At 53.0% G+C, this 40868-nt stretch carries 34 protein-coding genes; 14 read left to right on the top strand and 20 right to left on the bottom strand.

Annotation, left to right across the window (positions count from 1 at the left end):
- Positions 1–434: hypothetical protein (locus JE47_RS0107750; RefSeq protein ID WP_031459209.1), on the bottom strand; the 434-nt coding region annotated here is incomplete at its 3' end.
- Positions 435–1562: 1128 nt separating this feature from the next.
- Between JE47_RS0107750 and JE47_RS0107745 the strand changes: the two genes are divergently transcribed.
- Entirely contained in the window at positions 1563–3086 is a 1524-nt protein-coding gene (locus JE47_RS0107745; RefSeq protein WP_031459208.1) for a (Fe-S)-binding protein, read from the top strand.
- Positions 3087–3139: 53 nt separating this feature from the next.
- Positions 3140–3958, top strand: coding sequence for a hypothetical protein (locus JE47_RS0107740; protein ID WP_031459207.1), 819 nt, complete (start codon positions 3140–3142; stop codon positions 3956–3958).
- A gap of 201 nt (positions 3959–4159) precedes the next feature.
- Here the strand turns inward: JE47_RS0107740 and JE47_RS0107735 are convergent, their stop codons facing one another.
- A complete protein-coding gene (locus JE47_RS0107735; RefSeq protein WP_031459206.1) occupies positions 4160–6331 on the bottom strand; it encodes an ATP-binding protein in 2172 nt (723 codons plus the stop codon).
- Between the two features lie 110 nt (positions 6332–6441).
- Here JE47_RS0107735 and JE47_RS0107730 point away from each other — a divergent pair, with 110 nt between their 5' ends.
- Positions 6442–6855, top strand: coding sequence for a VOC family protein (locus JE47_RS0107730; RefSeq protein WP_031459205.1), 414 nt, complete (start codon positions 6442–6444; stop codon positions 6853–6855).
- Between the two features lie 109 nt (positions 6856–6964).
- A complete protein-coding gene (locus JE47_RS0107725) occupies positions 6965–7945 on the top strand; it encodes a DinB family protein (protein ID WP_031459204.1) in 981 nt (326 codons plus the stop codon).
- Positions 7946–7993: 48 nt separating this feature from the next.
- On the opposite strand, the gene JE47_RS0107720 is transcribed toward JE47_RS0107725, so the two are convergent.
- The 12 genes from JE47_RS0107720 to JE47_RS0107665 form a co-directional block, all read right to left on the bottom strand.
- A complete protein-coding gene (locus JE47_RS0107720) occupies positions 7994–9004 on the bottom strand; it encodes a rod shape-determining protein (RefSeq protein ID WP_028459292.1) in 1011 nt (336 codons plus the stop codon).
- Between the two features lie 701 nt (positions 9005–9705).
- Positions 9706–10125 (bottom strand): F0F1 ATP synthase subunit epsilon, encoded by a 420-nt coding sequence (locus tag JE47_RS0107715; RefSeq protein ID WP_031459203.1) that lies wholly within the window; start codon positions 10123–10125, stop codon positions 9706–9708.
- A gap of 66 nt (positions 10126–10191) precedes the next feature.
- Complete coding sequence (gene atpD / locus JE47_RS0107710) at positions 10192–11607, bottom strand: F0F1 ATP synthase subunit beta (protein WP_028459294.1); 1416 nt, start codon at positions 11605–11607, stop codon at positions 10192–10194.
- Positions 11608–11625: 18 nt separating this feature from the next.
- Positions 11626–12498: a F0F1 ATP synthase subunit gamma gene (locus JE47_RS0107705; protein ID WP_031459202.1), complete on the bottom strand. Its 873-nt coding sequence runs from the start codon at positions 12496–12498 to the stop codon at positions 11626–11628.
- A gap of 62 nt (positions 12499–12560) precedes the next feature.
- Entirely contained in the window at positions 12561–14129 is a 1569-nt protein-coding gene (gene atpA, locus JE47_RS0107700) for a F0F1 ATP synthase subunit alpha (RefSeq protein ID WP_031459201.1), read from the bottom strand.
- A 59-nt stretch (positions 14130–14188) separates the two neighbouring features.
- On the bottom strand, positions 14189–14665 hold the full coding sequence (gene atpH, locus JE47_RS0107695; RefSeq protein ID WP_031459200.1) for an ATP synthase F1 subunit delta: 477 nt from the start codon (positions 14663–14665) through the stop codon (positions 14189–14191).
- A 47-nt stretch (positions 14666–14712) separates the two neighbouring features.
- On the bottom strand, positions 14713–15207 hold the full coding sequence (locus JE47_RS0107690; RefSeq protein WP_031459199.1) for a F0F1 ATP synthase subunit B: 495 nt from the start codon (positions 15205–15207) through the stop codon (positions 14713–14715).
- A 30-nt stretch (positions 15208–15237) separates the two neighbouring features.
- The gene (atpE, locus tag JE47_RS0107685; RefSeq protein WP_012258898.1) at positions 15238–15468 is read right to left on the bottom strand and encodes an ATP synthase F0 subunit C; all 231 of its coding nucleotides are present in this window, start codon (positions 15466–15468) and stop codon (positions 15238–15240) included.
- 88 nt (positions 15469–15556) lie between these two features.
- Complete coding sequence (atpB, locus tag JE47_RS0107680; RefSeq protein WP_031459198.1) at positions 15557–16498, bottom strand: F0F1 ATP synthase subunit A; 942 nt, start codon at positions 16496–16498, stop codon at positions 15557–15559.
- Between the two features lie 288 nt (positions 16499–16786).
- A complete protein-coding gene (locus JE47_RS0107675; RefSeq protein ID WP_031459197.1) occupies positions 16787–17968 on the bottom strand; it encodes a response regulator in 1182 nt (393 codons plus the stop codon).
- Between the two features lie 107 nt (positions 17969–18075).
- Positions 18076–19209: a hypothetical protein gene (locus JE47_RS0107670; protein WP_031459196.1), complete on the bottom strand. Its 1134-nt coding sequence runs from the start codon at positions 19207–19209 to the stop codon at positions 18076–18078.
- A gap of 145 nt (positions 19210–19354) precedes the next feature.
- On the bottom strand, positions 19355–20476 hold the full coding sequence (locus JE47_RS0107665) for a L,D-transpeptidase (RefSeq protein ID WP_051871097.1): 1122 nt from the start codon (positions 20474–20476) through the stop codon (positions 19355–19357).
- A 224-nt stretch (positions 20477–20700) separates the two neighbouring features.
- Here JE47_RS0107665 and JE47_RS0107660 point away from each other — a divergent pair, with 224 nt between their 5' ends.
- A complete protein-coding gene (locus tag JE47_RS0107660; protein WP_031459194.1) occupies positions 20701–21606 on the top strand; it encodes an oxidoreductase in 906 nt (301 codons plus the stop codon).
- Here JE47_RS0107660 and JE47_RS0107655 read toward each other — a convergent pair.
- The 5 genes from JE47_RS0107655 to adhP form a co-directional block, all read right to left on the bottom strand.
- The gene (locus JE47_RS0107655) at positions 21593–22762 is read right to left on the bottom strand and encodes a sodium ion-translocating decarboxylase subunit beta (protein WP_031459193.1); all 1170 of its coding nucleotides are present in this window, start codon (positions 22760–22762) and stop codon (positions 21593–21595) included. The genes JE47_RS0107660 and JE47_RS0107655 overlap by 14 nt on opposite strands.
- Positions 22762–23154, bottom strand: coding sequence for a biotin/lipoyl-containing protein (locus JE47_RS0107650; protein ID WP_031459192.1), 393 nt, complete (start codon positions 23152–23154; stop codon positions 22762–22764). The genes JE47_RS0107655 and JE47_RS0107650 overlap by 1 nt, the downstream gene beginning before the upstream one ends.
- 76 nt (positions 23155–23230) lie before the next feature.
- A complete protein-coding gene (locus tag JE47_RS0107645; protein ID WP_031459191.1) occupies positions 23231–23593 on the bottom strand; it encodes an OadG family protein in 363 nt (120 codons plus the stop codon).
- A 132-nt stretch (positions 23594–23725) separates the two neighbouring features.
- Complete coding sequence (locus tag JE47_RS0107640; protein WP_031459190.1) at positions 23726–25309, bottom strand: acyl-CoA carboxylase subunit beta; 1584 nt, start codon at positions 25307–25309, stop codon at positions 23726–23728.
- A gap of 637 nt (positions 25310–25946) precedes the next feature.
- Positions 25947–26969 carry an alcohol dehydrogenase AdhP gene (gene adhP, locus JE47_RS0107635; RefSeq protein WP_031459189.1) on the bottom strand — a complete coding sequence of 341 codons (1023 nt, stop codon included), beginning with the start codon at positions 26967–26969 and terminating at the stop codon, positions 25947–25949.
- A gap of 438 nt (positions 26970–27407) precedes the next feature.
- Between adhP and JE47_RS0107630 the strand changes: the two genes are divergently transcribed.
- The gene (locus JE47_RS0107630; protein ID WP_051871096.1) at positions 27408–29132 is read left to right on the top strand and encodes a TolB family protein; all 1725 of its coding nucleotides are present in this window, start codon (positions 27408–27410) and stop codon (positions 29130–29132) included.
- A gap of 307 nt (positions 29133–29439) precedes the next feature.
- Here JE47_RS0107630 and JE47_RS0107625 read toward each other — a convergent pair whose 3' ends face one another.
- Positions 29440–29817 (bottom strand): Rieske (2Fe-2S) protein, encoded by a 378-nt coding sequence (locus JE47_RS0107625; protein ID WP_051871095.1) that lies wholly within the window; start codon positions 29815–29817, stop codon positions 29440–29442.
- A 236-nt stretch (positions 29818–30053) separates the two neighbouring features.
- Here JE47_RS0107625 and JE47_RS0107620 point away from each other — a divergent pair, with 236 nt between their 5' ends.
- The 8 genes from JE47_RS0107620 to JE47_RS0107585 all read left to right on the top strand — a co-directional run bounded on the left by JE47_RS0107620 (position 30054) and on the right by JE47_RS0107585 (position 40676).
- On the top strand, positions 30054–32915 hold the full coding sequence (locus tag JE47_RS0107620; RefSeq protein WP_031459186.1) for a PAS domain S-box protein: 2862 nt from the start codon (positions 30054–30056) through the stop codon (positions 32913–32915).
- A 43-nt stretch (positions 32916–32958) separates the two neighbouring features.
- Entirely contained in the window at positions 32959–33897 is a 939-nt protein-coding gene (locus tag JE47_RS0107615; RefSeq protein ID WP_031459185.1) for a diguanylate cyclase, read from the top strand.
- A 149-nt stretch (positions 33898–34046) separates the two neighbouring features.
- On the top strand, positions 34047–35870 hold the full coding sequence (lepA, locus tag JE47_RS0107610) for a translation elongation factor 4 (protein ID WP_031459184.1): 1824 nt from the start codon (positions 34047–34049) through the stop codon (positions 35868–35870).
- Positions 35871–35923: 53 nt separating this feature from the next.
- Complete coding sequence (locus tag JE47_RS0107605; RefSeq protein WP_031459183.1) at positions 35924–36832, top strand: peptidylprolyl isomerase; 909 nt, start codon at positions 35924–35926, stop codon at positions 36830–36832.
- Positions 36829–38031 (top strand): nucleoside triphosphate pyrophosphohydrolase, encoded by a 1203-nt coding sequence (gene mazG / locus JE47_RS0107600; protein ID WP_031459182.1) that lies wholly within the window; start codon positions 36829–36831, stop codon positions 38029–38031. Before JE47_RS0107605 ends, mazG begins: the two co-directional genes overlap by 4 nt.
- A complete protein-coding gene (locus JE47_RS0107595; RefSeq protein ID WP_236631165.1) occupies positions 38021–38233 on the top strand; it encodes a DUF951 domain-containing protein in 213 nt (70 codons plus the stop codon). Before mazG ends, JE47_RS0107595 begins: the two co-directional genes overlap by 11 nt.
- A 178-nt stretch (positions 38234–38411) precedes the next feature.
- Positions 38412–39821: an NfeD family protein gene (locus JE47_RS0107590; RefSeq protein WP_236631164.1), complete on the top strand. Its 1410-nt coding sequence runs from the start codon at positions 38412–38414 to the stop codon at positions 39819–39821.
- A 51-nt stretch (positions 39822–39872) separates the two neighbouring features.
- Complete coding sequence (locus tag JE47_RS0107585) at positions 39873–40676, top strand: slipin family protein (RefSeq protein WP_031459179.1); 804 nt, start codon at positions 39873–39875, stop codon at positions 40674–40676.
- Positions 40677–40868: the final 192 nt, after the last annotated feature.

Genomic DNA, 40868 nt, shown 5'->3' with positions numbered 1-40868 from the left:
AGGAATGTTGCCAATCTGTGAAATGGGGTCAACCCGGTAAAGATGTATGTCTCGTTACCCACAGTGATGGTTAGCGTGCCACTATCGGCGAGGGCTTCTAAGGGGAAACGATGCAGGTGATACTGCATGATGTACACGCGCTCAATGATCTTGCGCGAGCCAAACCCTTCATCGACAATGATGAGATGAGGAGTGATGGTGAGCGCAAATTGAGATTCGCGAAGCCCGATGATAATCACCGTGATGAGCGTCACGAGACTACCGACCGTGAAACCGATAGCCACGCCGGGGAACGCAAACGATGGCTTCATTGCCTGAAATGCCAGTGCTAGCAGGCTTCCATGGAGGGCGGCGAGGCCCACGAAGTGCGGCAGACGCCGCAGCGGATGGCGACGGAACGTGGTTGAGGGGTACCGATGGGGGATAGTGGTCATAAGTCCCTCCTTTGCCGTATGAGTCTGTGCTGCCATCCTGAGGCTAACGAATAATCTGCCTACTGCCGGGCCAGGATGATTTTCGGGTACAAATCATCTCCTTTTTCAGCATTATTGGTTGGGGTATGGGGGTATCGTCGTGCCTACGATAAGTATACGTAAATAGAGGTAGGAATTCATCCATCGGAAGACTCATGATTCGGTATTCTATGATCGTCAAATGGATCGCGTTTCATGACCCCACTTCATCATGAAGAGATACACATAGAGGCAACGATTCGGCACTCAAAAAACGTACCGTTGTTTCCACTGCGAAACCGTACCTCTCTCGTCAGATGCGTCGGACATGCCTTTCTGTGCAGCAGCATGAGCGGTTTCCTCCCCTTCTCCTCGGCCTCTTTCTCTCCCACCGGGTGCGAGGAAGGGGAAGAAGCGAGAGAATCCGCCCTCGCTTGACCGGCATCGCCAGATTAACCCCATACTTACGAGAGGAAGGGGAGGAGGCAGGCGGGAAAAATCCATCCATCCCACCCAATCCTCTTTCCTACAGTTCGTTTCTCTTTCCGCGCAGAAGGTGCGTATGCGCCAGCCGCTGCCTTCCCGTCGCGTACCTGCGTGTTTGTCGGTGTTGATCGGCGGTGGCGTTTTGTCCGGTTAGCGTGACCCGAAGCCGAGCACGCGGAAAAGCCCTGGCGGTGATCATTGCTCCACCACGTGCGCACGATCCTCACGGTGCTTCTTGACAACTGCGGATTGGGTTCCTGGATCACATCAGGATGTGAAAATATATACAAATAATGGTCAATGAAATTGATAAAAATACATAATAATTCTCTGTTGTATTTTCTTAACTATACCGGTCTAAATGTCTGTTATATTTCAAACACAATACTTTCTCGCAATACATTTCATAACCAACGAGAACTATCGTCCTTATATACCGGCTTGCCGGTATCGCTCTATACCACGCACGTTTCACGTGGCAGTGTACCGGGCGAAGATGGCGAGGGGGATAGCGGTGTGCAGACTCTGATCAACATCCATCTTCCCTCTCGATCACCAGGGACGAGAGATGCCGGAGGTGAGCGGGAAAGGCGAGTCATTACCATTAGAAAGGAGTTACTGGCAATGGAAGCAGAGATGCAGGCGTTTGTCGATTCGTTGCGTCATAACCTCACCGCCGAAGATGTGGTTAATCTCGAAGCATGCATGGATTGTAAGATGTGCGGTGAGGCCTGTGCGTGGTATCTGGTTACCGGCGATGAAAAGCTCCATCCAACGTATAAGACCGGCTTCATTCGCCAGATTTACCGCCGGTATATGACGCTGGAAGGGCAGATTGGCGGTGCTCTTGGATTGGTGCCTACCCCTACGCTTGCCGATCTGAAAGAGCATATGCAGTACTTTTGGGCCTGTACTGCGTGTGGTCGCTGCACCCTGGCCTGTCCCTCCGGGATCAGTATTCGTCGAATAGTGCGTCTCGCCCGGGCTGCCTATGCTGATTCCGGGTTGAGTTATGCTAATCCAACGATCCGTTCAATCATCGAAAATACCGATCGCCATCGCCACAGTTTTGGCTTAACTGCCGCTCAAGTCCTGGGTCGGGTCGGTCTTTTTCTGCGTAATGAGGGACTGGAAGCGCCGGTAAATGTTCAAAACGCCGAGTTTCTCTTTGTGTGTCCGGCAGCGGGTAATACGAAAATTCCCGATTACGGTATTAAACTTATCAAAATCCTTAACGCTGCTGGTGTGAGTTATACGATTTCCCCCTACGTGATTGATACCGGCACTGAAATCGATCATATCGCTGTTCATCATAAACTTTCTAAGCAGATGTTAGAAGACTGGGAGCAAGAAGCGGATCGCCTAGGTGTTCAGAAGATTCTCCTTGTCGAATGTGGTTGTGATACTCGTACTCTCTATGCCGAGGCGTCTGAGACACTTGGTCGTCCATTCCGCTATCCGATTGTGAGTGTTGATGCACTCATGCTTGATCTGATTAAGCAGGGCCGTTTGCCGGTTGAGAAAACCCATCTGAAAGTAACGCTCCATGATCCTTGTTATGCGACTCGTCTTTCTGGTCTCGGTGACCTGTTCCGTGAATTGTTGAACCTGGTAACCGATAACTTCATCGAGATGACGCCCAACCGCGAATATAACTACTGTTGCAACGGCGGGGCCGGTGGTATGCGTTTGCCCGAAAATACCGCTACCCGGCGTAAAATCTCGGTGTTGAAGGCCAATCAGATTCGTGCTACCGGCGCCGATTTTGTTACCTCCCCCTGTGTGGTATGTACGTTGTCGCTGGAAGACACCTGCCAGACCTACCAGTTGTCACCATCAGGCGATCGTATGGCATTGGTGCTCTTTGAAGTGGTGTACGCAGCTATGGAACCGGCACTGGCTAAACTCGGTGAGCTGGATCGGATGCGGGTTCCGGCTGTACTACGTAACTGTGATCAAGAATTCTTCATCGCGCACAGTGTCGAGGGGCAGATGATGCGGCTCATGCAGCAGCCAGATTTTCCAGAGCTGCTCGATTGGTTGGAACAGGACGACATAGTCAAGCGCTTTAGCAAAGACCATCCGCAAGTCTACGACGATATTCGGGCACTGCGCGAGATGGTGATGAATTGTGAGAATTGCGACTGAAGTGGTACTTCCCTGGACATGTGAGTAATGACCGGCTGAGGAAGGAGAGAGCTATGATAGAGCTGCTGAATGTCGTTGCACCGTTGGCAATAGCGATTTTTGTCGTCGGTGTCGGACTGCGTTTAGGACGGTTTGCGTGGGCTTTGGTGACGAAACGCCACTTCCGCGGGGTATCGCCAACATTTGAATCACCACCACCGCGTATGGGGGTTATTCCCGCTCTCTACGCTGTGCTGTTTGGGCCGTTTAACCATTTCTACAAACGTGCCAATCCGGTGTGGGGTAGAGGCTATCTCCTCTACCACGTCGCGATCATCACTGAAGTGATCGGCTATACTATTTCGGCATTGATCGTTTTTGCTAATATCGTTGTTGGTCGCCCGGTGCCTGATGTTTCACTACATCTTGCTGAAAGCTTTAACTATTCACCGGCGAATCTGCTCGCGATCATCTTCGGTAATGGTGAGCACTTACAGGCTCACTTTCTCTTCGGTGAGTTTGGCTCTCTCTTCATCGGGGTTACATGGATCGCAGTGGGTTTTGCCGTGGTCGGTAATTTGCACTTAATGGTAGCTTTGGTGCGGAAGTGGAGTGGCGCGGTGGTCGGTGATATCGATCGGGCAGCGCAGGGGATTCGCACCCCTGGTCGTTACGCCTGGGATCGGATCGTCGTGCGCACTATTATTTTCTGCATTATCTGGACAGAGCTGTTTGCCCGTTTACACCTCGTGCCCGGTATTGTCTATCTGCATGCTCTCCTTGGGCTGACACTGTTTGTGCTTTTGCCGTTCACTTACCTGTTCCACATGGTCTATAACTTCCTGGCCGTTTTCTATGCCGTGCGTCGGCGTATGGCACGGACGATTGCCTGATAATCGCGGTACAGGTGCAGAAAATTTCTGCGCCTGTACTGCCTGTGGCAATAGCGCAGTGTCGGAACGATGATATGCCTGCGCGGGGTGTAGGTGATATGAACTCCTGAATCGCCATTTTGGTAGGCCAAGGGATGAATGTGACCTGCTCGCATCCCGGGTTTCGTGCAGCTTCTTCCGCCATCTTTGTAGCTCGGTGCGTTATACGGTATTGTCTAGATTGGCAGAGTAGATTGGCAGGGTAAATGAAAAGCTGCTACCTCTCCCCACAACACTCTGCACCCAGATTCTTCCTCCGTGTAGTTCGACCAGCAGACGGGTAATGTACAGGCCCAGACCGACACCACTTTTCTGGCGGGTATTGCTGTTATCAACGCGCTGAAATCGCTCAAAAAGCTTTACCTGATCTTCAGGCGCGATGCCGATCCCTTCATCACGCACCACGATCAACATCCATTGCCCAGGAGGGTGATTCGTTGGTAAGTCATCAGCAGTAGCCTGCCGTACCGAAAGCTGAATTTCGCTTCCTTCTGGGCTATACTTGATTGCGTTACTCAACAAATTGAAAATAATCTGTTTCACCTTATCGTAATCGGCAAAGACTGGCGGCAATGGGGTACGAACATCGATCAAAAGTTTGTGATTCACCAGTTGCGTATGAAGTTGCATGGTCAGCTCTTCAATCACTTGCCAGAGGCCAACGGCATAGCGATTGAGTTTCACCACACCGGCTTCCAGTCGTGAAACGTCGAGCAAATCTTTCACCAGCTTGTACAGACGCTCGGCCTCAGTAGAGACTGTCATTAAGAATTCGCGTTGACTTTCGCTGTCGAGGTCTTGTCGATTCAAGAGAATTTCGGTGTAGCCTAGAATTGAGGTGAGTGGGGTACGTAGTTCATGCGATACGATCCCAATAAACTCATTTTTGATCCGATCGGATTCTCGTTCCCGAGTGCGGTCGCTAACTACCCACAAGCGTCCGGTCAGTTGTTGTTGACTATCACGAGTAGGAACCGATAGTACGTGCAATTCCTGATACGGTTGCCGAAGCTGAAGAGTTGTTTCCAAGACCTGATCGGGGTTATGCTGGCCGAGATCGCAAAATTCGCTGAGCCGGAACGGATCATTGAGCCGTGTCAGCAGGTGCTCTACCAGATCAATACCGACGTAAAACGAGGGACGTTGTAGATGCTCGATCATATTCCATACCTGATACCAGGCTAGGTTGGCGCGAATCACTCGTCCGTTGAGATCGAGCAGTGCCAGACCGATGGGTAAGCTACTGAACACCTGGCCGAGGTGGTATGACGTTTCGTAAGCCGTCTGATAAGACAGGGCACGCGCCAGCGGTCGTGCGGTGCGTTCGCGAAGAGCGTCAATAAAAGCCAGAACTTCTTCGTTGAAGGTATTGGCCCGGTGGCTGTGGAGAATAAGAACTGCCAACACCCGATCATCGGCAATGATCGGTGCTGCCAGCTCAGCACGAAAGAGCATGGTGGGCGGTAGGCCCGGTTCACGCCCGGCGTCGCGCACGAGCAATGGACGCCGCATCTGCACCGCCTGTCCGGCCAACCCTGTTTCCCAGCTCCACCGCTGGCGCGGTAGCTTTGGCAGCGCAGTGCCGGAACGCTCTGCTACATAGCCCTCGCATAAATGGAGTACTAGCTCGCGCCGGTCGTGATCGACCAGGGCAATCGCTCCGGCTTCGGCGCCACTCCCCTCTAGCGCCCGGCGCAAGACGATCCCCGCCAATTCATGCAAGTTTATCGTGCGATCAAGCTGTTCGTTCAGTGCGATAATTTTCTGGCGCAGCGAGGGGTTGAGGGTCAGGCCAGGCGGTGTCTCACCGGCAAAGCGTGGTGTCGGCAATTGTGGTGAGCGCATGCCTTCCTGGGCAATGGCCGCTGCCAGCAGTGGCTTGAGCGACTCGATAAGCTCACCGATCCGTCCCCCAAAGTAGCGTTGATCATTGCTGCGTAGTTCGAGGACGCCCCACAGCTTGCCACCCCAGAAGATCGGTGCTCCCAGATAACCGGCAGCGATCACCGGCAGTCCTTCGAGCGATTGACCGGTACTGCCAAGGGCAATCGTTTTAACAACTGTTTTTCCGCCAAGGGCCACCGAACGGGTCAGACTATCGTCCCAGGGATAGGCCCATGACTCCGGCGAGAAAATTTGCTGGCGGGGTGCTCCTGGTCGAGCCGCTTGTAACCAGCACGTCAACCGGCCATCGCGGTAACGAGTGGCGATTCGCAATAATCCAAACAAACGATGAACACGCTGGGTCAGCGGCTGCTCCTCTTGCAAGAGACGAAAAGCCGCATTGAGCAGATGTAACAGACCGATTGTAGGGTCATCGAGTTCACGTGTCATTGTCGTGTATTGTAGTCAACCTGGAGTAGCTGTCAATTCTCTCGTTATGCCCTTATGCTATGATATGCTATATCCATCGGTATAACGGTGGATTACAAAGGAGTCAGGGTATGTTTACGGCAATCGATCATATCGGCTTTGTCGTAGCCGATCTTGAAGCGGCCATCGATTTTTATCGCACCGCTTACGATGTCACCGAATGGGAACGGATCGAACTGCCCGAACGTCACGCGGCAATCGGCGTTGCACGGTTTTGTGATGTTCTCATCGAGTTGATTGCCCCGACAAGTGATCAGGCGAGCTTTGCCCGCTTCTTGCGTGAAAAAGGCCCTGGAATGCATCATATCGCGTATCGCGTCGATGACATCCACGCAGCGCTGGCAACACTCCAGGCGCGTGGTTTACCTCTGATTGACCGTGAACCGCGTCCTGGCATCCACAACACGCTGGTGGCATTTGTTCATCCGAAAGCCGGCGGTCAGGGTGTGCTGGTAGAGCTAGTTCAGCACCGCATTTCAGAATAGAGCAGCGACTGGGCAGGGGTAGGGTAGATGCAGATGATGCGCTCGCCTACCCCGCCAAGAATGAGGACGTTCAGTATAGAGATGCGCTTTGATGTTGGGAGCAGAATGTATGACAGATAGCAGTAGCGAGGATCGCCGCCTGCTGGTGAGCATGAGCATCGGTCAGACAGCTTATGCAGCATGGGCCCGTCAGGCACGTCGCGAACGTTTCTTTAACATTGCACGGCTGCTAGAAGCTTCGGCAGCCGTGAAGCAGGTTCGAGCCGAGCACGCACTCCATCGTTTAGGAGAGGTATCCAGGACGATAGCCAACATTGATCGAGCGCTAGCCGGTCTAGAGCCGGAGGCTGTAGCGACCGGTCCGGTCACCGGTACCAGCCCATTTCAACGGGAGCTACTTGAACGAGCGGTGCGGGCACTTGCCGCCGGGCGTGATCTTACCTACACCGAATTAGGCGATCTCTTCGTGTGCAGCACATGCGGTCATCTTATGGAAGGTGATCCGCCGCCATTCTGCCCCGAATGCGGTACCGTCCGTGAGGGTTTTCTCAGTTTCCGCATCGTTGATGGAATGGGGACACTAGGGCCGTCTACAATTGTGCGCCGTCTGGAACAGGGGATGCGTACCGTTCAAGATTTGGTGCGTGGTCTGACGGAAGAGCAACTGTCAACTCCGGTAAACGGCCTTCCCGCCTTTAAGGACCTGATCGGGCATCTGATCGATATGGATATCGTGTTTCGCGAACGGGCATGGATGATTCTCGAGACGAATCAGCCCAAACTGTCTACTGCCCACCCACCAACCCTTCAGCACGCGATGAAGTACCGTACTGTGCCTATCGATGATCTCCTTGAACAGTACATTTCAAGCCGTCAGCAGACGTTAAATCTGTTGCGCGGTTTAACTCAGGCGGCGTGGCAGCGAATCGGCTTCCACGAAATCTTCGGTCCTGTACCACTTTTACATCAGGGGAATTGGGTAGTTTCGCACGAGCAGGGACACCTGATTGAATTAGCCCAGATGCGACACAATCTCTTGCATAAGGGCAATCAGGCAGTTATGGTAGTCTATGAGGCATTCAACTTGTAAAACCGCGAAGGGCAGATTCCATCTGCCCTTCCGCCGTCCTTTATCAGATCACGTCAAATCTAGCCCACTCAGGCTATCGTAGAGTACATCGAGGTTCTCTAGCGCTAGACCAGTACCAATAGCAACGCATGAAGCTGGCTGATCTGCGACGTAACATGGTACGCCGGTGACCTCAGTGAGTAAATCATTGATGCGACGCAGCATCGAACCACCACCGGTCATCACCATCCCTTTATCGATGATATCCGAGCTTAATTCGGGCGGTGTTTCCACCAGCACCGCTCGCACTGCGTTCACGATAGCCTCTAATGGTTCCTGAATCGCCTCGGTAATTTCGTTGCTATCGACCTGTATCGTGCGTGGGAGACCGGTTACCTGATCACGACCACGAACCTGGGTTACCAGTGGTTTATCGAGCGGTAAGGCTGAACCGATTTCGATCTTCACCGCTTCGGCAGTTCGTTCACCAATCAGCAAGTTGTACTTACGCTTGATATATGATGCAATAGCTTCATCGAACCGATTACCACCCACCCGCACCGATGTACTGACGACAATATCGTTCAGCGAGATGACTGCTACTTCCGTGGTACCACCACCAATATCAATGATAAGGTTTCCCGAGGGCTGAGCAATCGGAATATTAGCGCCAATTGCTGCGGCTAGTGGTTCACGGATCAGATACGCTTTGCCGGCACCGGCTTCCAGCGCCGCATAACGCACTGCGCGCATTTCAACGCTGGTAACGCCAGCGGGAATACAGATCATCACTTCAGGGCGCGAGAAGCGAAACCTTCCGGCAGCACGGCCAATAAAATGGCGTAGCATCTCTTCGGTCACCACATAATCAGCGATCACACCGTTGCGCATTGGGCGCACGACTTCGATGCTCTCTGGTTCGCGACCCAACATCGCCATCGCTTCTGCGCCCACGGCACGCACCCGCCCATCGCGCGTACTCAATGCGACGACCGATGGTTCCGAGAGAACGATCCCCTTCCCTTTTACGTACACTAAGACATTAGCAGTGCCAAGATCAATCCCGATTTTGCGGGCCATAATCGTTCCTACTGAAATGGTTATTACCGGCAATGTGCGTCAAAGCGTGCATACTGCACATGATCGTGCCGTATTATAGCAAATTTACGCACCTCTGCGTGAGTTCCAGGGATTGGCAAAGTTTCTGACTGCCTTTCCTTATTCCCTGGGAGTACGAGCCTCTGGCCTGCGTTGTGCAGTACCCTCTGGAGGCGCGACTATACCTGTTCCAAGCGGTGCGGTAATGGACGGAACCGGTGAACAAGGCCGTGCTGCGGCATACGCCTGGTGGCCCTCACCTTCCCCCAGCCCCCTTCCTCTCCTCCACAGTGAGAGGAAGGGGAAGGTGCAGCGAGGTGCATCCGCTCACCCGCACTGTTCCGCGCAACGCCTGACGCTGCCCGCTCGGTAGAGGGAACGTGCTGCGGATGGATGAACAGAACGTTGGCCTCCCAACGCAATGGTTGCATGGGTACGGTACGTGACCAATAAGAAATCCAGGTTTCTGGTCAGGCTCTAAGACTGCTAGGCCCCTGATTTAGTAGTCCAGCGAGATGCGGCAGAACGTGTCTGGTACCCTTCATATTTCTGGGTAGCAAAGAATGCGGTTGCAGCGGATTTTCAACCCTAGCCCTCGCGATGAAAAACAGACAATAAAAACCCCTTCACACAAACGTGGAAGGGGTAAGCTCAGTAGTAGAAGCCCCCTGCACAATGACCTGTTATGATTGGCGTCGCTTTATTTTATGGAGCTGGGCCACTCGTAAGCGTACCATCTCCTTGCGGAGTTTGGCTTCGGCCAATGCCATATCGCGTTCGCTCTGTGCTTCACGCCGACGCGCTTCGGCCTCGGCCCGGGCCTGCTCGGCTCGTGCTTCATCGATCTCATCGGCCCGTTCAACAGTATCGGCTAGAATGGTTACTCGGTGCGGAAGCACCTCCATAAATCCTCCCGACACCGCGAAAGGTGTCCGTTCACCATTTTTAATGATGTCCAGCTCGCCCGGTTCGAGAATCGTCATCAGCGGAGCGTGACGTGGCAAAATACCAATGCGCCCATCTTTAGTCGGTGCGCTAATCATATCAACATCATCCGATAAGATGACACGCTCAGCGGTGACAATCTCCAGATGGATGGGCATAGATTGCTCCTTCTGCCTGCCATACATCATACCCAACGGCGGTCGATGATCTCCGTTGGGTCCGGCTTACTTCTGACTAGCCTCGTAAGCGGCCAGCACATCGTCGAAATCGCCCTGCATGTAGAAGAACGATTCTGGAATATGATCGCCCTCACCATTAAGGAGACGGGCAAAGCTCTCAACCGTCTTCTTCACCGGCACATACTTACCTGGCCGACCGGTAAATTGTTGCGCTACCGTAAATGGCTGCGAGAAGAACAGCTCGATCTTGCGTGCGCGTTGTACGGTCAGCTTATCTTCATCGCTCAACTCTTCCATACCGAGAATGGCAATAATGTCCTTGAGGTCTTTATAGCGTTGCAACACCCGCTTTACCTCTTGAGCGACGCGGTAATGCTCTTCGCCGACGATATTCGGATCGAGAATACGCGATGTCGAGGCCAACGGATCGACTGCCGGGAAGATTGCCCGCTCGGCAATACTGCGTTCGAGCGAGATCGTCGCGTCGAGGTGGCTAAACACCGTGGCCGGAGCCGGGTCGGTGTAGTCGTCTGCCGGTACGTAAACCGCCTGCATCGAGGTAATTGAACCGCGCTTAGTTGACGTAATACGTTCCTGCAATTCACCCATCTCGGTTCCCAGCGTCGGTTGGTATCCCACCTGAGAGGGCATACGACCGAGCAGTGAAGAGACCTCCGAACCGGCCTGGACGAAGCGGAAGATATTGTCGATAAAGAGCAGAATATCGCGGCCCTCATCACGGAAATATTCGGCCATGGTCAATGCGGTGAGGCCAACCCGCAAACGGGCGCCTGGCGGCTCATTCATCTGACCGAAAACCATCACGGTCTTATCAAACACGCGCGTGTTTTCGTCGATGCGGGCTTCCTGCATTTCGTGAATCAGGTCGTTCCCTTCACGCGAACGCTCACCTACACCGGCAAACACCGAGAAGCCCGACTGCTCTTTAGCAATGTTGGCAATCAATTCCTGGATAACGACCGTCTTACCCACACCAGCACCGCCGAAGATAGCGGTCTTACCACCGCGAGTAAACGGTGCGATCAGATCAATAACCTTAATACCGGTTTCAAAAAGTTGTGCCTGAGTATTCTGCTCTTCAAAGCTCGGCGGATCGCGATGGATAGGGCGTCGCTCAACACTTGGATCGATTGGTCCCAGCCCGTCAATCGGATCGCCCAACACATTAAACACGCGACCGAGTGTGGCCGGGCCGACCGGTACCGCAATCGGGCGACCGGTATCGATCACCTCCAGGCCTCGGCGCAGACCATCGGTAGAACCCATTGCGACCGCTTTGACCACGCCATTACCGAGTTGCTGCTGCACCTCGCAAACAAGGCGGTCACCGTTTCCTAGTGGAATTTCGATTGCGTTATAGATCGCCGGTACTTCGTCTTCCGGGAACTTGGCCCGAATGACCACACCGATAATCTCTTGAATAACCCCCTTGGCCGGCATCGGCTCCTCCTCTTAACATCAACTGGTGAGAGCAGCGGCGCCCGAAGCAATCTCGCTGACCTCTTTCGTAATAGCAGCCTGCCGCGCTTTGTTAAATGACAGCGTCAGATCACGTACCAGATCTTTGGCATTGTTGGTTGCATTGCGCATTGCAACCATTCGTGCACTGTGTTCACTGGCAATACTCTCAAGGACTGCCTGATAGATCTGGGTTTCAACGTACCGCGGCAGAATGGCATTAAGAACTTCTTCTTCCCCTGGCTCGTAGGTATAATCAACGTTAGTTGTTGTGGATATATCGGGGCTTTCGACCGGCAGTAACTGCTTAATTGCCGGACGCTGTACCAGGGTATTAATGAACTCACTGTAAATAATGTAGAGTTCGTCGTACTTCCCCGACTGAAACCCGTTAATGGCACTGATTGCCACGCCAAGAATGGCTTCGAGCTTTGGTGCATCGCCAAGCCGGGTTGCTTCACCAGCCGGGGCAAAACCGGCGCGCAAGAAGAAATCGCGTCCCTTGCGACCGAAGGTATAAACATCGACAGTACGTCCCATTGCGCGCTGCTCGGTAATAAAACGACCGGCGCGACGCAGGACATTAGCAACCAGGCTACCACACAGACCACGATCAGGGGTTACTACCAGTAACGCAACGCTCTTTACCGTCTCGCGTTTTTCGAGCAGCGTTCCACGGCGAGCTGCCCCTACCACCCGCGCTGTCAGATTGGCCATCACCTCTCGCATGCGGTCGGCGTATGGCCGGGTAGCTAATACATTCCGTTGTGCACGCCGCATCTTTGATGCTGACACCATCTCCATCGCTCGCGTAATCTGAGCAACATTCTTGACGGATCGGATGCGGCGCTTAATCTCGCGACTACTCGGCATATCGAACCCTTTGCAGTTGCAGCTTCTGGCGAGCAGCAAAACGTCTGCTCGCCAGTCTTCTGCTAGCTATAGTTACTGGTTGCCTTAAACTCCTTGATTGCCGATTCCAGCGCCTCCTTGACTTCAGGTGACGGGAACTTGCGATCAAGGCGATTGTCGTAGATCAGCTTCCGCACCTCTGGATGGGCGGTACGCAGGAAGGTCAGGAAATCATCACGCCACTTCGTGATCAGCGGCACCGGCACATCATCAAGGTAGTTGTTGATAGCCGCATACAGAATAGCAACCTGATCCTCCACTGGCAGCGGCTGATACTGTGGCTGTTTCAGCAGCTCTTGCAAACGCTGACCACGCTCGATCTGCGCTTTGGTCGTTGCGTCAAGATCACTGGCAAATTGCGCAAAGGCAGCCAAGTCACGGAACTGAGCCAGCTCACCCTTCAACTTACCGGCCACTGCGCGCATTGCCCGCGTCTGAGCTGCACCACCTACACGCGACACTGAAATACCAACGTTCAGCGCCGGGCGTTGACCGGCATTAAACAGGTCGGACTCAAGGTAAATCTGACCATCGGTAATCGAAATCACGTTCGTTGGAATGTAGGCCGACACGTCGTTGGCCTGGGTTTCGATCACCGGCAATGCGGTCAGTGAACCACCGCCGTACTCCTCGCTCAGACGAGCTGCCCGTTCGAGCAACCGTGAGTGAAGGTAGAAGACGTCGCCGGGATACGCCTCACGACCGGGCGGACGGCGGAGCAAGAGTGACACCTGGCGGTAAGCAACGGCGTGTTTGCTCAAGTCGTCGTAGACGATCAGGGCATCCTTCACCAGTTGCCCATTGAGCATCACACCGTTCTCCATAATCTCTTCACCCATCGCACAACCGGCGTAAGGGGCGATATATTGCAATGCAGCACTCTCAGAAGCGGTTGCTGACACCACGATGGTATACTCCATCGCACCGAACCGCTCCAGGGTCCCGACGACCTGCGCCACCTGTGCCCGACGCTGCCCAATCGCAACGTAGATACACACCATCCCCTGGCCTTTCTGGTTGATGATGGTATCAACGGCAACTGCGGTCTTACCGGTTTGGCGGTCACCGATGATCAGCTCGCGTTGCCCGCGCCCGATAGGGATCAACGCATCAATCGCGATAATACCGGTCTGTACTGGCGTATCAACCGACTTACGGGTAATCACGCCAGGAGCGATACGCTCAATTGGGCGTGTCTTATCGTAAATGATCGGCCCTTTCCCATCGATGGGTTGACCGAGTGGGTTTACCACTCGCCCCAACAATCCCTGCCCGACCGGTACCGAAATAACGCGCCCGGTCGAGGTGACCATATCCCCTTCCTCGATCGTTTCATCATCACCAAGAATAATAGCGGCGACACTATCTTGTTCGAGGTTCAGGGCAATACCATAAATCGACTCATTGCGACCGGCTTTCGGCGGGAATTCAACGATCTCAGAAGCGACGACCTGATCAAGGCCGGACAGCCGCGCGACGCCGTCTCCGACGGCAATCACCGTACCGACATTGACCTGACGCGGCTGAAGGTCGACGCCGCTTGTGATCCCCTGCTTCAGCCGGGCGATCAATTCTTCAGTAATCGTCGTCATGCTCTACTCCGTCGCGCTGGTCGCCGGCGATACCGGGCCAGCGAGCTGAGTTCTAACGGTTAACTTGCCTGCAATATACGTTGGATGGCGCTCAGGCGTGTGCGGAGACTATTATCAAGCACCTGATCACCAACCCGAATAATCAAACCACCGATCAGGGTCGGGTCAACATGATACGTTACATGTACCCTGCCGTAGCGTTGCTGCAACTCGCGGCTAATCCGCTCTTTCTGCTCATCGCTCAACTCAATCGCACTGGTGACGCTGGCATCAATTGCCTGACTACCGACAGTATCGAGGTAACCTGGCAATGCAGCAGCCACTGCGTTGAGTTCACCGGCCAGCCCCTCTTTTACCATAGCGAGCAAGAAGTTGCGTACCTGTGGTAGCAAATCAGCCGGCAATACTGCTGCTGCATCGTGGACCGATAGACCGGCAACACGCGGGGCAACGGCCCGAATCTGCTCGGCAGCCGTTGTCAAGAGTGCCTCTACCAGTGGAGCAGCCAGTTCTCGTGCGTCAATGGTCGTTGCCATACCCTTCGTTTCCTCACGCAGACCAGGTCTTTACCGGAACTGCGACATTAGTTACGGCGATCAAGCGCTGCCAGCGACTCGGCGATCAATGCATCGTGACCGCGAGCCTGGAGTTCTGCTCCCAAAACACGGCTGGCCGTCAAGGTTACCAGCTCGGCGATCTGGCTCTTTGCCTCGCTCAACATACGAGCGCGCTCCTGTTCGGCCTGGAGACGAGCCTCTTCTTTCAGACGCTCGGCCTCACGACGTGCCTGCGCAATGATCTCTGCTTCCTGCTGCTTGGCCCGCTCCTGAGCCTGGGCAACGATGCGAGCCGCTTCCTGACGCGCCTTAGCAATTTCTGCCTCGTAATCACGTCTGGCGTTAGCCAACTGCTCGCGTACCTTTTCCGCGTCGCGGACACTCTCTTCAATCCGCTTGGTGCGCTCGTTCAGCAGGTTCATCACCGGTCGGTACAAGAGCACTCGCAGAATGAAGATGAGCAACAGGAAATTGATCAGTTGCGCGATAAACAGGGTCGGATTAATACCTAATGCTTCCACCCTTCAAACCTCCCGTAACGCGCCAATATTTTACTGTAAGACGCCAAAACCGATCAAGAACGCAATGACCAGACCGAAAATTGCCAGTGCTTCGGTAAAGGCAATACCGATGAACATGTAGGTAACGACCCGGTTCTCGATTTCAGGATTGCGGCCAATCGCCTGCACCGCACCCGACACGATGATCCCAATGCCGACACCCGGCCCAATTGCGCCCAGACCCACAGCGAGCGCGGTTGCGACGAGATTCAGACCCTCCATGATTGAGATGCCTCCTTAAAGCAAACTCTGCGACGAAACCAATCTTTATGACAAACCATTGCGGAATACTCCGCACGAACACAACATCTTAATGTGCATGCTCCTCGTCATGGCCGGTGACGGCGATATTGAGGAAAGCGTAGGTCAACAGGGCAAAGATCAAGGCCTGGATAAATCCGACGAACACCTCGAAACCGTAGAAGGGCAGTGGTAGTAAGAGTGGCACAAGGAATGCCATAACTACCAACAAGACTTCACCGGCGAAGATATTCCCAAAAAGACGGAAGGCCAGAGCGAAGGGCTTCACCAGTTCGGAGATGAACTCGATAATCCCCACAAACGACATAATGCCGTTCGTGTTAAAGAACTTCTTCAAGTAGCCAGGGCCAAGAGCACGGAAGCCCCAATACTCGATGAAGACGAAGGAGATAGCTGCAATCGCAAAGGTAAAGTTGAGATCAGCGGCTGGCGCACGGAAGAGCGGTACTAGTTTCTTACCCTGCGCTGCGCAGGTGTCGTATGCCACTTCACTCTCAGCCGCTAAAACGTTGCCTAGCGGTGCGGCTGGCGCAGCTAATGCCACTCGCTCATCAGCCACGGCATGCTCGCCTTTGTGCTTCTCGTGGCACACACCAATGGAACCCACGCCGGGCAACAGACCAAACCAGTTCCCAAACAAGACGAAGAGAAAGATGGTTGCTACCAGTGGAAAGGCGGTCGCGACGTAGCGGGCATTGATGTTGCGAAAGAGATTGTACAACGACTCGAGCACGAATTCCATGACGTTCTGCAAACCACGTGGTACCATCTGTAAGTTGCGGGTTGCAGCAAACGCCAGGCCAATGACGAAGATGTCGATAATGATCGAGACAAGGAATGAATTGGTGATGGGGAAACCAGGAATGCCGTCAAAAATAACTTCAGCGGCAACTTCTACGTGTGGTTCACCGGTGTAGAGGAAAAAGCGACTGGCAATCGAAATGACAAGCGCCCCTACAATGATTAAGATGTTTCGAGTCCGCGTTGACAACGCCTACCTCCTGCTCGACAACGTCGGGCATTTTTCAGCATGTACAAGACCTCTTGTCTACGCTGTCGCCCACAGTACGAACAACTACTTCCTTGTTCAGTCTTTCACAATCAGTATACCCTACCTCGCATATTTTCGCAACTCACCCAACCGCTGGAACATTGTTGTTCAGCGAGGCCGTCGCCGAGTATACCATAGCCGTGCAGGATGGGCAACTGATGCGTGGGCGAGATGATTGGTGAGAGTGAACGGTGATCCACCCTCACCAGCGATGGAATGGCAGCGATGCTAACGAGCTAGCGCCTCGCGAAGTTCCCGGATTGCCCGTTTGGCATTGACCCATACTGCCCCGATCTTTGAGCTGGCTACGCGCTTGTTGAAGATCAACACCAGGAGAAAGCGCTGGGCAACGTCGAAGCAGTAGAGATCGATATTCACCCCTTCGTGGATATAGACACTGGTTGCATCTTCTTCGCGAAGCTGACGGGCGACTTCGCCGGTGGTTGAAAAACCAGTTGAAAGCAGGGGGAGAACAACCATGAGTGGCAGGTTGCCCTTATCTCCCGTTTCAACCAGGATCATCCCGGCACGGTCGGTTAACATAATACTCTGGGTGCCAAGGTCTTGCCCCAACTGGCTCATAATGCTGCGAATCGCAGCAATATTTTGCTCGGTGATAATTAAATGCCCGCCTTCACTGCGCCAACTCGTTGGTGTAGGAACCGAAGTGGGTGATGTCGGTGTCTGACCTCGACGTTCAGCGGCGGCACGTGAGCGGGCTGCCAGCCCACCGCGTGCAGGCGATGGTTCACGGGCGGCACGTTCAGCGGCTTCGCGCTCGGCAGCTTCGCGGGCAGCACGTTCAGCAGCCTCGCGTTCGGCAGCCTCACGGGCGGCACGTTCAGCCGCTTCTCGTTCGGCCCGCGAGGGGAGGACTATCCGTGCTGGTGTGAACTGTCGGCGTGGTGCCTGTTCTGCTGACGATGACGACCGTGTCGTCTCGCTCTTTTCAGTTGGTGATGATTCCACGTCAGTCATCGGTGTTGCCTCACGTACTCTCTCCGTAACGACCGTTGGAGAGGGTGATGGGGTAGGGGCAGGAGATGAGGCTGGCGTGTCGAGCACCCCACGAATAGTTGTGCGTACAATGTCGAGATTGAGTTCGCCGGTCAGCAATTTTGCGACGCCAGCCGTTTGTGCGCGATCGCGGTCAGCGTTACTCAATCTGTTCCCCCAAAGAATGACTCGTGTCTGTGGATCAAAATTCGGCACGATTTCGGCCAAATCAAGCCCACTCATTTCATCAAGTTCGATCTCACTCAACACGACATCAGGTGGTTCGGTGCTGATCGACCACAACGCATCATTTGCCGATTCAAAGATTTGTACTTCAGCGTCGCCGCTCAGCGCTCCTGATAAGCTACGGAGAACCGGGTTAGCGCGGGCGACCACGACGATACGATAAGCCATTGAATTCTCTCTCTGTATCGTTCAGAGTGGTAACCGTCTACTACTGTTCACTAGTATACTCGAAATAGCTACAGCTTGAAGCAGATTTTTGGCATGAGGCTCGCACTTCAGGCAATGACTTCCACACAGCTACGTGGCAGCCAGATTGCTTCGCCATTGTCGACCAGCACTTCAACGGCGGGCGTGCGTACTCCAGACGGTAGTCGTTGCGGGAGTGCCGGTAAGCTGCGCACTCGTCCGAGCGACCCCAGATGCTCGTGATCAAGCAGTCGCACTGTGGCGCCAACGCGCAATAGAGGGCGTGGTGGTTCAAGTGACGTGCTACTACTCCGCGACAGCGGGATAATAACCCGCGGTCGGCGGTGGGGCTGACGGAGGCTTGTTTGGCTTTCAATGAAGATTTCGCGCCGATCATTGTTGGCAAGTATTTCAAAGATTGGTGCGGCCATCGGCGCATTCCCGATCCCTTCCGTCAACACAATTGTGAGTGGTGAAGTGATGTGACTCATCCACTGCCAGTTGCGACGTCCAACGGCCCAGGGTAAGCGCTTGGTTAACTGGAAGAAGGTGCGCAGCTCATGTTCGTTGATACTACCGATGATGATGCCGCGAACCTGATGTTCGACCGCTTTGCGCAGAGCAGCAGCACTGATTCCGCTGCCGCCAATGATAACGGCATACATACTCTGCGCATCAATCATTTTTTCTGTGATCGGTTCTCCTGGATCAAGCGTCAGCAGTCGGGTGACACCGTTGGTATGAGCGCCGAAGCTGACGATGCCGTAGATTTGCGCAGCAGGTGTTTCGATGATCACCTGTTGATTGTTGATGATGTCCATCACGATTCCCCGCACGCCAGCCGTGAGGGTGATTGTTTGCGGTTCGGCGCAAATGATTGCGTAGCCGGTTGCCGGGTCTACCGTATGGAGAATACCGTTGGCCGGACTCAACACTCGTCGACCAAACATGCCACGGCGTCGGGCCAGGACAGCACCAGCGTTGATGGGTTGACCAATTGGGCTGACAACGGTACGGGCAGCCTGTTCAGGTGGCAGGTTGAGCGCTTGCGCCAGGTTAATCACGTATGGTGCTGTATCACTTTTTCCCCGTGCTACCACATCGTCAGGTTCCACTCTGCCTCCCTTTCTGACCAGAATTTCGCCTGGTTGAGGGAGGGTGCGTTCAATGCGGGCTAGAGTGCTTGCAATGATTGGCGGGACGCCATCCGGTACGTACAGCATAGCGATTCCGTATTTCGTGCAGGGGTATAGGCATACGATAATTATACCACGTGAACAGGGGAAGGCGCAGGGGGCATCTTCCAGGCTGCGCAACGCAAGCTACAGGCCCGCGTTCCTGTGCCAGCGGCATTTTTTTAGAACGTGTTCAATAAATCTTGACCGGAACACCGAGGTCTGCCCATTCGTAGAGCCATTGGGCGTCGTCGATGCGTAAATTGATACACCCATGCGACATTCGTACCCCGCTGCCGTGAGCGTTGTGCCAGTAAGTGCCGTGCAGCGCTACCCCGCCTACGATATACTGCACCCAGGGGATGTTGGGTACATACCAGCATTCCCCACCGAGACAACCGGTCATTGTCTGTTCGGGAATACGGTAGTAGATCGTGAAATCACCACGCGGGGTATTGAAGCCATCGCGTCCGGTAGCGACCGGTGCGGAAAAGACCAGCAGCTCATCTTCGTAGGCAAAAAGGTATTGGCGGCTGAGATCGACTTCGATTCGACGTGACCACAGTCCGGGACTCCAGTCTACTGCACCGGGGAGACGTGCGACCGGATCAGTGTTGACGTTCTGTAAGCGGGCGATTTCTCGTCCGAGTTCGTCAATATGAACTTCAAAGAGACTATCGAGGTCTATACCGTAGATCGTCTCTTGTTGGCGGAGAAACGGTGAAAGCGCTTCCGGCCGGTAGCGGAACCGGGCACGCTCGAAATATTGGACAAGCGTACCATTTTCGTCAACTTGTTCACTCAGTGGGAAGCCAAAGATCACGAGGCCGCCGTGGCGTTGCCAAAATTCGAGAAATTCGCCTTGCAGCGAATAACCGGTTTCGGGAAAAAACGCACCGGTATCAAGATTACTGTTTGGTGGCAGGCTGAGTGAGTGATGTGCCAGCCATTCACGACCGATTAGCCCAAGTTGCACCTGCTGCACTGTTTTGGCATACTCAGGATGATACTCGAATCGGGCACGCTCGAAGTATTGCACAATGCGGCCATCGATAACCAGTTCTTCACTGATCGGCATACCGAAGGTAAGCAGTTGGCCGTTTGCCCGCCAGAAGTCAAGGAAGCCAACGCGATCCGAGAGGTGATGACCGGTCTGCGGGAAGTAGACGGTACGCACAACCGGGAGGTTTTTTGGAGGATTTGACCGTGCCGCAACCAGATTCATCTGCAAGGTAACCATTGCGATCAGGAAGCTCCATCCGAGCAGCCGGATCAGCGATAATTGAGGAGATAATGGGTGGTGAGACGCAGACATTTCCAGACTCCATGAGTGTCCAGCGGGTCTTCGACGATGGATGCTTTGTTGCTAACCGAACACCAAATGCTTCACTTTAGTGCTGGTATACCTTGTAATATTGATAGAGCTATTATATCAGTTAGAAACAGTATTATACGGATTGAAAACCGGTAGCAAGCAAAACCCTTTAGGACTGGGATGAGTTTTGTTTCACCGTTGCGTAGTAGTGTAGAGAGTTTTGTATGGCAGATCTCTTCACCCCGCTACAGGTAGCCGGTCAGCAATTACGCAATCGCATTGTGATGGCACCGGCACCCAGCGGTCTGGCTGGCCGTGATGGATTCTGCCATAGTGCATTGGTTAGTTACTACGAGCGGCGCGCTATGGGTGGAGTGGGTATGATTATCACCGAGCCAATGCTTGTCGAGGAACCACTCACACCGATGGCGCATCTCGGTATCTGGCATGATTGCTATCTGCCCGCGTTACGCCGTCTCACCGCAGCGGCGCATGCCTTCGGTAGTCGAATCGTTTTTTTATTGGAAATGCTACCAGGTACATCACCCCTGTACGATCTGGTCGAGCGTTATGTTCAGGCTGCGTGGCGCGCTTTAGCAGCCGGTGCTGATGGAGTCTTCATCTCGATTGCCGATCAGGGAGAACTGGCGGCTATGGTTGCCGCAGGATGTCAGCCAGATGGTCACGTACAACCGTCAATTGCTGAACGGATTCAGCCAGTGTTAACGATTCTTGAGCAGATCCATCTCTGTTTTGGGCGTCGGCTCTGGGTTGGTTTACGCATGCCGGTGGCCGAGTTGGTGCCAGGTGGTCTGACGCATCAGGATGCACGAATCATTGCCCGGCGGGCTGTTGCCGCCGGGGCACAATTTCTCGATGTCACGCTCAATCGCTACACTCCTGATGTCGCTCGTTTTCCGGGCTGGACGATACCGCTAGTGGTAGGTATTCGGCGCATTGCGAGCGAAGCCATCGTGATCGGTTCAGGTCAGTTGAGTGATCCCTGGCTGGCCGACAGCCTGATTCGAGAAGGGAGTGTTGATCTGGTGATGCTGTGTACCGCGTTACGTCTGCTTCCCGAATGGCCGCACCTGGCACGTCGGGCATTGTGGTCAGCTAACGTAAAATGACCAGCAACACACCGGCTGCCACTGCCGAGCCAATCACACCAGCAACGTTCGGACACATTGCCTGCCAGATCAAAAAGTTTTGCGGGTCTTCCGCCTGGGCGACAGTATGGGCCACTCGCGCCGACATAGGTACTGCCGATACTCCGGCCGCGCCGATCAAGGGGTTAATTTTGTTCCTGGTAAATAGATTGTACAGTTTGGCAAACAGGATACCACCCGCAGTAGAAATGGCGAACGCGCAGGCGCCGAGGGCAAAAACGACGATTGAGCGCGGGGTCAGGAAGTTACTGGCTTGCGTGCTGGCCCCGACTGTCAAGCCGAGCATGATCGTCACACTATCGATCAGCGCGCTACGTGCCGTTCTGGCCAGGCGTTCAGTTACCCCGCTCTCCTTAAGCAAATTGCCAAAGAAGAGCATTCCCAGGAGAGGTAACGTGTCTGGGACAATGAGTACACACACAATCAAACCAATGATCGGGAATATGATGCGCTGCGTTCGACCAATCTCGGCTGGCGGTGGCATCCGAATGAGCCGTTCTTCGCGGCTGGTCAATAAGTACATAATGGGTGGTTGAATAACCGGCACCAGGGCCATGTACGAGTAGGCAGAGACGGCAATGGTGCCGAGCAGATCAGGCGCAAGGCGCGATGCGATAAAAATGGCGGTTGGTCCATCAGCCCCGCCGATAATGCCAATCGCGGCTGCGGCGCGGAGCAGGCGGAGTGGATCGTTGGGGTCAGCCAGATCGAGAAATGGGAAATACTGACCGAGGACAATAGCCATCAAGAGGGTAAAGAAGATACCGAGCTGTGCCGCAGCGCCAAGCAGGATCAAGCGAGGCTGGGCAATCAGTGCCGAGAAGTCGGTCATTGCTCCAATGCCAAGGAAGATGAGGGGCGGGAAGATACCGGTGATCACTCCGAAGTAGATGTAATTCAAGACGCTTCCCTGATCGTAGACTCCCTGCCCCATACCCGGCTCAAAAGGCATGTTGCCAAGAATGATACCGAAGCCAATCGGTACCAGCAGCAGTGGCTCGAATCCGCGGGCAATGGCAAGATAGACGAACACGCATCCGACGACGATCATGAGCAGATTACCCCATGCCAGATGGGCGATCCCGCTTGCTTCAAAAAAGCCGATAAGCCATTCCATCAGGCAAACTCCAGTAGTGGTTGACCCTGACGTACCGAGTCGCCAACTTTGACGTTGATTGCACGAATGGTACCTGCAACGGGTGAACTGACGTTTGAATTCATCTTCATCGCTTCGATCACAACCAACGGATCGTTTTCTTTGACCTGATCGCCGACCTTAACTTTAATTTCGGCAACAATGCCGGCGATTGGTGATACCAGCACCCCAGGACCGGTTGAGCTTGGTGGTGGTGTGTCTGGCGCTGTAGCAGGTGTAGTAGGAGTACGTGGTGGTGGTGGTACGGCGTTGATACTGGTTGGGGCCTGCAACGCCGATTCTTCATCATCTTGTAGTACCTCGACCTCGACCTCGTAGGTCACACCGTTTACCGTTATACGCAAGCGTTTCATAGTCTCTCCGTCATTCAACCTGAAATGCGGTGATACAACGATTGCCATTCATCGTTTCCAAATTCCTGTCCATGATCTACCGACGTAATTGACGGGCAGCCATCACACTGACCCGTCCTAAACGTGCCCAGTTCACTGCCAGTTGTCGGTAGTAACGCACCCGTAAGATACGTACCGGTTGGTCAAGAGTCGTGACCGCAGCGGCGGTAAGAATCGCAATCAATTGGGGATCGAGCTGGTCGGTAGTAGTTGAAGATGTGCTTTCTTGCGGTACGGTCGGTTTCGTGGCACTCGCTGGTTTTGCCTGGAATAAACCTTGACTGCGGTTGAGGATACTCAGTGCAAATGCAACGATGGTAAGCACAACGAACACGATGCTGATTCCCGTGATCGCGATTTGAAAGCCAATCAGCAATGGGTTAGTAGTGAGATCAATCATAGCGTTTCCTTCAATCGTTTTCTGAGCGTGCACACATGTTCTCGTGAATCTCATTGTGTGAGGGGTGTTCACGTTCGGATTGGAGCTGGTGTAGATGTTGAGATAGGCGTGATCCGCTCTTTTGCGATCAGTCTATAGCGGCACCAGCCCGTGCTTCTTCTGCGGACGGAACTCACGTTTGGTACGCAGCGATGCCAGGGCCAGACTGAGATAACGACGGGTCTCACTCGGTACAATGATGCTATCGATCAGATTGCGACCGGCGCCAACGTAGGGAGAGGCAAATTCGGCGCGGTACAGCTTAACGAACTCGGCCCGCGCTGCTGCCGGATCATCAGCCTGCTTAATCTGGTCACGGTAGATGATATTGACCGCTCCTTCTGGCCCCATAACCGCAATCTCAGCACTCGGCCAGGCGGCCACCCGGTCAGCGCCTAGGTCCTTGCCACACATCGCCAGATATGCACCGCCGTAAGCCTTGCGCAGGATAATTGAGATTTTAGGCGTTGTCGCTGCCGAATAAGCAAACAACATCTTCGCACCGTGGCGAATAATACCGCCACGCTCTTGGGCCACACCCGGCAAGAAACCAGGCACGTCAATAAAGGTAATGAGTGGAATATTGAAAGCGTTGCAGAACCGAACAAAGCGGGCAATCTTATCAGAGGCATCAATGTCGAGAACGCCAGCCATAACAGTGGGCTGATTGGCAACGATTCCTACCGTACTACCATCGATACGAGCGAAGCCGATCACAGCATTATCGGCAAAACCGCGTTGCACTTCGAGAAAATCACCGTCATCGACAATCCGTTTGATGATCGGGATAACATCGTAAGGTTCACGCGGATCATCGGGGATCATGGTGTCGAGAACGGGATCATTGTAGAAGCGTAGTTCACCGTCACCACGATCAGGTGGGTCTTCGAGATTATTCGATGGCAAAAAGCTCAATAAACGCTTACAAAGCGCAATCGCCTCGGCATCATTTTCAGCGACAAAGTGTGCAACTCCACTTCGGATCTGAGCTTCCGGTCCACCAAGCTCTTCACCGGTTACCTGTTCTCCTGTGACCTGCTTGAGTACTTCGGGACCGGTAATAAACATCTCACTGCCCCGTACCATAATGATAAAATCCATCAGGGCTGGTGAATACGCGGCGCCACCGGCACATGGCCCGGCAATAATCGCAATCTGAGGCACGACACCGGAGAGCAACACATTACGGTAGAAGATGCGACCATAACCACTCAGGGCATCAATCCCTTCCTGAATACGTGCCCCCCCGCTATCGTTAATCGTGATGAACGGCGACCCGCACTTTAAGGCCAAATCCATCGTCTGACAGATTTTGTCAGCGTGCATTTCACCAACCGATCCACCGGCGACAGTAAAATCTTGTGCAGCGACAAAGACTTGCCGCCCATCGACACTGCCACAACCGGTAATCACCCCTTCGCCAGGCATCTCCTTACCGGCCATCCCAAATGCTGTACACCGATGATGAGAAAAAAGGAACAGCTCTTGAAAGGTTTCTGGCTCGATCAGAAGATGAATTCGCTCGCGAGCAGTCAATTTGCCGGCCTGGTGTTGGCGAGCAATGCGTTCTGGGCCACCACCCTGCTCAAGACGGTGTCGGCGCTGGCGCAGCATTTCAATGCGGGCACGCATGGAAGTGGGTACTATATTGGTCGCTTCAGACTCATGTTGAGTCATGGTTGTATCTCCTTGTACGAAAACAACCATCTACCGAACTGCCTGATGGGCAAAACAGCTCTAACTCGGTTTGTTGCTCTGAAGTTAGTTGCGGGCTTAGATGTTGACGGATGTTAGTATAGCACGTGCAATAGTTGCGAGAGGTAAGATAGTGTCATTCTTTAGCAACTGTAAATTGTTGGGGTTGTGAGATGGTAACTATTAGTTAGTCTGCACAGTTGCGTCTTTTCATCGTCGTGGGGATGATGGTTGCCCATCCCGTGGGTGAGTTCCCAGCCCGTCACTCCTGAGACGGTGATGAGAATGATCGGTGAGACAACGGGAACGTACCGCAGACAATCTTCGAAAGAGGGAGATGCATGCCTCTTCTCCTACTCACTCCTCTATCGCCACTGCTGGGTAGGGAAAATATTGAACATCCCTATGGACACCGTATCAGCGGAAGTGAGCCAAATGTAGATGGAGTGAAGAAGCTGCACTTCTTCACTCCGTATGAGTGGTGGTACACCGAACTGTCTAACGAATTGAATCGCTCCACGATGCAGGGGAAACGTGGTCACATTGTATCAGGAAGGGATTTTTCAGACGATTCCTCGGCTATGTACTAGCAGAGAAATCGTCTCACTACCGTATGCAGCTACATCGTAAGCACGACTCTCCCTTCAATCTTACCCTCCTTCATTTCTGCAAACACCTGATTGATCTTCTCAAGCGGTTCGACACGAATCTTTGCCCGTACCTTTCCAGCGCCAGCAAAAGCAAGTGACTCTTGGAGATCAAGGCGGGTGCCGACAATTGAACCGCGTAACGTAATTCCTCTCAGAACAACATCGAAGATCGATACCGGAAATTCACCAGGAGGTAAGCCGTTGAAGGCAATGGTACCACCGCGCCGTACCATACCTAGGCTTTGCTCGAATGCCTTGCGTGATACCGCTGTTACCAGCACCCCGTGAGCACCGCCGATTTCACGCTGGATGCGCTCGCCTGGGTCTTCTGTCAATGCGTTAACCGTCAAATCAGCACCGAGTTGACGGGCAAATTGCAGTTTTTCGTCAGCAATATCAACTGCTACGACATTCATACCCATTGCTTTGGCATACTGCACGGCCATGTGACCAAGACCACCGATACCAGAGATAACAATCCATTGACCAGGACGAACATCGGTTGCTTTGATCCCTTTGTATACCGTAACTCCAGCGCAAAGCACTGGCGCAATCTCGGCAAAATCAACCCCGTCCGGTAAGTGTCCAACGTAATTCGGGTCAGCCAGGACGTATTCGGCATACCCTCCATCGACAGAATAGCCGGTATTTTTCTGTTGTGTACAGAGTGTCTCCCACCCATCGAGACAATATTCGCAGTAACCACAGGCAGTGTGTAACCAGGGAACACCAACGCGGTCCCCTTCTTTAACAGTTTTGACACCACTTCCGACTGCTGCGACATACCCTACAGCTTCGTGACCAGGAATTAAGGGTAATTTCGGTTTGATCGGCCAATCTCCTTCGGCGGCGTGGAGATCGGTGTGACAGACACCCGACGCTTCGACCTTGACAACAATTTGCCCTGGACCCGGCTCTGGAACTGGTACCTCTTCGATGACGAGAGGTTGATGGAAGGCGTGTACGACTGCCGCTTTCATTGTCCTGGTCATGGTTACCTCCTCTTTGAGATATTGAACCCTGAAACCTGGAATGTTCAATAATTTAGATATGTGAGGTTTTTGGTGAAAAGAGTTATCTTGATGTTAATTCTCGTGATTACTCGCCATAATACCATGTAATCATGGTGTTGTCAAGATCGAAATGGTGGTTAAAATTTTGTTTATGAGTTTTAATATTTATGTAGATTAAAATAAAAGTTTGCAAAAATGTAATGATACTTCTTCAATCGACCTGTTATAATGTGGTTAGTATCTGGTTCTGTTATAGGTTAATAAATTCCTCTATCTGTAGGGGTATTATTCCCTGATAAGGATATGTATAACGTCGAGAAAGAATGTTCTGATCGGTGTTTACTCCTTGTACGGCATCGTTTGTGCTCGTGGGGGGATTGGTAGTCGCACTCATCGACAGTAGTCTGGAGGAAGTGAATGCACCGTCTCATACCGTATCTTCTCTTCGTGCTGGTCTGTGGACTGATTTCAATTGGGTTTGGTCGCTCTTCCGCGGTTTTTGCATCGTCTTTCAATTTATCACCTGTCAGAACGACATCTCATAACCACACACCTGCCCAAACAACATCGTCAAATCTGCTTCAGGACGGTGGGTTCGAGCAGCAGGGAGTTGCCTGGGAGGCGTGTGGTAACGTTGGTCTGGTTGACGCTCAATCAGAAGGTGCTGAGTTCGTTTATGCTGGTCGTTATGCGGTCGTTATGGGTAGAAACGCTGATGGGAGTGGTTGCCCTCAGCTTCCCGATCTTACCGTACCAAAGCAGATTCTGAGTCAGTCGCTCAGTATTCCGGCAGATGCGCGTGCCGTTACCGTATCCTTCTGGTTTCGCGGCTTTGCCGGTACCGGTGTTGATATTTTTCTGGCCCGCGGTTTTTATCAGTTTGATCCGGATTTAGGTGGGGTTAAGCTAGGGAGTTTTTCAACCGATCAGCCACCGGGCTGGCAGTTGTATCGCACGGTGTTAACCGATGATCGACTTGATCTTGTGCGTGGACAAACGTTGCGCTTCTCTATCGTGATACAAGATGTTCTTGTCGAACGAGATGCAGCTCTCCTGATTGATGAGGTACAGGTCGTCGCGGCTGATCTGCGTACAGCCCCTGCACCGTTACCCCCAGCCCTCCGTGGTGACGGTAGCCGTCCGTTAGCAGTGATTCGCGCCGAAGGCTCCAACCGTTGGTTGTACCGCATGGATACTGATGGCAGCAATCTGCAACTCATTTATCGTGGCTTACTGAGCAACGTGCGCTATCCAGTGTGGTCACCTAATGGCCAACAGATTGCGGTAGCCGACAATAATATCTGGCCCTGGCCTGTTCCTGATCCTGACCCACAGAATAATTTGGTTGCAACTGCGATAACAGTGTTGAATGCCGATGGGAGTGGCAGTAGACAGGTTTATCAGACTCAAAGTCGAAAAGGATCGCGTTGTCCATTCGTAGCCCTGCCAGGACAAAGCGAGACTCCATCCATCATTGTGCGTGTGGATAGGCTGACCTGGATGCCGGACGGACAGCGACTCGCATTTACGAATTTTGAGTTCCTCGCTTTCTGTGATGGCCGCATCTCTGGTGGTCTAGCTGACGTGTATCTCTCACCGATACCACCTGCACTTACTCCCACTGAAGTGACCAGTTTTGCTGCGAGTCCGAGTATCAATCGCAACCGCCAACTATTGTTCGAGAGCTTTGGGAAAAATCGAACGACCGGGATTTGGGAGGCCGACCTGCAAACTCAACCGCCCCGCGAGACCCTTCTTATCGGCCATCGTGCCGAAAGTCAACCGGTTTGGGCACCTGATGGTCGCCGTTTTGTCGTCAAGCGAGATACCAGTAGTCCTTCTGAGGATAGAAGTGAACGTACCGACGCTATTGTGCTCTATGATCGGCAAAATCTGAGCAATCCGCGCATGCTATTGTTTGCCGATCACGGGCGAAGTATTAGTAATATGCGCTGGTCTCCTGATGGGAGGTATCTGATTTACACACTTAATCGTTTTGATGGTGGATCGGACATCTGGTGGCTCGATGTGGCTAGTGGGGCAACTGGACCAATTACCACCGATGGTCGGGCACTAGAGGCCGACTGGCGACCGGGGGCTACGTTGCAGCGTGTCTTCGTTCCACTCGTGACGCGGAATTGACAACTGAGGAAGGAAACGCCTCTTCTATGGGTGTTAGCCCTTTTCTAGAGACATTGGCGTTCGAGGAAAAATAGCAGATATACGTAATACCTCCATCGTGCGAGATCAACAGGTGCGGGGGCGGGTCAGGAACCCGCCCCTAGTGGCGATTCGTAAGGGGTACGACAGGGTGCGCACTGCAAACGCTATCAACTGGACGTTTGCTTAAACGTTTTATTCGCTCCCGCCCCATCCCACTGCGGAAGCAGAAGGGTAAAGGGCACAAGGCTTTGCCTGCGCGACTTTTGGCAATCACCGAATCTTGTCTTCACCCTGGTCGTTTCGGTAACTCGACGAAGACCTGACCATTTTCTTCACTAACCGGGTAGGTAGTAAGCGGAGTTGGTTCTCTCCCTAGAGCGATCAGTGCCCGTGACCAGCCTGGCATCTTGAAGCCGCCAATGCCCTGTACCCAGTCCAGATTCTTGCCGGTGCGTATGTCAAATTTTGAGCCGTGCCACGGGCATGTGATAACATGACCTTCGAGGGTACCATTTCTGAGCGAGAGATTGAGATGGGGACAGAGTGCGTGAACTGCGTAGACACTACCATTAATGCGAGCGGCCAGGATGTTGATCCCATCACCGGTGACTGCGACAAGCGTCGATTCAGGGAAGTCTGCCGATGTTCCAATCTTTACGCGCATGGATTCGCTCCCTCCTGATACGCTAAGGCTCGTTGCTGTCTGTCGTTCGCAACCCTTACTTTGCCGTCGCTCGCTGAAACAGTGAGGGAAAATGACAGACGGTCATGTACTATTTATTCTACCTGAAAGATGCAGTTTTTTGCTAAACGTTACTATCGCTACCACGATTCGGTCTTCCCCAACAATTGGAGGGGAAGGGTTCCCAACCGGTTCTCATGCAGCAGGGTAGGACACCAATGACCGTTGATCTTCTGACCTTATCAATTACGCTCAACCTGGCAAATGTGTTGCAGTGCGTGGCACTGGTTGGTCTGGCCGTAGCGAACCGTGAGCGTGCCGGTTTACGATGGTGGGCGGCGGGTATGGGGATGCTGGCGCTTGGTCTCATCCTGACCACTATGCGGGATGTTATATCACTACCGCTGTGGCTCCACGCGATCAGTAATGCCATGGTGGGAAACGGGATGCTCATACTCTATTATGGCATACGCCGTTTCTTTGGTGACAATGATGATCCACGCCGGTTCATTGTGATCGGTTTGCTCATATTCATCGCCAATATTGTGCTGGCTTTTACCGGTGATGTACCGCCTCTACGTCGGATTCTCTTTTCGGTTGTGGTAAGTGTATTATCCATCCTCATCGCCGTGCGCTTGCATCATGAATTGCACACTGATTATCGATTAACCGTGCTATTCTTGCTCATTGTGTTTGTTGCAAATACTATCTTCTTTGTCATTCGTGGTATCGCTACAATGACCGAAGCGAACTGGTTGATCGTATCAGCACCGTGGCAGACGGCAACCTATCTCACGGCTATTGCTACAACGACCCTGTGGACATTCGGCCTTATTTTATTGGTAAATCAGGAATTGATCGTCAAACAGCGTGAGGCCGCACAGCAGCTTGAATTAATTTTTGCTGCACAGCCCGATGCGGTGTTGTTGTCACGCCTGACCGACGGTGCTTTTATGAAGGTTAATCAAGGTTTCACTGAAATCAGCGGATACAGTGCAGAGGAAGCGCTAGGGAAGGATGGACTGAAGCTGAATATCTGGCGTTCGCCGGAGGATCGCCAACGCTGGGCTGAGTTGATGTGGCGCGAAGGTTCGTGTTCGGGCCTTGAGTTTGAATTTCGGCGACGCGATGGGACATTTCGTACCTGTCTCCTTTCTTCGCGAAAGGTGATGATTGCTGGTGTACCCCATGCAATCAGTATCGTTCACGATATTACTGAACGGAAACAGATCGAGGAAGCATTACGACGCAGTGATGCTCGCTATCGGCTCATTGCTGAGAATACGTCAGATGTAATCTGGTTATTTGATCCAGTGCAGGAACGGTTCACGTTTTTTAGTCCGTCGGTACAAAAGTTAACTGGGTACTCCGTAACCGAAGCAATGGCCGTTTCGATCACCGATCTCTTAACCCCTTCCTCAGCGCAGCAAGTGCTATCGGCGCTGCACTATATGCTCCACGAGTGGCAGGGGGAACTGACCACAGCACCGCCGTGGGTCGCCGAGATCGAGTTGATCCATCGCGATGGGCACGAGGTGCAGGCGGAGATCGTTACTACGTTTGTTCGTGATGAGGATAACCGATTGATGGTATTAGGTGTGGCGCGTGATATTACTGCCCGTAAACAGGCAGAAATCGAGCTACGCCTGGCTCGTCAGCAGGCCGAAGCGGCCAATCGGGCGAAGAGTGCCTTTCTGGCTAATGTCAGTCACGAACTACGAACTCCCCTCCATGCGGTGCTTGGCTTTGCTCATTTGTTGAGTAATGATGGTGAGTTGACCGCAACCCAACGGGAATATCTCGACATTATTAATCGAAACGGTGAACATCTGCTGCACTTAATCAATGAAGTCCTTGATCTGGCAAAGATTGAGGCTGGACGCTACACATTTACCCCTGCGCCGGTTGATGCTCGCAGGTTATTGGCCGATCTTCAGTCATTATTTTGGCCGAGAATCGAAGCAAAACAGTTGCAGTTCATCGTGACCTGTGCTGAAGAAGTACCGCGAATTATCCTGAATGATGAAGCCAAAATACGTCAGATTCTGATCAATTTACTGGAAAATGCGATCAAATTTACCGAAGTCGGGGTTGTGAAACTCCAGGTCGAGCGGTCGCAGCAACAGATTCTGTTTATCGTTGAAGATACTGGTGCTGGTATTCCACCACTCGAACAGCCATATCTGTTTCGTCCCTTTTTCCAGGGATACCAGGCTGTCAGTAATAGTTCAAACAGAGGAGCCGGTCTCGGTTTGAGCATCAGCTACGAACTGGCTCGTGTCATCGGCGGCAATCTCTCTGTATACAGTGCAGGCGAGGGGTGTGGTGCTCGCTTTACACTGACATTACCGTTACGCACACCGATCACAACACCGCTCGCGTTGCCCGCGCAGCACGAACGCCGACGAGTCATCCGGGTACGGGCCGATCAGCCAGTGTATCGCATGCTGGTGGCCGATGACATTCCATCTAGTGCGTTACTGTTAGTTACTCTACTCCACCGGTTAGGCTTCGTTGTCCAATCGGTAGCAGATGAGCAAACATTGCTTACGATGTGGCGTTCATGGCAGCCTCATATGATCTGGCTTGACGTTGATCGGGCGCGGATCAACGGTCTGGCCGTCGCTCAACAGATCCGTACCGCCTGTGATAACGAACCAGGGCTGATGCGACCGGTGATAATCACTTTGTCGGCGAATGTCCTTGGTAATACGCCAACGACCGCAATTGAGTCAGGTTGCGATGAGTTCATTGCGAAACCGTTTCGCGAATATGATGTGATTCGGATCATCGAGCAGTATCTGCGTGTGCAGTTTGATGAAGTTGCATCTCAGGTGACAACATTGCCAGATGGCGTTGGCGATGATTGTGGGTATGATCGAGAGTGGTGTCAGGCGGTACGGCAGGCCGCTGTCGAGGCCCATTTTTCGCGTCTGCAACAGCTCATCGCCGACATCGAATCGGCCCGACCTAATGATGCTCGTCAGTTGTGGCACTGGCTTGAAACCTTTAACTACCAGGCCTTGATCCAATGGGTTGATGCGATACTCGCTTCTCAGAAGAGGGGTTCTGTTGTATAGTAATAGACAATTGCGTATAAAAGGTTTATACCATTAGACATTAATGACTAGCAGTCGTGTACCTACCATCCTGATTGTCGATGATACACCAGCCAATCTCTTGTTGCTAACGCAGCTCCTGAATGCCCAATCGTATGATGTGCGTCCGGTAACCCAAGGTGCGATGACGCTGACGGTGGCCCGTACTCTTCACCCCGACCTCATTCTGCTTGACATTCGGATGCCGGATATGGATGGTTATACGGTCTGTCAACAACTAAAAGCCGATCCAGAAACGAGTCAGATTCCGGTTATTTTTATTAGTGCATTGGATGATGTGGAGGACAAAGTACGGGCGTTTGAATGTGGTGGTGTAGACTATATCACCAAACCATTTCAACCCTTAGAGGTGTTAGCCCGGGTACGAACGCACCTAGCGTTAGCGCAGGCGCGAACTGCGCTCGAAGAGGCCAATCGTGAGTTGCAGCGCGCACTGGCCCGTGAAGCGGAACTGGCACGGATTGATTGGCTCACCGGTGTTTATAATCGGAGCTATTTCTACGAACTAGCAGTGCGCGAATTCGCAATTGCCACGCGCTACGAGCGACCGCTGGCGATTGGTATGATTGATGTTGATCATTTCAAGCAGATCAACGACCGCTATGGCCATTTGGTCGGTGATCAGGTATTACGTTCGATTGCGCAAACAATTGCTCATCAGATTCGGACGACAGATTGTATCGGGCGTTTTGGCGGTGAGGAGTTTATTCTCCTGTTGCCCAATACTGATACCATTGCCAGTCTGACCCTGGCCGAACGGTTACGCACTACTATTGGTGGTTTGGTCATCCATACCGATAAAGGTGATGTTTCGGTTACGATCAGTATCGGGATCACAGGACGGCAACCGGCAGATACGACGATTGAACATCTGATCGACCGCGCCGATCAGGCGTTGTACGCCGCTAAGCAACAGGGACGCAATTGTGTAGTTGGGGTATAGAATACGTGCCAATAGTGAAGGGAAGTGTCGTCTTTACCCGTCAACGCGATTGGGTGTTGTGGAACTGACGGTAACGGTGCGACTATGGTATACTGCATAGCAGAAAGCGAAAGGATTATATTGCGGTCTCGCCGCCAACCAGAGCACCCATGTCAGATCAATTGTACATCCGTAATTTCAGCATCATTGCCCATGTCGATCACGGTAAAACGACGCTGAGTGATCGACTGCTCGAAGTGACACGCACGATTAGCGAGCGTGAACAGCGTGAGCAACTCCTTGACTCGCTCGATCTCGAGCGAGAAAAGGGTATCACGATCAAATTGAAGCCGGTGCGCATGGAATATCGTGCCGCTGATGGTCAGGTCTACCAGCTTAACCTGATCGATACGCCCGGGCACGTCGATTTTAGCTATGAAGTGAACCGCTCGCTGGCTGCCTGTGAAGGTGCACTGCTCGTTGTCGATGCGTCGCAAGGCATTGAAGCGCAAACGCTTGCCAATACCTATCTGGCCTTGGAAAATGATCTGGTCATTATTCCAGTAGTGAATAAGATCGATCTCCCGGGTGCACACCCGGAAGAGGTGGCGCAAGAAATTGAGTCGGTGATCGGGATTCCGGCTGAGGAGGCAATTCTAGCCTCGGCGAAAGAGGGAATCGGGATTACCGAGATTCTGAAGGCAATCGTCCGACGGATTCCGCCGCCACGGGGACAGCGTCAGCAACCGGCGCGGGCCTTAATTTTCGACTCGCACTACGATCCTTACAAAGGGGTGATTGCCTACGTGCGGGTGGTAGACGGGGTGTTCAGAGTGCGTGATCGGGTACACTTTATGGGTACCGGTGCGCAGGCTGAAACGCTTGAGATTGGTATTTTCCGCCCGGCAATGACCCCACTTAATGAATTGGTTGCTGGCGAAGTGGGCTATATCGCCACCGGTTTGAAGAGTGTAGCCGATTGTCAGGTCGGCGATACGATCACGCTGGCCGATGCGCCGGCGGCTGAGCCACTACCCGGTTATCGCCCGGCCAAGCCGATGGTCTTTGCCGGTTTGTATCCTATTGACTCGAATGCCTACCCTGAATTGCGGGAAGCGTTGGAACGCTTGAAGCTCAACGATGCTGCACTCTCGTTTCAACCTGAAAGTTCAGCAGCGCTAGGGTTTGGCTTCCGCTGCGGTTTTCTCGGTTTGTTACACATGGAGATTGTGCGTGAACGGCTCGAACGTGAATATAAGCTCGATTTGCTGATCACTGCACCGTCTGTCGAATATCAGGTCTTGCTCTCTGATGGTGAAATTATCACTGTCGCGAACCCTTCGGAAATGCCCGATCGATCACGGATCGAAGCGATTGAAGAGCCTGTCGTTGAGATTAGCGTGATTACACCGGTACGCTATATCGGAACCATTATGGAGCTGGTGACGACTCGTCGTGGTACGTTCATCAGTATGGATTATCTTGATCCGACGCGAGTACTCTTGAAGTACCGTATGCCACTGGCGGAAATCGTGATTGATTTCTACGATCAATTGAAGAGCCGGACGCAAGGTTACGCCTCGCTCGATTATCATCTGGCCGGCTATCAGGAGGCCGATCTGGTGAAGTTGGACATCCTGGTTAATGGACAGCCGGTTGATGCTCTCTCTCTGATTGTGCACCGCGATTTTGCCTATCAGCGTGGTCGTGATCTCGTTGAACGGCTGCGCCAATTGATCCCGCGTCAGATGTTTGAGGTACCCATCCAGGCTGCTATCGGATCGAAGATTATCGCTCGTGAGACGATTCGCGCCTTGCGGAAAGATGTGTTGGCAAAGTGCTACGGTGGTGATGTGACCCGTAAACGGAAATTGCTTGAAAAGCAAAAAGAGGGCAAAAAGCGCATGAAGATGGTGGGAAGTGTGGAAATTCCTCAGGAGGCCTTTATGGCTATTCTGTCGCTTCATGAATCGGGTTACGAGCGTGAGCGCTAATTGAAGGGATTGCGAGTTGCTTGCCCTTTCCTGTGTTGGAGGAGAACCTGTCAATGAATCGTCTGATCTGGTTATTTACGCTCTTCCTCTTAGTTGGTTGTCAGAGTGCGGTCAATGGTCAGCGGTGGGCCGATACCGATTCGGCAGTCGTCTTTCGTATTGGTTCACGGCTGTTTACCCTCGCCGATGTAAATGCCGAGGTACGACGGGCAATTGGTGATGGCATCGCCAACGCACTCGCTGCGGGTCAGACCAGGGAGCAGATCGAGCAGATTGTAGTCGAGAACGATCTGCGTCGTCAGATTTTCGAGCAAATGATTCAAAATGAGCTGCTGTTGCATTATGCACGCCAACACGGGATCGGGGTTGATCCGATTGCGCTCGATGCAGCAGTCTTCAACCGTCTGGCAGCCGATGCCAGTCCGGCTGAAGTACAGGATTTGCGTAGTCTGTTGGCCCGTGAGCAGGTTGTTCTTGAAGTGATTGCTCGTCATACACGGGCTGATATGGCTCATGTCCGCCATATTCTGGTGGCTGATGAGGCGACAGCACAAGCGGTGCTTGCCGAGCTGCAATCAGGCGCCGATTTTGCAACCCTGGCCGCAAAACGTTCCCGTGATACGGCATCGGCTGCTCAGGGTGGTGATCTGGGATGGACGCCAAGAGGTGAGTTTGTCGCACCGTTTGAAGAGGCGATCTTTTCGATCCCCCTCAACACCCCTCAGATTGTGCAGACTGAGTTTGGTTTTCACGTTGTGGAAGTGTTAGGACGGGAAAACCAGCGTCCCTTTTCTTCGTTTGAAGAGTTGCGTACACGCCGTAATGCCAATCAGTTCTATCAAGAGACGTTCATCCCCTGGTATGAAGAGTTGCGTCGTCAGGCAGAATTGAGTGGCGAGTTGCAAATTGCGGCTGGCTTCGATCCTGATACCCTGCTTATCCCATTCCCTGAGACACCATGAACTCATCAGTATCGTTCCAGGCTATATTTCAGGTGGTGATCGAGCATGGTTTGATCGATCCGACGGCAGTTCAGGTCTTCACCATCGAGCAAGTCTTGCAGACAGTGCCGGTTGTACCTGCAAACCGTGTCTTACCCTGGGTTGAACAACAAGGTTTGGGCAGCTATCAACCGCCACGGGTTCCTTTCCCATTAGCTACACATACAACGGCATTCATCTGGGGATCGGTCGCTGCCTTTAACGGTGCAGCGCTGGCAACGCTATTAGGCGAACGTTATCCGTTGTATCATCCGTTAACGATTATCTCGCTACCAACCAAGACAATTCATACCTGTCTGCTGAGTGAGCTGGCGTCCGCACCCCTACCAGATGGTGTAATGGTTGGCGTAATTGTTCCTGCATTGTCATTACCTCACGATCAGCGTGGGTTTGATCGGCTGCGTTGGGTGATTACCCGTCTGCTCGGTCCTGATGGTTGTCCGTGGGATGTGCGGCAGACGCATCAAAGTTTGCGTCAGCATTTGCTTGAGGAGGTATATGAGGCGCTGGAAGCACTTGATACCGGCAACATGACCGCACTCTGCGAAGAGTTGGGAGATGTTCTCTTACAGGTGCTTGTGCACAGCGAGATGGCGCGTCAGGCAGGTTCTTTTTCGCTCGAAGATGTTGTGCAACGAGTGGCTGATAAGCTGATATTCCGTCATCCGCATGTCTTTGCGACCACGACGGTCGATCATCCCCAACAGGTCTTGCAGAACTGGCATCAACTCAAAGCACAAGAACGGCTTACAGAAGGAAAGATACGGCATAGTGCGCTTGATGGTGTACCCAGTGCGTTACCTGCACTGGCGATGGCGCAGGCACTGACACAGAAGGCCATCCAGGCCGGATTTACGTGGCAACATCTCGATCAGGTATGGGCAAAAGTTGATGAAGAGTTGCAAGAACTGCGAACGGCGATGGATATGTCTGCCCGGCAGGCCGAGCTTGGTGATCTCCTCTTTGCGCTGGTAACGCTGGCGCACTGGCTCCGAATTGATGCTGAAACTGCGCTGCGTGAAGCTAATATGCGCTATAAACAACGCTTTCAGTGGGTAGAGCAAATGGCTGCACAGAGTGGACGTACATTGCAAGATTGTTCGTTAACGGAAATGTTAGCCTGGTGGACAGAGGCAAAGGTGATGGGAAGTGAACAATAAATCTTCGCCGATCCAGCTTTCGTTCAACGATGTGGTGCAATTGCGCAAACCGCATGCTTGTGGCGGCGATACCTGGCGAGTTGTACGTCTTGGCGCTGACATTGGATTGCGTTGTGAAACATGTGGGCGTCGGGTCTTGATACCGCGTGCTGAGCTAGAGCGACGGATGAAGCGTCTCATTACGCCCGAGATCAAATCGTGATCGAGATGGCGTGATTGCACGCACGGTTGATGTAAGAATGCTGAACTGACATTCCTGGGAGCAATCCGACGGTATAAGGCGTATCTCATCCTCGCTCAGTGGTTAAACGGTACCTTTGCACTGTGCAAACGAGGTTGCTTGCCGGTCGGCAATAGGCGCGGTATGATGGCAGTATCGCGTGGAGATCGATTTTGTACATTTTATGATGGAATACTACTACTGGCGAAATGTTACTTACAGGTCCTGTCCAGGTTTCATAACCTCCTCGGTTCGGTTGCTTGTCATTAGCCTGATCTGGTTGATTATAGCTTCTGAAGTCGTCGCTCAACCGGTACGATCGCTCTACATGGTTGAGTACGATGGCGTCCTCAGTAGCTATGCGGCCGGTTATATCCGACGTGCGCTACGTGAAGCGGAAGCCGCGAATGCCCAGGCGCTAGTAGTACAACTGACGCCGCAAGGAGCAGTGGTTGCAGAAGCACGAGCGCTAGCTAGAGAGATTGCTGAGGCGCGTGTACCGGTCATCATCTACATTAGCCCCACCGGTCACGATGCTGGTGCCGCCGGCGTGTGGCTGTTGGCTGCTGCACATATTGCCGCGATGGCGCCGGATAGTCGGTTTGGTATCGCTACACCGTTGTTTGTTCCGGCAACTGGTGTGAGCGATCCAACGCAAGATCTGCTGTTGGAAGAACAGTTGCGGCAGTTTGAGGCGTGGGGAACAGCGCGGCAACGGAATGTTAGTTGGGTGGAACAAGCCTTGCGAAGCGGTTTTATTGCTACTGCCGGTCAGGCTATCGCCACAAATCCACCGATCATCGACATTGTTGCACGTGATCTAACCGAGTTACTCCAGCGTCTGGAAGGTCGGGTAGTTACACTGAGCGATGGCACCCAGGTCACGCTGTCTACGCTCGGCGTTCGTCCACGGGTGATAGAAGTATATCTGGTCGAGGCAGTGTTATTGATCCTGTCCAACCCGACGGTGGTCTTCCTCCTCCTGATTATGGCTGGGCTAGCTTTTTATGCTGAGTTTCTCAGCCCAACTGTTGGCATCCTGGCGGGGTTAGGAGTGCTGTTGTTAGGAGGTGCGATCATTGGTATGATTGCCCTGCCGGTACAATGGCTTAGCGTGTTGGGCATTCTCATCGCCTTTGGTCTGGTAGCGGCAGATCTCTTTGTGCCATCGCACGGTACGCTGACAGTCATTGGGGTGGGTGTTATGATCGCCAGCTCGCTAACCCTGTTCGATTCAACGCAGGCGCCTGGAGTGGCAGTAGCGCTATGGGCGATCATCCTGGTAGCATTATTGATTGCGCTGTTCGCCATCGGTGGGATCTGGCTGGCATTACGTTCGCGGAATCGTCCGGTGGTAACCGGACAAGAGGTATTAATCGGTCGGTTGGCCGAGGTGCGCAAGCGTCTCGATCCAGAGGGAATGGTGTTTGTCGAAGGTGCACTCTGGCGGGCGGTATGCGAAAATGGAGTTGCCGAAGAAGGTGAATATGTGCGGGTGACCGGAATCTATGCCTTGCGGTTAACTGTGAGGCGGATCGATCCTCAAGAGTCATCCGTGCAGACATCCTAAAGGGTTGTAGGCCACCGGTTAGTTGTCATCTGTTCGGAAAGGAGCAGTCTCATGGGGGCAACGTTCTTTCTGTTGGCATGTCTGGCGGTTCTCGCTTTCATTGCGCTGATGATCTTATTGTCGGCGATCAAGATCGTTCCAGAATACGAGCGTGGGGTGATCTTTCGATTGGGGCGGCTGATGGGACCGCGTGGACCTGGTATCTTTTTTGTAATCCCAGTCTTTGAACGAATGGTACGGGTGGATATGCGTGTCATCACGATGGATGTCCCGGTTCAGGAAGTGATTACACTCGACAACGTGACCATCAAGGTCAATGCAGTTCTTTACTTCCAGGTCATTAATCCAAACTGGGCAGTGACAAAGGTGATGGACTATATCCGGGCGACGATGCAGATCGCTCAGACCACTCTGCGCAGTGTCGTTGGTCAGGTTGAATTAGATGAGTTGCTGGCCCAGCGCGAGAAGATCAATCAGAAGTTACAGCAGATCATCGATGAGCAGACCGAACCGTGGGGGATTAAAGTCACGATTGTGGAAGTAAAGGATGTTGAGCTGCCGCAGAACATGCAACGAGCGATGGCTCGTCAGGCTGAGGCCGAGCGTGAAAAGCGGGCGAAGCTGATTCACGCCGATGGTGAATTGCAGGCCTCGCGCACGCTGGCCGAGGCTGCGCACATATTGGCCAGTGAGCCGGTGACGTTGCAACTACGCTATTTGCAGACCCTGACCGAGATCGCCACCGAGAAGAACAGTACGATTGTTTTCCCATTACCAATCGATATGCTCAAGACCTTCTTTTCGGCAACCAACACACCAGACAGCGATGCGCGAAAGGCAGTACGGGACGATTAAGGGTCTGTCTGAGTGCTTATCCGGAATACCCTGTTGCAGAAGAAGATTCGGTTGGGCGCAGCGCCGCTGTGTCCATACATCTATCAGGTTGTATCCGCCGTACCGTGAGACGATTATTCGGATAGGCTCTGAGAGGGTAATCAGAAATCCAGATTTCTCATTGGATATGTCCCTAACCCGTGCGACCATTGC

This window comes from Chloroflexus sp. MS-G (assembly GCF_000735195.1).
Taxonomy (GTDB): Bacteria; Chloroflexota; Chloroflexia; order Chloroflexales; family Chloroflexaceae; genus Chloroflexus.
The sequence above is the reverse complement of the archived record's forward strand: the minus strand, read 5'-3'. Positions and strand labels throughout refer to the sequence as shown.

What these genes read in the sequence shown, in the direction of transcription:
- JE47_RS0107745 (WP_031459208.1), top strand. Translation starts at nt 1,563, where the DNA reads ATGGAAGCAGAGATGCAGGCGTTTGTCGATTCGTTGCGTCATAACCTC.
- JE47_RS0107740 (WP_031459207.1), top strand. Translation starts at nt 3,140, where the DNA reads ATGATAGAGCTGCTGAATGTCGTTGCACCGTTGGCAATAGCGATTTTT.
- JE47_RS0107735 (WP_031459206.1), bottom strand. Translation starts at nt 6,331, where the DNA reads ATGACACGTGAACTCGATGACCCTACAATCGGTCTGTTACATCTGCTC.
- JE47_RS0107730 (WP_031459205.1), top strand. Translation starts at nt 6,442, where the DNA reads ATGTTTACGGCAATCGATCATATCGGCTTTGTCGTAGCCGATCTTGAA.
- JE47_RS0107725 (WP_031459204.1), top strand. Translation starts at nt 6,965, where the DNA reads ATGACAGATAGCAGTAGCGAGGATCGCCGCCTGCTGGTGAGCATGAGC.
- JE47_RS0107720 (WP_028459292.1), bottom strand. Translation starts at nt 9,004, where the DNA reads ATGGCCCGCAAAATCGGGATTGATCTTGGCACTGCTAATGTCTTAGTG.
- JE47_RS0107715 (WP_031459203.1), bottom strand. Translation starts at nt 10,125, where the DNA reads ATGCCCATCCATCTGGAGATTGTCACCGCTGAGCGTGTCATCTTATCG.
- atpD (WP_028459294.1), bottom strand. Translation starts at nt 11,607, where the DNA reads ATGCCGGCCAAGGGGGTTATTCAAGAGATTATCGGTGTGGTCATTCGG.
- JE47_RS0107705 (WP_031459202.1), bottom strand. Translation starts at nt 12,498, where the DNA reads ATGCCGAGTAGTCGCGAGATTAAGCGCCGCATCCGATCCGTCAAGAAT.
- atpA (WP_031459201.1), bottom strand. Translation starts at nt 14,129, where the DNA reads ATGACGACGATTACTGAAGAATTGATCGCCCGGCTGAAGCAGGGGATC.
- atpH (WP_031459200.1), bottom strand. Translation starts at nt 14,665, where the DNA reads ATGGCAACGACCATTGACGCACGAGAACTGGCTGCTCCACTGGTAGAG.
- atpE (WP_012258898.1), bottom strand. Translation starts at nt 15,468, where the DNA reads ATGGAGGGTCTGAATCTCGTCGCAACCGCGCTCGCTGTGGGTCTGGGC.
- JE47_RS0107675 (WP_031459197.1), bottom strand. Translation starts at nt 17,968, where the DNA reads ATGGCTTATCGTATCGTCGTGGTCGCCCGCGCTAACCCGGTTCTCCGT.
- JE47_RS0107670 (WP_031459196.1), bottom strand. Translation starts at nt 19,209, where the DNA reads ATGCTGTACGTACCGGATGGCGTCCCGCCAATCATTGCAAGCACTCTA.
- JE47_RS0107665 (WP_051871097.1), bottom strand. Translation starts at nt 20,476, where the DNA reads ATGTCTGCGTCTCACCACCCATTATCTCCTCAATTATCGCTGATCCGG.
- JE47_RS0107660 (WP_031459194.1), top strand. Translation starts at nt 20,701, where the DNA reads ATGGCAGATCTCTTCACCCCGCTACAGGTAGCCGGTCAGCAATTACGC.
- JE47_RS0107655 (WP_031459193.1), bottom strand. Translation starts at nt 22,762, where the DNA reads ATGGAATGGCTTATCGGCTTTTTTGAAGCAAGCGGGATCGCCCATCTG.
- JE47_RS0107650 (WP_031459192.1), bottom strand. Translation starts at nt 23,154, where the DNA reads ATGAAACGCTTGCGTATAACGGTAAACGGTGTGACCTACGAGGTCGAG.
- JE47_RS0107645 (WP_031459191.1), bottom strand. Translation starts at nt 23,593, where the DNA reads ATGATTGATCTCACTACTAACCCATTGCTGATTGGCTTTCAAATCGCG.
- JE47_RS0107640 (WP_031459190.1), bottom strand. Translation starts at nt 25,309, where the DNA reads ATGACTCAACATGAGTCTGAAGCGACCAATATAGTACCCACTTCCATG.
- adhP (WP_031459189.1), bottom strand. Translation starts at nt 26,969, where the DNA reads ATGACCAGGACAATGAAAGCGGCAGTCGTACACGCCTTCCATCAACCT.
- JE47_RS0107630 (WP_051871096.1), top strand. Translation starts at nt 27,408, where the DNA reads ATGCACCGTCTCATACCGTATCTTCTCTTCGTGCTGGTCTGTGGACTG.
- JE47_RS0107625 (WP_051871095.1), bottom strand. Translation starts at nt 29,817, where the DNA reads ATGCGCGTAAAGATTGGAACATCGGCAGACTTCCCTGAATCGACGCTT.
- JE47_RS0107620 (WP_031459186.1), top strand. Translation starts at nt 30,054, where the DNA reads ATGACCGTTGATCTTCTGACCTTATCAATTACGCTCAACCTGGCAAAT.
- JE47_RS0107615 (WP_031459185.1), top strand. Translation starts at nt 32,959, where the DNA reads ATGACTAGCAGTCGTGTACCTACCATCCTGATTGTCGATGATACACCA.
- lepA (WP_031459184.1), top strand. Translation starts at nt 34,047, where the DNA reads ATGTCAGATCAATTGTACATCCGTAATTTCAGCATCATTGCCCATGTC.
- JE47_RS0107605 (WP_031459183.1), top strand. Translation starts at nt 35,924, where the DNA reads ATGAATCGTCTGATCTGGTTATTTACGCTCTTCCTCTTAGTTGGTTGT.
- mazG (WP_031459182.1), top strand. Translation starts at nt 36,829, where the DNA reads ATGAACTCATCAGTATCGTTCCAGGCTATATTTCAGGTGGTGATCGAG.
- JE47_RS0107585 (WP_031459179.1), top strand. Translation starts at nt 39,873, where the DNA reads ATGGGGGCAACGTTCTTTCTGTTGGCATGTCTGGCGGTTCTCGCTTTC.